This window comes from Bacillus salitolerans (assembly GCF_042680805.1).
Lineage (GTDB): Bacteria > Bacillota > Bacilli > Bacillales > SA4 > Bacillus_CJ > Bacillus_CJ salitolerans.
Genome location: NZ_JBHUEM010000016.1, coordinates 1 through 42,658, shown reverse-complemented (window position 1 = coordinate 42,658; position 42,658 = coordinate 1). Strand labels below are relative to the sequence as shown.

40 protein-coding genes are annotated in these 42,658 nt (G+C 36.8%); 6 read left to right on the top strand and 34 right to left on the bottom strand.

Annotation, left to right across the window (positions count from 1 at the left end):
- Positions 1 to 134 precede the first annotated feature (134 nt).
- The 6 genes from dnaI to ACFSCX_RS11280 form a co-directional block, all read right to left on the bottom strand.
- Entirely contained in the window at positions 135 to 1,073 is a 939-nt protein-coding gene (gene dnaI, locus ACFSCX_RS11305; protein ID WP_377928336.1) for a primosomal protein DnaI, read from the bottom strand.
- 44 nt (positions 1,074 to 1,117) lie between these two features.
- On the bottom strand, positions 1,118 to 2,485 hold the full coding sequence (locus tag ACFSCX_RS11300) for a replication initiation and membrane attachment family protein (protein WP_377928335.1): 1,368 nt from the start codon (positions 2,483 to 2,485) through the stop codon (positions 1,118 to 1,120).
- A gap of 61 nt (positions 2,486 to 2,546) precedes the next feature.
- The gene (gene nrdR / locus ACFSCX_RS11295; protein WP_377928334.1) at positions 2,547 to 3,005 is read right to left on the bottom strand and encodes a transcriptional regulator NrdR; all 459 of its coding nucleotides are present in this window, start codon (positions 3,003 to 3,005) and stop codon (positions 2,547 to 2,549) included.
- A 122-nt stretch (positions 3,006 to 3,127) separates the two neighbouring features.
- Positions 3,128 to 3,505, bottom strand: a complete 378-nt coding sequence (locus tag ACFSCX_RS11290; RefSeq protein WP_377928333.1) for a cytosolic protein — start codon at positions 3,503 to 3,505, stop codon at positions 3,128 to 3,130.
- 195 nt (positions 3,506 to 3,700) lie between these two features.
- Positions 3,701 to 4,081: an adenosylmethionine decarboxylase gene (gene speD / locus ACFSCX_RS11285; protein ID WP_377928332.1), complete on the bottom strand. Its 381-nt coding sequence runs from the start codon at positions 4,079 to 4,081 to the stop codon at positions 3,701 to 3,703.
- Between the two features lie 365 nt (positions 4,082 to 4,446).
- Positions 4,447 to 5,481, bottom strand: coding sequence for a glyceraldehyde-3-phosphate dehydrogenase (locus tag ACFSCX_RS11280; RefSeq protein WP_377928330.1), 1,035 nt, complete (start codon positions 5,479 to 5,481; stop codon positions 4,447 to 4,449).
- Positions 5,482 to 5,692: 211 nt separating this feature from the next.
- Here ACFSCX_RS11280 and ACFSCX_RS11275 point away from each other — a divergent pair, with 211 nt between their 5' ends.
- Positions 5,693 to 6,658, top strand: a complete 966-nt coding sequence (locus tag ACFSCX_RS11275) for an MBL fold metallo-hydrolase (protein WP_377928329.1) — start codon at positions 5,693 to 5,695, stop codon at positions 6,656 to 6,658.
- Here the strand turns inward: ACFSCX_RS11275 and coaE are convergent.
- The 13 genes from coaE to ACFSCX_RS11210 all read right to left on the bottom strand — a co-directional run bounded on the left by coaE (position 6,655) and on the right by ACFSCX_RS11210 (position 21,797).
- On the bottom strand, positions 6,655 to 7,257 hold the full coding sequence (gene coaE / locus ACFSCX_RS11270) for a dephospho-CoA kinase (RefSeq protein WP_377928328.1): 603 nt from the start codon (positions 7,255 to 7,257) through the stop codon (positions 6,655 to 6,657). The genes ACFSCX_RS11275 and coaE overlap by 4 nt on opposite strands.
- A 9-nt stretch (positions 7,258 to 7,266) precedes the next feature.
- Entirely contained in the window at positions 7,267 to 7,938 is a 672-nt protein-coding gene (gene ytaF, locus ACFSCX_RS11265) for a sporulation membrane protein YtaF (protein ID WP_377928339.1), read from the bottom strand.
- 25 nt (positions 7,939 to 7,963) lie between these two features.
- Positions 7,964 to 8,797: a DNA-formamidopyrimidine glycosylase gene (mutM, locus tag ACFSCX_RS11260; RefSeq protein WP_377928327.1), complete on the bottom strand. Its 834-nt coding sequence runs from the start codon at positions 8,795 to 8,797 to the stop codon at positions 7,964 to 7,966.
- Positions 8,798 to 8,881: 84 nt separating this feature from the next.
- Positions 8,882 to 11,512, bottom strand: a complete 2,631-nt coding sequence (polA, locus tag ACFSCX_RS11255) for a DNA polymerase I (RefSeq protein WP_377928326.1) — start codon at positions 11,510 to 11,512, stop codon at positions 8,882 to 8,884.
- A gap of 276 nt (positions 11,513 to 11,788) precedes the next feature.
- The gene (hflC, locus tag ACFSCX_RS11250) at positions 11,789 to 12,718 is read right to left on the bottom strand and encodes a protease modulator HflC (protein WP_377928325.1); all 930 of its coding nucleotides are present in this window, start codon (positions 12,716 to 12,718) and stop codon (positions 11,789 to 11,791) included.
- Positions 12,711 to 13,673, bottom strand: coding sequence for an FtsH protease activity modulator HflK (hflK, locus tag ACFSCX_RS11245; protein ID WP_377928324.1), 963 nt, complete (start codon positions 13,671 to 13,673; stop codon positions 12,711 to 12,713). Before hflK ends, hflC begins: the two co-directional genes overlap by 8 nt.
- Before the next feature lie 343 nt (positions 13,674 to 14,016).
- A complete protein-coding gene (pnpS, locus tag ACFSCX_RS11240; RefSeq protein WP_377928323.1) occupies positions 14,017 to 15,786 on the bottom strand; it encodes a two-component system histidine kinase PnpS in 1,770 nt (589 codons plus the stop codon).
- A complete protein-coding gene (locus ACFSCX_RS11235; RefSeq protein ID WP_377928322.1) occupies positions 15,779 to 16,498 on the bottom strand; it encodes a winged helix-turn-helix domain-containing protein in 720 nt (239 codons plus the stop codon). The genes pnpS and ACFSCX_RS11235 overlap by 8 nt, the downstream gene beginning before the upstream one ends.
- A gap of 380 nt (positions 16,499 to 16,878) precedes the next feature.
- A complete protein-coding gene (locus ACFSCX_RS11230) occupies positions 16,879 to 17,355 on the bottom strand; it encodes a MaoC/PaaZ C-terminal domain-containing protein (protein WP_377928321.1) in 477 nt (158 codons plus the stop codon).
- 82 nt (positions 17,356 to 17,437) lie between these two features.
- Complete coding sequence (gene mdh, locus ACFSCX_RS11225) at positions 17,438 to 18,379, bottom strand: malate dehydrogenase (RefSeq protein ID WP_377928320.1); 942 nt, start codon at positions 18,377 to 18,379, stop codon at positions 17,438 to 17,440.
- Positions 18,380 to 18,444: 65 nt separating this feature from the next.
- Entirely contained in the window at positions 18,445 to 19,716 is a 1,272-nt protein-coding gene (icd, locus tag ACFSCX_RS11220; protein WP_377928319.1) for an NADP-dependent isocitrate dehydrogenase, read from the bottom strand.
- 186 nt (positions 19,717 to 19,902) lie between these two features.
- A complete protein-coding gene (citZ, locus tag ACFSCX_RS11215) occupies positions 19,903 to 21,021 on the bottom strand; it encodes a citrate synthase (protein WP_377928318.1) in 1,119 nt (372 codons plus the stop codon).
- A gap of 317 nt (positions 21,022 to 21,338) precedes the next feature.
- Positions 21,339 to 21,797 carry a DUF441 domain-containing protein gene (locus ACFSCX_RS11210; RefSeq protein WP_377928317.1) on the bottom strand — a complete coding sequence of 153 codons (459 nt, stop codon included), beginning with the start codon at positions 21,795 to 21,797 and terminating at the stop codon, positions 21,339 to 21,341.
- A gap of 162 nt (positions 21,798 to 21,959) precedes the next feature.
- On the opposite strand from ACFSCX_RS11210, the gene ytvI reads away from it, so the two are divergent.
- Positions 21,960 to 23,078: a sporulation integral membrane protein YtvI gene (gene ytvI / locus ACFSCX_RS11205; protein ID WP_377928316.1), complete on the top strand. Its 1,119-nt coding sequence runs from the start codon at positions 21,960 to 21,962 to the stop codon at positions 23,076 to 23,078.
- Between the two features lie 368 nt (positions 23,079 to 23,446).
- Here ytvI and ACFSCX_RS11200 read toward each other — a convergent pair whose 3' ends face one another.
- The 8 genes from ACFSCX_RS11200 to dnaE form a co-directional block, all read right to left on the bottom strand.
- Positions 23,447 to 23,836: an FxsA family protein gene (locus ACFSCX_RS11200; RefSeq protein WP_377928315.1), complete on the bottom strand. Its 390-nt coding sequence runs from the start codon at positions 23,834 to 23,836 to the stop codon at positions 23,447 to 23,449.
- A gap of 80 nt (positions 23,837 to 23,916) precedes the next feature.
- Positions 23,917 to 25,671, bottom strand: coding sequence for a pyruvate kinase (pyk, locus tag ACFSCX_RS11195; protein ID WP_377928338.1), 1,755 nt, complete (start codon positions 25,669 to 25,671; stop codon positions 23,917 to 23,919).
- A gap of 44 nt (positions 25,672 to 25,715) precedes the next feature.
- Entirely contained in the window at positions 25,716 to 26,675 is a 960-nt protein-coding gene (gene pfkA, locus ACFSCX_RS11190) for a 6-phosphofructokinase (RefSeq protein WP_377928314.1), read from the bottom strand.
- A 196-nt stretch (positions 26,676 to 26,871) separates the two neighbouring features.
- The gene (gene accA / locus ACFSCX_RS11185) at positions 26,872 to 27,849 is read right to left on the bottom strand and encodes an acetyl-CoA carboxylase carboxyl transferase subunit alpha (protein WP_377928313.1); all 978 of its coding nucleotides are present in this window, start codon (positions 27,847 to 27,849) and stop codon (positions 26,872 to 26,874) included.
- Complete coding sequence (gene accD, locus ACFSCX_RS11180; RefSeq protein WP_377928312.1) at positions 27,843 to 28,706, bottom strand: acetyl-CoA carboxylase, carboxyltransferase subunit beta; 864 nt, start codon at positions 28,704 to 28,706, stop codon at positions 27,843 to 27,845. Before accD ends, accA begins: the two co-directional genes overlap by 7 nt.
- Before the next feature lie 139 nt (positions 28,707 to 28,845).
- Positions 28,846 to 29,454: a FadR/GntR family transcriptional regulator gene (locus ACFSCX_RS11175; RefSeq protein WP_377928311.1), complete on the bottom strand. Its 609-nt coding sequence runs from the start codon at positions 29,452 to 29,454 to the stop codon at positions 28,846 to 28,848.
- 9 nt (positions 29,455 to 29,463) lie between these two features.
- Positions 29,464 to 30,705, bottom strand: coding sequence for an NADP-dependent malic enzyme (gene ystJ / locus ACFSCX_RS11170; RefSeq protein WP_377928310.1), 1,242 nt, complete (start codon positions 30,703 to 30,705; stop codon positions 29,464 to 29,466).
- A gap of 98 nt (positions 30,706 to 30,803) precedes the next feature.
- Positions 30,804 to 34,157 (bottom strand): DNA polymerase III subunit alpha, encoded by a 3,354-nt coding sequence (gene dnaE, locus ACFSCX_RS11165; protein ID WP_377928309.1) that lies wholly within the window; start codon positions 34,155 to 34,157, stop codon positions 30,804 to 30,806.
- 121 nt (positions 34,158 to 34,278) lie between these two features.
- Here dnaE and ytrH point away from each other — a divergent pair, with 121 nt between their 5' ends.
- The 3 genes from ytrH to ACFSCX_RS11150 all read left to right on the top strand — a co-directional run bounded on the left by ytrH (position 34,279) and on the right by ACFSCX_RS11150 (position 35,457).
- Positions 34,279 to 34,620 (top strand): sporulation membrane protein YtrH, encoded by a 342-nt coding sequence (ytrH, locus tag ACFSCX_RS11160; RefSeq protein WP_377928308.1) that lies wholly within the window; start codon positions 34,279 to 34,281, stop codon positions 34,618 to 34,620.
- Positions 34,617 to 35,126 (top strand): sporulation membrane protein YtrI, encoded by a 510-nt coding sequence (gene ytrI / locus ACFSCX_RS11155; RefSeq protein ID WP_377928307.1) that lies wholly within the window; start codon positions 34,617 to 34,619, stop codon positions 35,124 to 35,126. Before ytrH ends, ytrI begins: the two co-directional genes overlap by 4 nt.
- A 109-nt stretch (positions 35,127 to 35,235) precedes the next feature.
- Entirely contained in the window at positions 35,236 to 35,457 is a 222-nt protein-coding gene (locus ACFSCX_RS11150) for a hypothetical protein (RefSeq protein ID WP_377928306.1), read from the top strand.
- A 225-nt stretch (positions 35,458 to 35,682) separates the two neighbouring features.
- On the opposite strand, the gene ACFSCX_RS11145 is transcribed toward ACFSCX_RS11150, so the two are convergent.
- Positions 35,683 to 36,630, bottom strand: a complete 948-nt coding sequence (locus tag ACFSCX_RS11145; RefSeq protein ID WP_377928305.1) for a DHH family phosphoesterase — start codon at positions 36,628 to 36,630, stop codon at positions 35,683 to 35,685.
- 146 nt (positions 36,631 to 36,776) lie between these two features.
- Between ACFSCX_RS11145 and ACFSCX_RS11140 the strand changes: the two genes are divergently transcribed.
- Entirely contained in the window at positions 36,777 to 37,073 is a 297-nt protein-coding gene (locus tag ACFSCX_RS11140; RefSeq protein ID WP_377928304.1) for a YtpI family protein, read from the top strand.
- 28 nt (positions 37,074 to 37,101) lie between these two features.
- Here ACFSCX_RS11140 and ACFSCX_RS11135 read toward each other — a convergent pair whose 3' ends face one another.
- The 6 genes from ACFSCX_RS11135 to ACFSCX_RS11110 form a co-directional block, all read right to left on the bottom strand.
- Complete coding sequence (locus ACFSCX_RS11135; RefSeq protein WP_377928303.1) at positions 37,102 to 38,418, bottom strand: DRTGG domain-containing protein; 1,317 nt, start codon at positions 38,416 to 38,418, stop codon at positions 37,102 to 37,104.
- Between the two features lie 82 nt (positions 38,419 to 38,500).
- A complete protein-coding gene (locus ACFSCX_RS11130; protein WP_377928302.1) occupies positions 38,501 to 38,746 on the bottom strand; it encodes a hypothetical protein in 246 nt (81 codons plus the stop codon).
- A gap of 89 nt (positions 38,747 to 38,835) precedes the next feature.
- Complete coding sequence (locus ACFSCX_RS11125; RefSeq protein WP_377928301.1) at positions 38,836 to 39,513, bottom strand: metal-dependent hydrolase; 678 nt, start codon at positions 39,511 to 39,513, stop codon at positions 38,836 to 38,838.
- A 25-nt stretch (positions 39,514 to 39,538) separates the two neighbouring features.
- Positions 39,539 to 41,092: a polyamine aminopropyltransferase gene (locus ACFSCX_RS11120; RefSeq protein ID WP_377928337.1), complete on the bottom strand. Its 1,554-nt coding sequence runs from the start codon at positions 41,090 to 41,092 to the stop codon at positions 39,539 to 39,541.
- A 63-nt stretch (positions 41,093 to 41,155) separates the two neighbouring features.
- Entirely contained in the window at positions 41,156 to 41,551 is a 396-nt protein-coding gene (locus ACFSCX_RS11115) for a DUF350 domain-containing protein (protein WP_377928300.1), read from the bottom strand.
- A 20-nt stretch (positions 41,552 to 41,571) separates the two neighbouring features.
- Positions 41,572 to 42,213, bottom strand: coding sequence for a DUF4247 domain-containing protein (locus ACFSCX_RS11110; RefSeq protein WP_377928299.1), 642 nt, complete (start codon positions 42,211 to 42,213; stop codon positions 41,572 to 41,574).
- Positions 42,214 to 42,658: the final 445 nt, after the last annotated feature.

The window sequence follows — 42,658 nt, the reverse complement described above, 5'->3', positions numbered from 1 at the left end:
ATAGATAACTTGGTTAATTGTTACTTGTAAAAAAAGGATATTACAGTAAGTGTATTTGAGTTACCCTAAAACTAAAAAAAAGTATTTGACATTGTACGCTTATCCTATAAAAAAAGAGCCATTATGGCTCTTTTTTAGTTCCTTCTATTTACGTCAACAAGTTCAATTTCATTCGTTAAATACTTTATTCTTTCTAATATTCTTTGAGCTTTAATTCCTTCTTCCTCACCTTTTTGTGAATACGTATAGTGGCGCAGAAGCTCAGTTAAATTTAGGTTTGAAGTGAAGAAAGTTGGCAGGTAGTCTAGCATTCTATGTTGCAGGATTGGACCTAGGATTTCATCTCTCATCCAGCTTGTCATAGATTCTGCTCCAATGTCGTCTAACATTAAGATGGGTGTATTTTTAGCAGCATCCAGTTTCTCGTTGAAAGCTATTTCATTGTTCATGACACTCTTTAATTCTCTTATAAATTCTGGAAAATATACAATCATGGACGAAACACCTTTATCGGCTAGCTCATTGGCTATTGCACAAAGAATATATGTTTTTCCAACTCCAAAGCCTCCATGCACATAAAAGCCTTTTAATTTCTTTTCAACTCCGTAGCTTTTTAGGAAAGACCATATTTGCTGCTTAATTTTATATCTCCATTGATCATCTTCATAAATCTCTAAAAAGGAAGCATTTAACAACTCTGACGGAATATAAACAGATTTCACCTTTTTTTCTTTATCCTTTTGCATATCTGCTAGTACTTTTTTCGGACAACGGATATAATCCAGATCAATTATTTGCTTATTTTTCAAGGTAAGCTGGGGAGTATAGCCTTGAATCATATTGACACACTCTTTTAATCCCGTACATTTCTCACACTGTTTACTTTGAGTTGTGAATTCGAACAACTTTAATAATCCTTGATCAAAAATTTTCCGATTTAAAAAGGCTCGATTTTGTTCTAAAAATTGCTTTACGTCTGGGTCCTGCAGCACAATATCTTTAAACTTTTCATACTCGGCTTCCATTTTTTTTGGGTAAGACATACCCTTTAACGTATCATTAATGGATTTCACGGGTGATTCCCCCTTTAAACACGACGTTTATACTTAGTCAAAACTCACTTATCCTCGTTTGTGTTAGTCTTATTCAACAATTGTTGTTTTCGTTTTTCAATATACTCTGGGTCAGTCATCCATTCAGGGAGAATTTCTTTCCGAATCGGCTTTCTTAACCCGGTATTTTGGTTATTCTTACTCTTCGTTTCTTTTTCCTTGTATTCAATAACATTCTTTTCGAATTCAGCGATTTGATCTAGTGCCTCTTTAACGGTTCGAACCTTTAATCTAGCCCAATTGCTTGCTGTCGTTGTCATATAATTTCTATTTAAGTTCATCTTTTTATGAACAACTACATAGTACAGAAGTACGTTGACTACACCTGGTTCTAATTTTTGATTTTCCATAATACTCTCGACTAATGATAGGTCACTTCCAGTTGGCATAGCTCCTCCTGCGAGCTCACTAAGGAAATCCTTCGGTGATGTTGTTTCAAAATGGAGAATACGCTTCTCTTCTTCAGTCTTTGGTTCCCGGTATCTCATCGTTTGAAGATCTAATGGCTGTATTTTATAGGAGAGAGACGGAATCCTTCCATAATTCTCTATATCATAGTAAACTTTCGCCTTCTGTGAAAGTACCTCTAAATCAATCTCCTCTTCATCAGAACTGGTTGCATCTAACACAACTTTTTGCATATCCAGTGGTGAAAATCCGTACACATATGCAAGTAGCTTTATTCTCTTTTCGACTTCATCTGTAATCAAATGCCTTGGTACAAAGTTTTTAGATAATCCATAGATAAATTGATCAAAATCGAATTCTAATGTTCCGACATCGATTTTCTCCATTCCTTTCTCTTCTCTATGAATAAATTCTTGATGATCCTCCTCGAGACTTCCATTCATATATTGAGATTGGTTTCGTGTCGTCTCAAAAATATCTGAGAAGGATTTCGAGATATTTTGAAAATCGTTTTGATTTACTGCTTTCGTTACAAATAAAGATTTTAATTTATTAAATCTAAACTCTCCAACTTCATTTTTCAAAAATATACTATAAGGAAATTCAGAACTAAAAAATATGGCGGGAGATAAAGGAGGCTGGAGATCGTAAATAAAATTTCGAACGTCGGTTGTTTTTTGAACATAGGTTTTCAGTAAACCAATTCCTTCTAATTTATATCGAGCAACTAAAATATTATCTAAATTTGTTCGCATTGACTCCATTATACTTTTGTGGGTAGAAGGAGAACCCCAATATTTATAGGCTTCAAGTTCACTCCACAGCAACATATATAACGAAAAGCTAAGCGGCCCAATTAGAGGTTGATAAACGAGACTCAAAAATCTCCGATCAAAATCATGTAATACTGTGTCTGTTTTAACCAAATATTGATCAACAGGTAATACTTCTTTCCATGATTGCATAGATTTATCCTTTCTTATGGAAAAAGAGCTTTTAGCACGAATGCCTAAGCTCAATTCTTCATTACTTTCTTGTTTTTAGCAAGTCCTTTAATTCTTCTATAAAGACCGTGATATCTTTAAATTGTCTATAAACGGATGCAAAACGAACGTATGCTACATCATCCACTAAAGCAAGTCGATCCATTACCATCTCACCAACAATATCACTCTTAACCTCAGAAACTCCTTGGTTTCGAAGTTCTATCTCCACCTCTTGAGTAATTTCTTCTAATTGACTTAGTGACACAGGTCTTTTTTCACACGCTTTGATCAAACCTCTCAGGATTTTTTCACGGCTAAATTCTTCGCGTGTTCCTTCCTTTTTGACAACAATTAACGGAAGTTCTTCCACCTTCTCAAACGTTGTAAAACGGTATAGGCATTCTTCACATTCTCTTCTTCTTCTTATGGATTTGCCTTCATCAACAGGTCTAGAATCTAACACCCTTGTTCCATTATGATAGCAACTTGGACATTTCATAAAATCAACTCCAAAGGAAAATAGCAGCAGATGCTAATATTATAGTGAATCATTGCATTTGTTTCTACTATTAATCTTATTGTATACAGACCTATTAGACAAGTACTAAACCATCTATTTTACTATCCGTTACCAATCACTTGGAGTTCTTTATCGAGTTTTTCATATAAAGTAGAGACAACTTTTTGACAAAAACCTATACCAAAAAATCCTTCATACGTGACAGAAAAATCAATAGCTGTCTCCATTGGTCTCACTTGAATAACTGAAATAACTAAAAAACCTTTTTTAGGTGCGGAGATTTCAACACTTATTTCACCATGCTCTTCTGAAACTGAAGTAATCTTATAACCTTGAATCGTTTCAATCACTGACTGTAAAACTTTCAAAGCTTTACCATTTGTACTTTTATAATAATGTGTTCGCAACATTTCAGACTCGTGCTTATCTGAGGTTTCACAATGGCTTGATAAATAATGTCGTATTGTACTTAGGTTCATCGATTTTTTCCTTTCAATCGTGTTATAGAAAGCAACAAGACTTAAGACACAGGCGAATATATTCCTTTTATCAATAAGACGCTAACCAATCTAATTGGAAAGCTCACGGGCTCTCCATAATCCTAAAAATATAAGTTAAAAAAAGAGGTGCAATATATACACCTCTTCTTGTTGTTTACAATTTTCAGTTGAATTTTAAAGTGCCTTCACTTTAGCTTGCTTTACTTGTACTGGACCCATACCACGTGGAAGTTCAATATTTTCACGTGTTTGAGCACCAAGAGCCTCAGCAATAAAGTCTGCTGCAATATTTGGATCTAGATGACCACAAGTATAGACATCAATACTTGCATAGCCATGCTCTGGAAAGCTGTGAATCGTTAAATGAGATTCTGATATAATGACAACGCCACTTACTCCTTGTGGAGCAAACTTGTGGAAGGCAACCTCACGAATTTCAGCACCAGATTTTAATGCAGCATTAACAAAAGTTTCTTCAATGTAATTAATGTCATTCAACTTGTCAAAATCACAACCCCATAATTCTGAGATCACGTGACGACCCATTGTTTCCATTATTACTCCCCCTTTACAAATTTAGGTGTACATGAATTCTTTAGCGAATGGCACGTAAACTACCACGGGGGAAAGTTAGTCCAAAGAGGTCCTAACCCTTTAAGTAGCAACCTAAACCGAAGCTTTTATAAGAAGTTCACGAATCATAGTATACTTTGTTTATTTCATTTTTGCAACATAAGAATTTGATTTTTTTATCCATTCAAACGCAAAACATGAATTGTTTTTTTTATGACGGAAGGAAACACACCCTTTTACCATTTGCTTAATCAGCTAAAATATCCATTTAACGCTTGTCCAATATATTTTCGAATTTTTGAAGTAAAAGAATAAAGCACCTTTAAACAGGTGCTTTTTCCTTACTATTACATTGTAGAAACCTCTTCTTTCATCTCTTTAAGTTGAGATGAAACAAACTTTGTTAAATCAACTACTCTTGTTGAATAACCCCATTCATTATCGTACCAAGCAAGCACCTTAATTTTTCTATTCCCCATCACCATTGTAGATAAACCATCTACGATTGCTGAATGTGAATTTGTGTTGAAATCAATCGAAACTAATGGCTCATCCGTAATATCAAGTACGCCATATAAAGATCCTTTTGAAGCTGTCATAAAAGCTTGATTTACTTCCTCAACTGTAACATCTTTCTTTACATCTACCACTAAATCAACTAGCGATACATTTGGTGTAGGTACACGAAGAGCCATACCGTGTAATTTCCCCTGTAGGTTTGGTAACACTTTTGCCAGTGCTTTTGCAGCTCCAGTCGTTGTAGGAATAATTGATTGTGCACAAGCTCTAGCACGGCGTAAATCCTTATGTGGATTATCTAAATTCTTTTGATCATTTGTATAGGAGTGGACAGTTGTCATAAGTCCATTCTCAATACCAAACTGCTCTTCAAGTACTTTAGCAACAGGTGCTAAACAGTTAGTCGTACATGAGGCATTTGAAATGACGATATGGTTTTGAATATCTAATGTTTCTTCATTTACACCCATAACAATCGTAACATCTTCTTCCTTACCTGGTGCTGTTAATATTACTCGCTTTGCTCCAGCTTGAACATGTAGCATCGCTTTTTCTTTTGAATTAAATTTACCAGTCGCCTCTATTACGATATCGATATTTAACTCTTTCCAAGGTAACTCTAATGGATCTCTAGAGCTTAGAAGCTTTACACGTTTTCCATTTACAATAAGAGAATCACCATGAGGTATCACTTCTCCATCAAACTTTCCATGGACAGTATCATATTTTATTAAATGTGCTAATGTTTCTGCAGGATAACTCGCATTTATCGCAACGATTTCTAATTGGTCCTCTTGGATTGCATTACGAAATACCATTCTTCCAATACGGCCAAACCCATTAATCGCTATTCTTCCTCTCATGTCTCTGTCTCCTCCATATATGTTATACTGTTTGTTGCATCTCTTGTAATTAGTATAACATAAAACGGTTACATTGTGATTATTTTTTTTGTGTAAAAGAATCTCATGTTGAATAAATGTGTCAAATTTGAAAACTAAATATTTATCATACGAATGAGAGGATTTTCAATAACACACGAAGAATAGTCTCAAAATATGAAGGGGGATTTACATGACAAAAGATATAATTGAAACTGAGTACTTTCTACTACATACTCTTTCTACAGGTATTTATGCTGCCATTGCAAAGGATGGGGTAGGTGCATGGAGTAATGCTGGGTTTATTGACTTAGGAAATGAACTACTTGTGTTTGATGCATTTTCTACTCCAAAGGCTGCCCTTGAATTACGCGTACTGGCTGAACGAGTAACCAATAAGGAAGTAATGTATGTCATAAATAGTCATTATCATGGTGATCACGTATTCGGGAACCAAGTATTTAAGGATTGTATTATCATTTCTACATCATTGACTCGGCAGCTTTCAAAAGAACAAAATGTGCTACATAGTATTGAGCAAGAACAGGATGAAATGAAGAAATACCTTCAAACTCTCGAAAGAGATATAATGCGGTCAACCGATCCTAATATCACAATAAGCTTACAGAATCAGTATATGGAAATGAACAAGGTATTAGAAAGTATTCCAAACTTAGAAATGGTATTACCTTCATTTACATTTGAGAAGCATCTAATGATTCACGGTTCTATGCGGTCGGTAGAATTACACTGTTATGGAGGCGGTCACACACCTAGTGATAGTTTCTTGTATATTCCAAACGAAAAAATTGCATTCATGGGGGATCTCGTGACTGAATGCCTCCATTTACCCATTCATCATCCAGAAGATTTTTTATACATATTGAATCAAGTAAGACAAATGGATATAGACATAGTAATTCCAGGTCATGGTGGCATTTCTACACTTGATTCGTGTACCACGTTGATGAACTACATCACTCATATAATACATTCTGTAAAAGAGGCTCATCTTCTTGACCAGTCAGTTGAAGAACTTATGTCAAGCTATACGACATTAAAGGAATATTCAAGCTGGAGAGGCGTAAATGGAATCAATCGCAATCTTATGACAGTCTATAACTTTTACAAAAAAAAACCTGCTAATAAGCAAGTTTAAAGTATGTCCCAACTACGAAGTATGTTGATTAATTGTTGTTTTGTTTCTTCAATAGTTCCGTTGTTATTAATGATTACATCTGCCAATGGCTTTTTCTCTGACAATGGCATTTGAGAATTTACTCGAGCAACAGCTTCTGCTTCTGTATATTGATTTCTAATTACTAAACGTTCGAGTTGTACGTCAGGATCGACATAGACAAGAATCGTTTTATCAACTAAATGAGTAAGCTTACTCTCGAACAAAAGAGGAATATCTAATACAACAGCTTTTTTTCCTTGTTGTATGTAATCACTCTTTTGTTCGATCATTCTATTTCGAACCGCCGGATGAACAATACTGTTCAACTTCTCTCGCTTTTCCTTGTTATTAAAAACGATGGCCCCTAGTGCATCGCGATTAATTGTTTTGTCTTCACGTAGAATGCCCTCACCAAACGTTTGGATAATCTCCAGATAGGCTTTCTCACTAGGTTCTACGACCTGTCTTGCAATAATATCTGCATCTACTACAGGTATCTCCATATTCTTAAACATAGATGATACCGTGCTTTTCCCACTCGCAATACCGCCTGTTAATCCTATGATTACACTACTCATGCGTACCCCCTATATTTTTATAATTCCTATGATGATTAGTAATACCCCCGGTAAGAAAGAACATTTTTGCATCCATTCATGGTTTGAGCATAATTGTCCACTTTTCAGTCCAACCGATAAAAAAAGCGAGCTCATGAACGCAACTGTGATTGCCATAAAAATAGGTGAATATCCCAACAAGGCTGCACCAATTCCCGCTCCAAATGCATCCAATGACAAAGCAACACCTAATAGAAAGGCTTCTATGCCGGTAATGGTTCCAGAGCGGTCAAAATCAGCTTCCAGAGGCTTTCGTAAAATATGAATGACTAGGCCTAACGATTTAATTTCGAATTTGACAAGAATTTTTTCCTGATTGGTTTCCATTTGTTTTTTCTCTGGTTTAAAAAATTGGTATAGAACCCAAGCACCGATTAAGACTAGTACAATACCTCCCACTTTTTCTGCCCAGACGGGAGATAGGAAGTTCGTGATCATATGACCAACTCCCATTGCAACCATTAAAGTGATGGCTGAACAGATGGATATGATAATAATAGACCTAATAGGTAAGTGCATTTTTCGGAGTCCATAAGTAAAGCCGACACTAAAACTATCCAGACTGACAGCAAATGCAAGTAAGAGTAGAGATAGAGATTGTAACATGTTAAGGCTCCTTCCATTTTTACTACGATAGTATATGGAAGAAGCCCATCCGATGTTAGTATTACTTGATATGTATTTGGCAGTTAGGACAAAAATGAGTCCCTCGCCCTCCTACGACTGTCTTTGCAATCTCTGTTCCACATTTTTTACAATCTTCACCCCTACGCCCATACACGAATAACTCAAGCTGAAACATGCCAATTTGCCCTTGAGTATTGACATAGGAACGAACGGTGCTTCCACCTTTTTCAACCGCTTCTTCTAGGGTTTTTACAATTTCTTGATGTAGGATTTTGACTTCTTCTACCGTTAACGTATTTGAAATACGTTCCGGATGAATACCTGATCTGAAAAGCGCCTCATCAACGTATATGTTGCCTAGTCCAACAACGATTATTTGGTCCAATAGAGCAACCTTTATTTTACGATTCGTTCTTTGTAGCTGCTTATACAACCTATTTACGGTAAATTCCTCTGAAAATGGTTCTGGTCCAAGCTGTGATAGCGGTAAGCTTTTTTCTTCCTCACCGTGTGAAAACAAATGCATCGTTCCAAATTTCCGAACATCCTTATAACGAAGCTCTGAACCATCTGTAAAAGTAAATAGAACATGCGTATGCTTATCAATTGCCTCTGGCTTCGGAAAGAGTCCATACCTTCCTTCCATCCTAAGATGTGAAACGAGCACATAGTCATCAAGAATAAATTTTAGGAATTTTCCTCTTCGTTTAACATCACGGATGGTTTGTCCTTTTAGTGCATCAACAAATTGTTCTACTGGCTCCGGTTTTTTGATCATTTTGGGCCAATTTACGATAACCTCTTCGATTGTTTTTCCCTTTACTAATTCAATGAGTGTTCGCCGAACGGTTTCAACCTCAGGTAATTCAGGCATTTCTTCACATCCTTACCCTATTCATTCTTTTATTTAGGTACTTTTCACATGACGATTGTTCTAAACATATCAAATAGAATATTATTATTTCGCATCATACCAACTTGGCCCATATGCGTAATCTACTTTTAATGGAACCTTTAATTCTAATGCATGCTCCATTACATTTGGTACTAGACTTTTTAATTTTTCTATTTCTTCTTTTGGTGCTTCCAATATTAATTCATCATGTACTTGTAATAACAGCTTTGCTTCAAGCCCTTCATTTTCTAATGCTGCAGCAAGGTCAATCATCGCCTTCTTAATAATATCTGCTGCACTCCCCTGAATAGGTGTATTCATAGCTGTTCTTTCAGCAAAGCTTCTCAGATTAAAATTTCGACTTGTTATATCAGGGATGTATCTCCGGCGCTGCATTAACGTACTTACAAAACCATTCTGTCTTGCTTCATGTACAATGTCGCTCATATACTCTTTTACACCTGGAAAGCTTTCTAAATATTTTTCAATAAATTTACCTGCTTCTTTTCGTGTTATACCGAGTCCTTGTGAGAGACCATAATCACTAATTCCGTAGACAATCCCAAAGTTCACAGCCTTTGCCTGTCTTCTCATATCAGAGGTAACTTCCTCTGCTTTTACATTAAAGACATCCATTGCCGTTTTTGTATGGATGTCCATGTCATTTTGAAAGGCATCTACTAGTTTCTCATCTTCGGCTATATGAGCAAGTACGCGTAATTCAATCTGAGAATAGTCAGCAGCAAATATGACCCAATCCTTCTTAGATGGGATAAAGGCTTGTCTTATTTTTCGTCCTTCTTCAAGACGTATTGGTATGTTTTGAAGGTTAGGATCAATCGAACTAAGTCTTCCTGTTTGTGTTAATACTTGATTAAATCTTGTATGGACTTTACCTGTATCTTCATTAATAACCTTTAATAGTCCTTCCAAGTAGGTTGAGTTTAATTTACCTAACTGCCTGTAAGTTAAAATAGACGAAATAATTTCATGCTTGTCCTCTAACTGTTCTAAAATATCGGCAGAAGTAGAATATCCCGTTTTCGTTTTCTTAATGACAGGTAAATTCAATTTTTCAAATAAAATAACGCCAAGCTGTTTTGGTGAATTAATATTAAATTCTTCACCGGCATGAGTATAGATTTCCTTTTCAAGCTCTTCTAATCGCCTCGTTAAATCTTCTTGCATTTCTAGTAAGCGATTTTTATCGACTGTGACCCCTGTTGCTTCCATATTAGCTAGTATGAAGGAGAGAGGGAGCTCTAATTTTTCAAACAGCTCATATTGATGATTTTCTTGTAATTCTTTAGAAAAGGTATCTTGAAGTTCTCTTAATGCAACTGCTTTTCTCACTACGTGCTCAGCTAGCACCTGTTCTTCCGGCACCTTTCGTTTTGCACCTTTTCCATACACAGCTTCATCTGTTTGAACATTATAATAACCCTTTTTCCGAGCAATTGTAGCCAGATCTTCAGTAGCTTCTCCTGGATTCAAAATATAAGAAGCAATTAACAGATCAAATTCTATTCCTCTTAGCTCTACACCTTGACAACCAAGTGCAACAATCGCTTTTTTTGCATCAAATATAGACTTTTTCTTCGTTTCGTCGATTGCCCACGCTTTAAAACGCTCAGAATTCAACGCAACTGAAGTAGGTAGATAGTATTTATCATGTTGGTTTACGATGGCAATGCCTTGAATTGTTGCTTGATGATAATGGTCATCGATGATTTCCACAATTAGCGTAGTTTCCTCTGTCAGAACTTCGTCATGAATTTCTTCTAGGGTTTCATAACGTAATTCCTCAAGCTCTTCTGTTTCATCCTGAATATCAACATTCATTTTATCAAGTAAAGATTGGAAATTTAAGTCTTTAAAAAGAGTAACGACAGATTTTTCATTCAAACCTCGATATGAAATGTCTTCTATTGAAATAGTAAGAGGTGCTTCACGAAAAATGGTTGCAAGTTCTTTACTCATAAACGCTTTGTCTTTATTTTCTTCTAGCTTTTCTTTTAGCTTTTTCCCGCTTATTTCATCAAGATGCTCATAGATTTCTTCTACGGAACCATACTCCTTTAACAGCTTAAGAGCGGTTTTTTCTCCTACTCCAGGTACACCGGGAATATTATCAGAGGTATCCCCCATTAGTCCTTTCATATCTATGATCTGACTGGAGGTGATACCATACTTTTCATTTAGATATTCAGGTGTATACGAATCTACTTCTGTGATACCTTTCCTTGTTATATCTACTGTCACTTTGTTTGATACAAGCTGAAGTAAGTCTTTATCTCCTGTAATCACCTTAATTTCACAATCATCTTGCTCATACAGCTTCGAAATTGTCCCGATTATATCATCTGCCTCATAATTTTCTAGTTCGTATCTAGTAATGTTGTAGGCATCTAATAACTCCCTAATAAATGGCATTTGTTCCGAAAGCTCCGGTGGTGTTTTTTGTCTACCACCTTTGTATTCTGTGAATGTTTTATGCCTAAAGGTTGTTTTTCCTGCATCAAATGCAACAAGCATATGAGTTGGTTTTTCTTCCTCCAAGATTCTCATTAAGATCATCGTAAAACCGTAGACCGCATTCGTATGTATACCCTTTTCATTATGTAAAAGGGGTAAAGCAAAGAAAGCTCGGTAGGCTAAACTATTTCCATCTATCAACACTACTTTTTTAGTCATTACAGATCCTCCTCTAAAACTTTCTGATCAAGCAGCTATTTAGAAAAACATCGCTAGCACGAGTCCTTGGATGCCGCGGTTACATAGTTTCTCTTATCCAGTGTTCAAATTTGAAACGTAATAATAAGTATACATAGTTCATTATTACGAAAAGCTTTATACGTACGTTCCAATTAGACAAAGAAAAAACTGCCATTTTCCTTATTCTATCATGAGTAAGATTAGAAAGGAAAACGGCAGCTTAATTATGCATCAATTGTATTTTTTTAGTAAAGGTTACTCGATATAACCTGAAAGAATTTTAGCATAAGGTGAGTCAGATGGAATCACGATTAAAGTTTCTCCATCGATCGTCTTTTTGTATGACTCTAGTGTTCGGTATAGATCATAAAATTCTACATCTCTACTGAACGCTTGATTATAAATTTGAGCAGCTTGAGATTCACCTTCTGCCCGAATAATTTCTGCCTCTGCCTTTGCTTTTGCTAATAGCTCTGTAACCTCTTTATCAGTGTTTGCGATCATTCTATTTTTTTCAGCGTCACCCATGGATAAGTATTGCTGAGCTGTTGATTCACGTTCAGAAATCATTCGAGTATATACAGATTGTTCATTCTCTGGTGGAAGATCTGTACGCTTCATTCGAACATCAGTTACGACAATTCCATAATTCGCTTCTTTCAGCAACACATTTACTCTTTCTGTGATCCGATCATTTAAGCTACCTCTTGATGACTTTTCATCATTAATGATCTCGTCATAATTTAATTGACCTAGCTCAGCACGAATAACAGAGAAAATAAACTCCCCCATTTTCGCCTCAGCATTAACAACTGTTCTTGCGTTCGCAATCATAGCTTTGGGATCTTCAATACGCCAAACAGAATAATTATCAATAATCATTCGCTTCTTATCTTTTGTATTAATTTCTTCCTTCGCTACATCATAGACCATTTGATATTTTGGCAAGGTTTCAACTGTTTGAATAAAAGGAATTTTGTAAGATAACCCTGGAGTAGCGTCTATTCTAACAACCTCTCCAAACTGCCTTACTACTTTGTACTCCCCTTCTCTTACGATAAAAATATTGGTTAATACGGTAATGAAGAGAACAAGTAAAATTAGTAAAAATATTCCGATTTTCGTGTATTTTCTCCACTCTAATGGCTTCTTTTCATTAATATCTATTACATTTCCATCACTCATTCTTTTCACTTCCTTCCGCTTGTGCAGGTGGCGCTTGCTTTTCCATCGGTCTAATCGGGAAATACTTCATTGTATTTCCATCATCATTCATAATATAAATTTCGGCATGTGGTAATACTGATTCCAGTGTTTCTAACACAAGACGTTTTCTCATAATATCTGGTGCCTTCACATATTCACTGTATAGTGCGTTGAATCGTGCCACATCCCCCTTCGCCTGTTCAATTCGAGCTGTACGATCTCCCTCTGCCTTTGAAATTAAGGCATCTTTTTCCCCTTCAGCTTCTTGACTGCGTTTATTGTAATACTTATTTGCTTCATTTATCTTTGTATTCATTGTTTCACGGGCATCTGTTACATTTGTAAAAGCCCTTCGTACCTCTTCATTTGGGAGTTCAACATCTTGTAATTTCACAGATGAAATAGAGATACCAACATCATACTTTTCAATTAATGTAGTTAATAATTCCCTTACTTCTGCCTCAATCTCTGCTTTTCCGGATGTCAGAGCATCATCAATTTTCGAGCTACCAATGATACTTCTTAGTGATGCCGAAGTTGCATTATACAATATTTCTTGTGGATCAATAGCATTATATAAATATTTAGCTGGCTCCGTAATCCTCCATTGTACAACCATATCTGCTAAAACAATATTTTCATCTCCAGTAATCATCTTTGTCTCTTCTGGAAATTCTTTAAGTGTACCATCCTTTTCCTCATATCCAAATTGTAAACTAAAGGTTTCTTTTGATAGTTTTTCAACATCTTGTATCGGCCAAGGTAGCTTAAAATGTAAGCCAGGTTCTATGACCGCTGTGTCCACCTTTCCAAGTGTTAAAATAACGGCTTGATCGGATTCATCAACAGTATACCATGAGGTTAATCCAACGATACCGAGAACAATCACACCGAATCCAAGGCCGGTTAATACTAATAATCGTCTTAAACTCATCGATTCTACTCCCCTTTTTTTTCATCTCCCAAAACTATTTACGTTTGAAACCTAAATTGGTTTCACTTTTATTATCTTAACATGTTTTTATACGTATTTTTTCCTCAAAGCTTATAAGGGGAAATGATTTCGTTTATCATTAGTTTTAACATATAAAAAAAGGGACGAGTACTAAAATGTACTCGTCTAAAAAAGATTGGCTCCTTGGATGAAGGGGTTTCATCTTAATCGTATAGATTGAATATGAAGAGGAGATGAACTATCTGTTAAGAATTTGTAAATATGTTCAATATTGTCGTTTTTCCTGTGCCGGAGCATACAATATATCTTATGTTCCAATCTATTATTTCCCTAGTTTTTTATAAAAGGTGACGGTAAAAGTAGTTCCTACTCCTTGTTTACTTGTTACACGAATGGTTCCGTGATGGGCTTCTACCAAATGCTTAACAATTGCCAACCCTAACCCAGTTCCACCCGAGCTCCGATCCCTCGCCTTATCCACCCGATAGAATCGTTCAAATATCCGAGGGATCTCCTTTTCATTCATTCCAATGCCTGTATCATCTATTTTCACTTGAACTTGATGCTCAAGTTCTTGAATCGAAATGGACACTCTTCCCTTTGATGGTGTATAGGCAATCCCATTATTAATTAAATTTATAAATATTTGCTTTAGACGATATAAATCCCCTTCAATCACCGTATTATCCTTAGCATGTAATTCTAGGGAAATATCTTTGTCCTCCGCCTTGCCCTTTAACATAACAATGACTTCACCTAATACTTCAGTAAGGTCAACTCGCTGAAAATTTATTGAAAACCCATGTGACTCCATTTTTGATAAATCTAATAAATCCTGGATTAAGATCTGAAGCCTGTCACTTTCTTTTAGAATGATGGAGAGAAAATTTTCAGTTAGCTGCTTATCGTCCATCGCCCCATCTAAAAGCGTTTCAGAAAATCCTTTTATCGATGTAATTGGCGTCTTAAGCTCATGAGAAACATTCGCTACGAAATCCTTTCTCATTTGCTCTAGCTTCTTTAACTCAGATATATCATGGAAGACTAATACAATTCCCTTCCATTCGTCATTTGTTCCTATTATCGGAGCTCCATACACCTCAAAATGCCTTCTTTCTATCTTTAAGGAAAGTTGCATTTGCTTCCGTACTTTCACTTCCGTCATAAAGATTTCTTCTACTAATGAGATCACTTCTTTATGCTGAATAGCTTCGTAATAGAGTCGATATAAATAATCAATCGGTTCTACATCAAAAATCTCTTTATAGGAACGATTAATAAGGTTTATGTAGCCTCGACCATCAATTAAAATTAGGCCACTACCCATATTTTCAATTAAGGTGGTAAGACGATCCTGCTGCATTTCTTGAGCTTTGACCATATCTTGAAGATTCCTTGCCAAAATATTAATGGACTGGCTTAGCATTCCTGTCTCATCAAGATGCTCTTCAAACGTTCTAGCCTTATAATTACCTTTTGCCAGCTCGGTTGCCACTCTTGTAGCGGCTTCAATTGGTTTTACATAATGTTTCGTAATTCGAATTCCTAATAAAAATATGACAACAAAAGCTAGCCCTAAGCTACTGACTAGAAGTCCCCAAATTTGTTGATTAATTTTTTTTAGTGAATCAACCGATAGATTTAGCAGTAAATATCCTTCAACTACAATCCGGTCTGCACTATGTAAGGGTACGACATAATAGAATTCATCCTTTTTTTCATCAATTACATGGAAGGATGTATTCTTTTCCTCCTGAGATTCAATCATCCTTTTAAATCTGTCAATAGTTGAATTGGGATGTTTACTTATTGTGCTCGTATCTACTAAAATTGTTCCATCTGCCTGCATAATTGTAATTCTTGAGTCTAAAGCGTTTCCTATATTGTTTACCTGCTCCTTTAAATTTGGTTGACTCAATCCATTTTCTTCGATTAGGGTGGCAACTAGGTTTGCTTCCTTTTCAAGTCGCTCATTAAGAGTGTTCGTATAGAAGCTTTTAAAAATCTGACCTAGTAATATCCCTAAGCCGAGCAGTACCATAAGGATAAGAGTAATAAACCCAAATATTAGCCTGGAACGGAATTTATTCATCCATCTTTGGCTCCTCGAGCTTGTATCCTAGCCCTCGGATTGTTTTTATATAAATTGGCTTTTTTGTATTTCGTTCAATTTTTTCCCGCAAATGGCTAATATGGACATCTACAATCCTTGTATCTCCTGCAAAATCATAATTCCAAACCGCACTTAACAGCTGGTCTCTTGTTAGAACCCTGCCTTTATGCTTTGCTAAATAAACAAGAAGCTCAAATTCTTTAGGAGTAAGCTCAAGTCTATCATCACTAAAGTAGGCTTCATAATGATCTGGTAAAATTTTCAAATCGGCAATCAAAATTTGTTCATGATTGTCTTGTTCTTTTACTTCGATTTCATTCATTTGCTGAGTTCTTCTTAAAATCGCCTTTACTCGTGCAACCACTTCCCTAGGACTAAAAGGCTTTGTCATATAGTCATCAGCACCAAGTTCTAATCCTAATACTTTATCAAACTCATCATCTTTCGCTGTTAACATCAAGATTGGAGTCATGACTTTTAACTGTCGAAGCTGCTTACACACTTCAATTCCATCCATTTTAGGCAACATTAAGTCCAATACCATCATATCAGGCTTTTCTTCTATCGCCTTATTCTTACCAGATTCACCATCCATCGCAGTTATTACATCAAAACCAGCCTGCTGTAAATTGTATTGCAATAATGTGACAATTGATTGTTCATCATCAACAACTAATACTTTTTTGTTCATGTGATCCTCCAACTCAAGCTAAATTTCTATCAATATTATGTTAGTACTCCATTTGCTTCCATCATACTATGAAAATATAGGTTTAACAAAGCATTTTAGTCTTAATCTGTTAAACTATTCGTATAGAAAGAAGCATAATACCATGACAAGCAAGTACAAAAGGCTCAGGGCGCCCCAGTTAGCCTAAGGCAGAGCAAATGTTCCTAAATGAAAAAAAGGGTGTATTCCCCTTTAACATTTAAGGTTGTTTGACCTCGAGAGGCTGGATGCTGGAGCTGGATGCTGGAGCTGGATGCCAAGCAACTAGCCCATTTTGTTGCTGAATACTTTTATACGTTCTTAAATCAAAAAAAAAAAAGGGTTTCCCCTTTCTTATCTTTTTAGAAATTCTCTAAGGCTTTTCCTGTCATTGTTTCCATTACTTGTGGCGGAGTAACATTAAATTTACCTTCAATCACTACCTCTTTTTCCTCATTGATCGCCTTTACGGTTATCTCAACCTCATCACTTTTCATATTGATAGCTGTTACTTCAAATAGAAATTCAATGGTCGCGTAGTGATAAACCGGCTTGATAAATTTTATGTTTTGTTGAAGAATAGCACTTCCTGGACCAGGTAAATACTTAGAAATGGCTGATGTCATAATCCCTGTTAACATAATTTGTGGAACAATTGGTTTTTTAAAAGGTGTTTGTGAGGCAAAATCATGTTGAATAAAGAGTGGATTCGCATCATTTGTTAACCCTAAATATAAGAGAATGTCTTTGTCTTCAATTTTTTCAGTTAGTGTTAATTTTTCCCCAACTGTCATTTCCTCTATTTTACGACCAAGTTTACGTTTTTTACCAAGTAGCATACAATCTAACCCCCATTCACTTCATTACTGAAATCGCTTACAAAATTTATGAATAAAAAACGGGGATTTATCCCCGTCTTTATTATGGTAATACTGCCATAACACTCTTCACTGATTCTACTGATTTGTCTAGGGCTTTCTTTTCATCTTCAGTAAGTTCAAGCTCGATAATCTTCTCAAGCCCATTGCCTCCAAGGATGGTAGGTACACCAAGATATAAATCCTCGTAACCATATTCCCCTTCTAAATAGGCAATCGTTGGGAGGACACGTTTTTGATCCTTTAGAATTGCTTCAACCATTTCAACAAGAGAGGCAGCTGGAGCGTAGTAAGCACTTCCGTTCCCAAGTAAGTTTACGATTTCACCGCCGCCCTTACGAGTACGTTCCACAATTGCATCTAAGCGGTCTTTTGGTATAAGGGTCTCTAATGGAATCCCACCAGCATAGGAATAACGTACTAATGGAACCATATCGTCACCGTGACCACCTAAAACGAAACCAGTAATATCCTTCACTGATAATTGAAGCTCCTGAGCTACGAATGTACGAAAACGAGCAGTATCAAGTACACCTGATTGACCGATTACACGGCTTTTGGGGAATCCAGACTCTTTAAATACTGTATAAGTCATAGCATCAACAGGATTGGTTAGGACGATAATGACGCAATTCGGAGAATGTTTAACAATTTCTTGTGTAACACTCTTCATAATTTTTGCATTAGTACTAACTAAATCATCACGGCTCATACCAGGCTTACGTGCAATTCCTGCAGTTATTACAACGATATCAGAGTTAGCTGTATCTGCATAGTCAGAAGTACCAATAATAGTAGCATCAAAACCTTGAACCGGACTTGCTTCTGACATATCTAGCGCTTTACCTTTAGTTGGGTTTTCAAGATTTGGAATATCCACTAATACGATATCACCAAGTTCCTTTTGAGCAGCCATTAACGCTGTTGTTGCTCCAGTAAAACCAGCACCAATTACAGAAATCTTTCTACGTTTAATCCCAGCCATTACACAATCCCCCTTATTAAAAATGTAAGAATCGCTACCTCAAATAGAGGTAGCAATTATGAGAATTAAGCCATGTTTTCAATTAACGCGTTACCAAACTCAGAACATTTCACTTCAGTAGCACCGTCCATTAGACGAGCAAAGTCATATGTTACAACTTTAGAAGCAATAGTCTTTTCAATAGAGTCCATTACTAACTTAGCTGCTTCATTCCAACCAAGGTGTTCAAGCATTAGTACTCCTGATAAAAGAACAGATGAAGGATTTACCTTATCTAACCCTGCATACTTAGGTGCAGTACCATGCGTGGCTTCGAAGATTGCGTGACCAGTTTCATAGTTAATATTTGCTCCTGGAGCAATACCGATTCCACCAACCTGTGCAGCAAGTGCATCAGAGATGTAATCTCCATTTAGGTTCATTGTTGCCACAACATCAAACTCGCTTGGACGCGTTAAAATTTGTTGTAAGAAAATATCTGCGATTGAGTCTTTTATAATGATTTTGCCAGCAGCCTCAGCATCAGCTTGAGCCTTGTTAGCAGCATCCTTACCTTCAGCTTCTACGATACGATCGTATTCTGCCCAAGTGAATACCTTATCACCAAATTCCTTTTCAGCAAGCTCATAACCCCAGTTCTTGAAAGCACCTTCAGTGAACTTCATGATGTTTCCTTTATGAACTAATGTTACTGATTTACGACCTTCTTTGATTGCGTAGTTAATTGCAGCACGTACTAAACGTGATGTTCCTTCTTCAGATACAGGCTTAATACCGATACCAGAAGTTTCAGGGAAACGAATTTTCTTAACACCCATTTCATTTTGTAAGAAGTTGATAAGCTTTTGTACTTCTTCAGAGCCTTTAGCATATTCTATACCTGCATAAATGTCTTCAGTGTTCTCACGGAAGATCACCATATCTGTATCTTCAGGACGTTTAACTGGTGACGGTACACCTTGGAAATAACGAACTGGACGTAAGCATACAAACAAATCAAGCTCTTGACGAAGAGCAACGTTTAAAGAACGAATTCCTCCACCTATTGGTGTTGTTAATGGTCCTTTAATTGCAATTATGTATTCACGGATTACATCTAATGTTTCATCTGGTAACCATTGACCTGTTTGGTTAAATGCCTTTTCACCAGCAAGTACTTCTTTCCATTCAATTTTCTTTTCGCCTTTGTAAGCTTTTTCTACAGCCGCTTCTAACACTCTTGATGCTGCAGCCCAAATATCAGGTCCAATTCCATCACCTTCAATGAAAGGGATAATTGGATTATTTGGTACGTTCAATGTTCCATTGGAAACTGTAATTTTTTGACCTTGTGACATGGGAATACCTCCAGTTTTAATGTTCTAGGCTAAAAGAGAGTTACCCTCTTTTAACCTATTTATTGTTAAAAATATGGCTCAGTTAAAATTTGTTGTTGATTTCTTCAGAAGGACTCTCGCCGCTTCCGCAATAATCAACTGGGGTTAAAAACTATTACCTTTATTACAGCCAAAAAAATATATCGTTTATGCTCGTTGTTCAATCGGAATATAAGCTTGTTTACCTGGTCCAGTGTACTCTGCACGCGGACGGATAATACGGTTGTTTTCGTATTGCTCTAGAATATGAGCTAACCATCCAGACACACGGCTAACAGCAAAGATTGGGGTAAATAGGTCATGATCAATTCCTAAGCTATGATAAACAGAAGCTGAATAGAAATCAACGTTTGCTGGAATACCTTTTTGCCCAGTAACTGCTTCTTCAATTTTAACGGACATATCATACCATTTTGGCTCACCAGTAATTTGTGTTAATTCCTTAGACATCTTCTTTAGGTGTTTTGCACGTGGGTCTCCGTTTTGATATACACGGTGTCCAAAGCCCATGATTTTTTCTTTATTTGCAAATTTCTCAGTTAAATATGCATCTACATTTTCAACTTCACCTATTTCAGCAAGCATTTTCATTACTTGCTCGTTTGCTCCACCATGAAGAGGACCTTTTAGTGCCCCGATTGCAGAAGTTACCCCTGAGTAAACATCAGAAAGTGTTGCCACACAAACGCGAGCTGTAAAGGTTGAAGCATTTAACTCATGGTCTGCGTGAAGAACTAATGCTTTGTTTAATGCTTCTATTGCTACAGCCTCTGGCTCTTTACCAGTTAGCATGTATACAAAATTTGCTGCAACACCTAAATCGCTTCTAGGTGCTATTGGTTCTTGGCCTTTACGAATTCTAGAAAATGCTGCTACGATTGTTGGTAGTTTGGCTTGTAGACGGATAGCTTTACGGTAATTAGATTCTTTATCCATCACATCTGCTTCCTCATCATACAAACCTAATAATGAAACAGCTGTACGAAGAGCTCCCATTGGGTGAACTTGATCGATTGGGTATGTTTTGAAATGATCTAATACTCCTTGTGGAAGTGTTGCATTCTGAGCAAGTTGTGCAGTTAGCTCGTCTAATTCTTTTTGATTAGGTAACTTACCATGCCACAGTAAATATATTACCTCTTCAAAGCTAGCATGCTCTGCTAAATCATCAATATTATACCCTCCATAAGTAAGTACATCATCGATGATTGAGCTGATAGACGAAGTAGCCGCCACAACTCCTTCAAGACCACGTGTTGCTGTCATAAAAACCTCTCCTTTTTCCTAGAATATTCCCATCCTTTTTAAAAACCGAAAATGCTTACATTTTATACAAAACAAAAAATCGTGATAATCCAAATTCTAACGGTTTATCATGATATGTAGGAAGGATGATTCTATGTGTCTAGTGATGAATCTATTATCAACACTATCACTATCCTTCATTATAAACAATTATCTGATTTTTGTGAATCAAAAGGACTAAATTAAATAACAAGATTATTATTACAAAAAAGTAATCACAAATGCAATGGAACAATCTTTTCTTTCAAATCTCCATTTTCCGGTTTGAAAATTATTATTTAGAACCACTGAACAATTCTCATCACAATATAGGCAATCCCTGCCCCAATGAGTGGACCTACGGCAACTCCATTGAAAAGTGCAACTGCTAGTATTGTCCCAAAAACAAGAGCTGCTGTTATATGTGGATCATCAGCTAACAGTGATACACCACTTTTCGCAATCAGTGCAACAGCTACACCTGAAGCTAATGCAATCCAAGCATAAGATGATTTCACAGCTTCTGATAGTTGCTTCCATCCAATTTCTCCTGTTGCGATAGGAATTAGGACCGCAATAGTAATAATGGTAACCCCTAGATTAATTCCTTTTTCTTGAAGATAGGGAAATACTTTATCACTAAGACCTATTAGCTTAATGACTAATAAAAATACGACCGAAATCATTAAAGATTGATTTTTTGCAATGAAACCTATGATCAATAAAATGGAAAGAAAGATAACCGGTTGTGTGACCATGGTGTACCCCTTCCTTTCATTTGGAGCACTATTATGTTACCATATTTTTTTCTCGTCCTACAAGAAATGGAGGTTAAGACAAGTTTTAGTGTTCCTCCCTTTTCATCATTCTCATTCCATTGTAAAATATTACTATGTATATCCCGAAAAGGAGGACGCTCTTTGAATTCAAAACTAATCTTTCAAATACTTCGTTTTTTATTTGTCCTAGCCATTATTATAGGTGGAGCAGTTGCTTGTTACTATTTGTCAACCATTACATACCCTTTTATTATTGCCCTAGTGATTGCATATATGATTAATCCTCTCGTAAATATCTTTGAGAAGAAAGTGAAAATGCCAAGAACCGTTGCCGTCTTTGTAGTATTAATCCTTGCTTTTGGTATAATCGCCGGACTATTGACTTTGTTAATTGCAGAAATTATCAATGGCTCTAACTATTTAGCGGCTAACGTTCCTCAGCATTTCGAAAAACTTGTGACGTACATTGAGCAACTATTTGCAGCTCAAATTATACCTTTTTACAACCAATTAACAAACACATTTGAAAACTTAGATCCTGGGCAAAAAGAAACGATTTTATCAAACATCGAAAGCTTTGCTGGAAATATTATTGATCAAGGGAAAAATGTACTTGAAAGTATCCTTAGTAGTATTCCACAGGCTGTTAGTTGGATACCAAACGCCGCAACAGTTATTATTTTCGCGTTACTTGCGACCTTCTTTATTAGTAAAGATTGGTATAACCTATCTAACAGATTTTCAAAACTTTTGCCGAAAAAAGCAAGAGAAAGTGGGAAATCTGTGTTCACAGACTTAAAAAAGGCATTGTTTGGATTTATTAAAGCACAAGCCACTTTAATTTCTATTACGACCGTTATTGTATTAATTGGCCTTCTATTCTTACGTGTGGAATACGCTATCACAATCGCTTTATTAATAGGGATAGTGGATGTATTACCATATTTAGGGACTGGTCTAGTATTTGTTCCATGGATTGTTTATTCATTTTTTACGGGGGACATGGCATTTACAATTAGTTTACTTGTTCTATATATTATTATTATCGTTCAACGACAAATTATGGAACCAAAAATTTTATCATCTAGTATAGGACTAGATCCATTAGCCACACTCGTTTCGTTATTTGTTGGATTTAAGCTTTTTGGTTTTTTAGGTCTTATCATCGGACCAGTAACATTAGTCATCATAAAAACCTTACACTCTGCTCATGTATTTCAAGACATATGGAGTTATATTATTGGGAAAAAAGAAGCGTAATAAAGAGAACATATCGAACTCTTTGCCGATAACAAACGCTCTTATCTAGAAATATTTTCATGCTACTTTTTATCATACGGAGGAGCCTTGTTGGCTTCTCTTTTTATTTTCTAGAATATGATTGCACCTCTTTCTCTTCTTACCAAAATGTGGACTTATTTTCGAGTGGATAAATATGAATCCCTTTCCCAAATTATGGATTTTTTGTTAATTCGGTACCGTGATTGTCACCTCTTTTCGGCGATAAATACATCGATTACGTGGTTTTTCCACATCTATACAGCTATAATCCACATTTCCCAAAAAACTAACCTTAACCACCACTACTCCTCCAACAAAACAAAATGCCCTCACACGGTGAGAGCCAATTATCTTATAATAGTAATTCTATTGTTATTAATCATAGACTGAATCCATTTAACAATAAATGGCTTTATGACCTTTCTCGAAGCTGGGAATAAAAGTAGAAATCCAATTGCATCTGTAATAAATCCTGGCGTTAATAGTACAACCCCACCAACTAATATACAAAGTCCATCGATAATCACTTCACTTGGTACCTGACCTTGTTGAACCTGATACTGGACATATTGAATAGCTTGTAAACCTTGCTTCTTTGCAAGCCATGCACCTAAAACTCCCGTACTAATGATCAGTAATATTGTTGGCCATACACCTAATACATTACCAGATAGTATGAGCAAACCAATTTCTAAGGCTGGAACAATAATTATAAGAGCAAGTAATACTCTAAACATTCAAGTAGCCTCCCAAAAAAGAAAATAGAGAAGGGGATGTCGTCCCTTCTCTACACTATATCATATTTACCCGTATTATATTACAAAACACTAGCATGGCCACTATAAATGACACCACGGGAAGAGTCAACCGTTACATCCTGGCCGTCCTTTAAAACGCTAGTTGCTTGATCCACACCTACTATGACTGGAATTCCTAGACTTAATCCTACAACAGCAGCATGGCTCGTCAAACCGCCTTCCTCAGTTATCAAAGCAGCTGCTTTTTCTAACGCTCCCATCATATCTCGATCCGTACTATTGGTAACAAGTATCGCTCCATCTTTCATTTTTGAGTTTGCCTCTTCAGCACTATTTGCCACAACAACTTTTCCAAATGCAGCCTTTCTTCCAATTCCTTGTCCCTTTACAATCATGTCTCCCACAACATGTACCTTCATAAGGTTGGTCGTTCCTGTTTCACCAACTGGAACCCCTGCCGTAATCACAATTAGATCACCATGTTTTACTAAACCGGTATTTAACGATTCCATTACAGAACTATCTAGCATTTCATCAGTTGTTCTTGCTTTTTCACCAATTCGTGCCGTTACTCCCCAAACTAAAGCTAGTCTCCGTGAAACATAATCATTTGCCGTTACTGCAATAATTGGTGCCTTTGGTCGATACTTTGAAATCATTCTCGCTGTGTGACCACTTTCTGTAGGAGTTACAATCGCTGATACATCTAGGTTAAGAGCTGTATGTGCAACTGATTGCCCAATTGCATCTGTGACGGTTTGGCCGCTTAAACGACTACGATTTTGAAGTATTTCACGATACTGTAGAGCTTGTTCAGCTCGGCTTGCAATATTATTCATTGTTTTTACGGCTTCTACAGGATAATTACCAGCAGCTGTTTCACCAGAAAGCATGATAGCATCCGTTCCATCAAAGATTGCATTTGCAACATCACTTGCCTCCGCTCTTGTTGGGCGAGGATTACGCTGCATTGAATCTAACATTTGAGTAGCTGTAATGACTGGTTTTCCAAGTGTATTACACTTTTTGATTAAATTTTTTTGAACTAATGGTACCTCTTCTGCTGGAATTTCAACACCGAGGTCTCCACGTGCCACCATTAATCCATCGGATACTTCAAGAATTTCATCAATATTGTCTACCCCTTCTTGATTCTCAATTTTAGGGATAATTTGAATTCTTGATCCGTTGTTGCTTTCTAATAACTCACGAATTTCTAAAACATCTGAGGCCCTTCTTACAAAAGAGGCTGCAATAAAATCAACGTCTTGCTCAATACCAAATAAAATATCATTGGCATCCTTATCTGTCATACCAGGTAGATTTACTTTTACATTCGGTACGTTTACCCCTTTTTTGTTCTTGATTGTTCCACTGTTAATAACTTTTGTCGTTATATCGTTTTGTCCTATTTTGATTACTTCGAGTTCAATTAGACCATCATCTAGCAATATTTTCGAGCCCACTTCAACATCATGAATTAAATTGGAATAGGTAACTGAAAAACGCTCTGCCGTACCTACTACTTCTTCCATTGAAATGGTGACTTCAGCACCAGACACTAATTCAGCCGAACCATTTTCAAACGTGTGCGTTCTTATTTCTGGACCTTTTGTATCTAGAAGAATTGCAACTGTTTTTCCAACCATTGCTGCTGCTTCTCTAATATTCTTGATCCGATTACCATGCTCTTCAAAGTTACCGTGTGAGAAATTTAATCTCGCAACATTCATCCCCGCTTCCATCAGTTCAACTAGCTTTTCAACTGTTTCACTAGCAGGTCCAATGGTACAAACAATCTTTGTTTTGCGCATCATTCATTACACTTCCTTTAATCAAATTAATATCATGAATATTGTTATATGGATAATTCTGTGGAAAGCTTATACATACTTAAATCAACCGTGTGCGTTTGGGAGAGTGCTTCCGAGATTGAGAAGTCAACAAGTTGATTACTTTTAATTCCAACAGCTCGGCCTTTCTTTCCTTCTAATAACAGTTCAACCGCCCTAGCACCTAGGCGACTAGCAAGAACTCGATCAAATGCAGTCGGAGAGCCTCCACGTTGTATGTGTCCAAGAACACTTACGCGAGTTTCAAAGCCTGTTGATTCTTGAATTTGCTTTCCAATCTCAACACCACTTCCAACTCCTTCTGCCACAACAATAATACTATGACGCTTACCACGTTCATGTCCTCTAGTTAATCTTGCGGTAATATCATTCATATCAAAATTTGCCTCGGGGATTAAGATTGTTTCTGCCCCACCTGCAAGTCCAGCCCAAAGTGCAATATCACCTGCATGCCGACCCATTACCTCTATTATATATGTACGTTCATGTGAGGTTGCCGTGTCTCGAATTTTATCAATGGCATCGATAACCGTATTTAATGCTGTATCAAAACCAATCGTAAAGTCAGTACCTGGAATATCGTTATCAATGGTACCTGGTACACCGACACATGGAAAACCATGTTCTGTAAGCTTTTCAGCACCCCGATACGAACCATCTCCTCCGATAACAACAATTCCTTCAATGCCATGTTTATTCAGTTGCTCAATTCCTTTTTTCTGCCCCTCAATCGTCTTAAACTCTTCTGACCTTGCAGAGTAAAGAAATGTCCCACCACGGTGAATAATATCACCGACGGAACCAAGCTCTAATTTTTTGATTTGTCCTGTCATCAAACCTGTATAACCTTGATAGATTCCATATACTTCGATGTTATGAAAAATTGCCTTTCTTACTACAGCACGAACGGCTGCATTCATACCTGGAGAGTCCCCTCCACTTGTTAGAACACCTATTTTTTTCATCGTTTCACCTCTCAATATGATCATAACGAACTTAAATTTATTTTAATCAGTATGTAAAAAAACACATATGTATAGTATGTGGAAGTGGTTTTATACTCATTCCATCGTATTTAAAATAACATGAAGGAATAGTGAAAACAATACATATGAAAAGCAAAACGTGCATCTCAGAGGTCACTCTTAGATGCACGTATCCTTACTTTACACTAATGGTATCGTTTACAAATGTAAATTGTCCGATATTTTTATATTTTTCAAAACGATGCTCGATTAGCTCGTCTTTTTCATACTGAATTAATTCCTTCAAGGATTTTAAGAGGTATTGATCAACCAAGTTGGCCTGCTCAACTACATCACGGTGAGCACCGCCTTTTACTTCTGGAATGATATCATCAATAACACCTAACTCCTTTAAGTCTGGAGCAGTAATTTTCATCGTTTCAGCTGCTTTTTTTGCTAGACCAGCATCTTTCCATAATAGAGCTGCTGCACCTTCAGGCGAGATAACTGAATACCATGAGTTTTCTAGCATGAACACGTGGTTTCCTACGCCAATCGCTAATGCACCCCCACTTGCTCCTTCTCCAATTACGATACAAATGATCGGTACAGAAAGACCAGCCATTTCAAATAAGTTCTTTGCAATAGCTTCCCCCTGTCCTCTTTCTTCAGCTGTCTTTCCAGGAAAAGCGCCTTTAGTATCTAAGAAACAAATAATCGGACGATTAAATTTCTCTGCCTGCTTCATAAGACGGAGTGCTTTACGATATCCCTCTGGGTGAGGCATACCGAAATTACGGCGAAGATTCTCCTTTGTATCCTTCCCGCGTTGATGTCCAATGACAGTAACAGGCAAACCATGGTACTTAGCAATACCAGAGACAATTGCTTGATCATCCCCGTAGTAACGATCACCATGACACTCAAAGAATCCTGTAAACAAGTATTTGATATAATCTAGTGTTGTTGGCCTCTCAGGATGTCTAGCAATTTGTACACGATCCCATGGTCTTAAATTTGTATATACTTCTGATTCTAGTTTTTCTAATCTTTTTTCCAGCTTATCAATTTCACTAGATAAATCAACATCCGCGTGCTTTGTAAATTCTTTTAACTCTGCAATTTTCTTTTTTAGCTCGTTCACCGGTCGTTCAAATTCTAATTCTCCTAACACTCTAGTTTCCCTCCCGGCCTATGAATTTCTAGTATATTACTTAACGTTTCTCTCATTTCGGCACGATGAATAACGCTATCAAGCTGACCATGCTTTAGTAAGAATTCAGCTGTTTGGAAATCCTCAGGTAAATCTTCTCGTATCGTCTGTTCAATAATTCGTCTCCCTGCAAAACCAATTAACGCACCCGGTTCTGCAAAATTATAGTCACCAACTGAGGCAAAGCTTGCTGTTACCCCTCCAGTTGTAGGGTGAGTCATAATTGAAATATAAAGCAACCCTTCATTACTAAACTTCTTTAGAACTGCACTAATCTTCGCCATTTGCATTAAACTCAGAACACCCTCTTGCATTCTTGCACCACCAGATGCAGTGAATACAATAAAAGGTACTTTTAATTCCATGGCATGCTCAACTGCTCTAGCAATCTTTTCACCAACTGCAGAGCCCATGCTTGCCATTCGGAAAGTAGAATCCATGATAGCAATGACCACTGGGTGACCATCAATCTTGCCTTCTCCCGTTAAAACAGCTTCGTTTAAGCCTGTTTTTTCTCGATCTTTAGCTAACTTCTCTAAATAATCTGGAAAACCTAGTGGATTTTCAGAAATCATATCTTTGTCAATTTCACTAAAAGTACCTTCATCTAATAAGCTTTCAACTCTCTCAAAAGCTGTCATTGAGTAGTGGTAGTCACAGTTCATACATACCCTTAAATTTTTAATTAGTTCTTTAGTATACATGATTTTTTTACAATTCGGACACTTGGACATAATTCCTTCAGGAACATCCTGCCTGTTTTGTTCAGATGGAATTGTGGCGTATTTCTTCTTCTTCGTGAACAAATCTTTTATCAATGTTGAACCTCCCAGCTCTTTAGAGAGTCTATTTTTAAATAGGCTACTTTTCTATCAAAAGTGCCCTTTGTCCTTATACTTTACTGAAAATGAATGCAAGATGTTGTAAAAGATTGTCGTCATGCATTCGACAAATAATTTACGATTCTAATTTTCGATACATTTGGATTGCTCCATCAGCCTTGCCTTCATCAATTTGAGCTATAAGCTGTTCATATAGCGAAAAATCACGAACCTCCTGTTCCTCTATGATAGGAGCAGTATATTGAGCTAGAAGGGCCCATATTTTTAAGAGAAGTCTATTTCCAGTAGACAGAACTATCGTTTTCATAAATTCATGTTGAAAGCTTTGATCCCTTTGCTTGATCAAAGCATTTAATTGTTCCAAGAACCGTTCCTCAATTCTAGTACAAGCTAGGAGAATCGCTTGCTCTTCTAGAATGCTTTTTGTTTCAATTAAATCACTTTTAGCTTTTTCATTTTGCAGAATAAAATTACCGATTAATTCCACCAAATGATGACCACCAAAATCCTTTACAAACGTTCCTTCACCTCTTCGTGTTTCAATAAGACCAAGAAGCTCAAGAGCTCTAAGGGCTTCTCTAAGTGAAGATCGGCCAACCTTTAATCGATCAGACAGCTCTCGTTCAGAAGGAATCTTATCTCCAGGCTGAAGGGAATCCTCTGCAATTATTTTATGAATTTCCTTAATAGTCTCAATGTACACCTTCGACTGTGGGATTGACACAGCTACTAATCACTCACTTTTTCCAATGATGGCTAACCTTCGAGTTTTCTCTGCCACTTCATTAGGTTCTACTTGTATTCTTGCGACACCCGTTTCCATTGCAGCCTGCGCAACTGCAGCTGCAACTGCAGGAGCAACCCGTGGATCGAATGGTGCTGGAATAACATAATCTGCTGTTAATTCAGCTTCTGAGATAAGACTTGCAATTGCTTCAACAGCAGCGATTTTCATTTTTTCATTTATATGGGTTGCTCTAACGTCTAGAGCCCCTCTGAATATACCTGGAAATGCAAGAACGTTGTTTACTTGGTTAGGGAAATCGGAACGTCCTGTTCCAATTACCCTTGCACCAGCTTCTTTTGCATCCTCAGGCATAATTTCTGGATTTGGATTTGCCATTGCAAAAATTATTGGGTCTTCGTTCATTTCACGGATCATTTCTTTCGTTAAGGCACCCTCAACAGAGACTCCAATAAACACATCAGCATCCTTCATAACATCTGCTAATGTTCCTTCCACTTTGTCTCTATTTGTATATTCAGCAACCTCTTGTTTTACACTATTCATTCCATAAGGTCTACCATCATAAATGGCACCTTTAGAGTCACACATAATAATATCTCTAACGCCGTATCGGTATAATAGTTTTATAATCGCTATACCAGCTGCACCAGCACCGTTTGCTACAACTTTAATTTCTGACATTGACTTGCCCACAAGCTTAAGGGCATTAACAAGTCCTGCTACGGTTACGATGGCTGTTCCATGTTGATCATCATGGAAGATAGGGATATTCGTTTCTTTTTTTAGTCTTTCTTCTATAACAAAGCAGTTAGGTGCAGCAATATCTTCTAAATTAACACCGCCGAAGGTTGGTTCCAGTAATTTTACTGTTTCAATGATTTTCTCAACATCCGTTGTATTTAAACAAATTGGGAATGCATCAACACCAGCAAAACTCTTGAACAAGACAGCTTTTCCTTCCATTACTGGCATGGCAGCCTCTGGGCCAATGTTACCTAGTCCTAACACAGCCGTACCGTCTGATACTACTGCGACCATGTTACCTTTCATTGTATATTCATATACTTTATTTTTATCGTCATAGATTGCCTTACATGGTTCAGCAACACCAGGTGAATAAGCTAAACTTAAATCATATGCATTTCGTACTTGTACTTTTGATTTGGATTCTAGTTTCCCTTGATTAATTCGATGAATATGTAGTGCTTCTTCTTTTAGTGTAGACATAAAACAGTTCACTCTCCTTGTGTATCGTCAGTTGATCAAAGTGGTCTGACCACACTGACTATTTAACAATATAACAAAATTCCGCCATATGTAAAGGATTAAAAAGTTTTTAATACGACGTTTTTCTTTCCTATCACGTCTTGAATCTTATTCAAGCACTCATTTGTAGGATTTATCTTTAATTCTTTTGGTAATTTTAATGTCTTCTGTGAATCTTCATAATAGACTACAACTTCAGTATCTCCATGAAACTGCTTGAATAACTGCTTTAATTGAGATAAAGTATCTTGGTTTTCATATGCTTGCTCTATTTTTAAGAACAACTTCTTGTTATGATTTTTTTCCTTTAAATCATCCATACTCTTTACTGTTTGAATGATAAACTGTACTTCCCCATTACGTAGATCTGCTTTACCTGTTAACAATAGGACATTTCCAACGGTTAACAGATGGTGATATTCCCTATATTCCCTTGGAAAAACAGTCCCTTCTATTTCTCCACCCGGATCACTTAAAACTAAGAAGGACATCTGCTCTCCTTTTTTTGTCCGAATGGTTCGTTCATTGCCAATAAGTGCGACAATGGTGCACTTTTTTCCAATAAACTCCTCTTTAACCTTTGATATCAGTGTGGGCATAAAATCAGCCCAGTATGTTTTATAGGCAGAGACAGGATGATTGGACAAGTAGAAACCAAGTGCCTCCATTTCAAACCTGAGTTTTTCTTCTTCCTTAAAAGGGCTAACCCTTACGTATTGAGGTTTTAATAGAAGCTCCTCCTCAAACGAAAAGTCGAGCTGACCTTCTTTATCAGGTTTAACAAGCTCCGCATAATCAATCGCCACATCTAAACTAGCTAATAACGTAGACCGTTCCTCTCCAAATTCGTCAAAGCAACCTGCAAATAGTAAAGATTCCATTGTTTTTCGATTTGTACCAGTCCTAACACAAAAATCAAACAAATCCTGAAACGGTCCAGATTTTCGCACATATAAAATTTTCTTAATTGTTTGAGCACCCACATTTTTAATCGCAGCAAGACTAAAGCGGATTGAATTCCCTTGTACCATAAACGGATATGTACTTTTATTGATAGAAGGGGGTAAAACGGTTAGCTCCTTCATTTTTGCTTCACGGATGTATTGGGCAATTTTTTCCTCATTACCTAGGACACTTGTTAATAACGATGTCATAAAATAAAGAGGGAAATTTGCTTTTAAGTATGCTAACTGATAAGCAATCAAGCTGTATGCAACAGCATGACTTCGGTTAAAGCCGTAATTCGCAAATTTTACAATCAAATCATATATGATATGGGCAGTTTGTTTTTCGTATCCCTTTTTTAAACAGCCCTCAACAAAATTCTTCCGTTCTGCATCTAACACTTCTTTCTGTTTTTTACTAACGGCTCGTCTTAATAAGTCTGCTTTACCAAGTGAGAATCCTGCCATTTTTGCGGCAATTTGCATAATTTGTTCTTGGTAGACAATCACACCGTTTGTGCTTTTTAAAATGTCGACTAAATCTTCATGCGGATACTGTATGTTATCTGGTTGCCTTTTGTTCTTTATATACACAGGGATATTTTCCATCGGACCTGGCCTATATAAAGCATTAACTGCTACAATATCCTCAAAGTGAGTTGGTTTTAACCGTTGCAGTACACTTCTCATCCCTGAAGACTCTAACTGAAATACCCCTGTTGTGTCCCCTTTACTTAGTAGTTCAAAAGTTTTTTCATCATCAAGTGGGATGTCCTCAAGTTGAAGGGAAACACGTTTATCAATGCGAATTCGTTCTAATATTCGATCTAAAATCGTTAAATTTCGGAGTCCTAGAAAGTCCATTTTTAATAAACCAATGTCCTCTAATAAGTCCATTGAGTATTGAGTTAAATAAACTCCTTGTTGCCCATCCTGAATAGGAACCATATCTGTTAGTGGCTTTTCACTTATAATGATACCTGCAGCATGCGTGGAACTATGTCTAGGTATACCCTCTAACTTTTTTGCTACCTCAAATAGTTTCTTTGTAATCGATGATTGCTCAATATGTTGCCTGAACGTATCTGATTCACTATAGGCCTCGGATAAAGTAATACCAAGTCGACTTGGTATCTTTTTAGCAATTGCATCAGCTTCCTTTGGAGGTATCCCCAACACTCTTCCGACGTCACGTAATACAGCTTTTGTTGATAATGTTCCAAATGTAATGATTTGCGCTACATGAAGCCCCCCGTATTTCTTCTGAACATACTGAATGACCTCATCACGCCGGTCGTCTGGAAAATCAATATCGATATCGGGCATTGATACGCGTTCAGGATTTAAAAATCGTTCGAATAGTAAGTTGTACTTAATCGGATCCACATTTGTAATCGAAAGTACATAAGCTACTAATGATCCTGCTGCTGAACCACGACCAGGGCCAGTGAGAATATTGTGGTCATGAGCATATTTCATAAAATCCCACACGATTAAAAAGTAATCACTAAACTCCATCTCTTTTATGATCTTTAACTCATATTGAAGTCTTGAAATATAAGGTGAACGATCTAGCCCTCTATTTTTCAGGTTAGAAAGGCATAATTCTTCCAAGAATTGGTGTGAGGTTGTCGTTTCAGAAACTGGGTATTTTGGCAAATGCCTATCCTTGAACTGAAATTCGACATGGCAATTGGTTGCTATTTTAGCGGAATTAGACAGTGCGTCTTCATAGCCGGTAAATAGGTTTATCATCTCTTCTTTCGATTTTAGAAAATACTCATGCTTTGACAGTGTTATTGTTTCTTCGTCAGCTAATTTCACACCATTTTTTATGGCCAATAGACACTCATGAACAAAGTGGTCTTCTTTTTGAAGATAGTGAACATCATTGGTTACCACTAATGGTATGTCCAATTGATGACTGATATGTATTAGCTCTTTTGTAATCTTTCTCTCTTCTAGTAATGAATGATCTTGTAGGGACAGATAAAAATTAGACCCGAATACATCTTGCCAATACTTTGCGACTTCCATTGAACGCGACATTTCATCTTGAAGAATGTATTGTTCAATCTCCCCCTCGCGCCCAGGAGTAATAGCAATGAGCCCTTCTTTATAGGCAGCAACCCATTTTTTTGAGATTCCATTTCGGCTTTTCGTTTGGACTGTACTACTAATCTTTATCAAGTTTTGATAACCCGCTTTGTTTTTAGCAAGTAGAATAAGAGGATATGTGATGCCGGTTGCGTCATCCCCAAACACAGATACAGTCAAACCGATAATGGGACGAATTCCTTTTGATACGCATTCTTTATAAAATGGAATAACCCCATACATCACATTTTCATCTGTAATAGCTAATGAGGTGAATCCTAGCTCATGAGCTCGTCTTACTAGATCCTCAATTTTACAAGTACTTGATAATAAACTATAAGCACTCTTTACTTGGAGGTGAACAAAATCCATTTTTCCCCCACCTTCTGTTTCTAGATCTTTTTTTCATTATAGAGGATAGGAAGAGACGAAATCAAAACATACTTCCTAGGGACTGTCCATATAAATGATAAAGAGAGAGGGTGGAATGAAAATGGGTGAAAAAACAGGTTTCATCGTTTTTTTCTTTAACAGTTATTTTATAGCATTAGGGGTTATTCTTGGGGGGTGTATTGTCGGTGGATTAGGGGCCTTTTTTGTTGGAAATCCTCCTTTACTTACAATGCTCCGTTATGCTAGCAATCTAAAAATTTGGGCTATCGTAGCAGCAATTGGTGGATCATTCGATGCATTTTATAGCTTTGAGAAGGGTATCTTTGAAGCAAATACGAGGGATATTATGAAACAATTTTTAGTCATTTGTTCAGCAACCGGTGGTGCACAAACAGGAGCACTTATTATTAGCTGGTTAGCTCACGAGGATTCTAACGTATGAGAATACCAGCTCTTTATGAAAAAAAAACATGGCAGCGATTTTTTGCCGGGGCTGTGTGCGGTGGTTTAATTAGTTGGATAATCTTTGCCTATATGTATGGAGAATACCAGGATGCCCAAATTATTCATATATCAAAACAAGCGAAAGAAATCATGAATTTAAAACAAGATATCGATATTTGGAAAAAGGATTACGAAAAATTAAATGAAGAAAATAAAAAAGGGATTACCTTACAAGAGATCAATGTAAAGCTGCTGAATGCGGAGAGATATAAGCTGGATTCACTTCGAAAGTATGAGATAGAAAAAGGTGCTAAACATGATATTAATCATTTAATCGCAAAAGAAATCAGCACAGTTTACGAAAGTAGGGAGCTAATAAAACGAACAATTGAAAACAAAGTCATTACAATTGATGAGAAGAGATATAGGTTAGAAGTGCGTGGTCTCTATTTACTATACACAAATTTGGATGTGGAAGTATCTATGCGATTTCATGAGGAATAAGGTAAATTTGAACAATTGGTGAAAATATTCTGAAAATAATAGCAATCCTCCTCCATTTTGTATACAATAAAGATAGGCACAAATGGAAATTTTTTAGGAGGTGGGAAATTTGATCATTAATCGTAAACAATTAGTTCGGGAAAAGCTTCAACAAATCTTAAGCGGATATTCAGCTTACGCAGAAACAAAAGAAGTGGCAAATTTATTATTAAAAGAGTTACAAGCTTTAAATATTGAAGTTTACGTCGACAACACAAACATAGGTTCATGGTTTATTCCAGTGAAGAATCATTTAGAACCTGTCGAGGAAAACCTAGAAATCCAAAACTAGTCCGCACACTAGACTACTTTTTCACCTCTCTTTTGCACTTTCATCCCGTAGAAAACTTAGCTGGCACCACGTCCTCAATCGCCAATAAAAGCTTCGTTTTTTCTTTTGCGGTGTCTTCTACTAAAGCTTGGTCACGATAGAATACAATTTGAAATAGGAAAACCTTTATCACTTAATAGCAAAAAAAGGTGAAGAGGCTCTCTCCTCACCTTTATCAACTTCTGTTCATTCATATGTATTCGGATTACACAAATGCTCTAAATCAGCTACAACTTGATTTGCTTCCTCCCATGAATAAATAGAAGCACCAGCTGCAAGTGGATGTCCACCACCTCTATATTTGGCTGCAATTGTGTTAATGATTGGACCTTTCGAACGCAACCTTACACGGATTTGATCGTCTTCCTCCACAAAAAATACCCACGTTATAATTCCTTCAATATTCCCAAGAGAGCCTACAAGCTGTGAGGCATCTGATGGTGATACATCATACTTTTGTAATATTTCTTTTTTTATTTTCATAGTAGCTACACCGTAGTTCGATAACGTGAAGTTTTGTAAGATATACCCACTCAAATGAGCTACATTTATGGGCGTCGTATAAAGTTCCTCATAAAGATTAGGAAAATCAAACTCTTTTTCTACAAGCTCTCCAGCATATTTAAATGTTTTTACATTTGTACTTGGAAATAAAAATCTACCAGTATCACCTACTATCCCTGCAAAAATGAGACGAGCAGCTTCCTGTGTTAAAACAAGTCCCTTATCCATTCCATATAAATAGAACTCGTATATCATCTCACTCGCTGAACTAGCTGACGTATCGACCCAAACGATATCACCATACGGGTCTTCATTTGGATGATGATCGATCTTAATAACTAGATTCCCTAAGTGATAACGTTGATCACAAATTCTCTCTTGGTTAGCAGTATCACATATAATAACAAGCGCATCTTCATATATATCATTACTAATACTATCCATTTCCTTAAGAAATCGTAGTGATGGATCATCATAACCAACAGTATAGACATTTTTCTTTGGATAGGACGCTTTCAATATTTCAGCCAATCCACATTGCGAGCCGTATGCATCAGGATCTGGCCGAACATGCCTGTGAATGATGATTGTATCAAATCTTTCGATAGCCTCAATGATTTGCTCTTTCATAACGTGTCACCTTTTTTTCCTAATAATACCTTTATTTAATCATAATATGTTCTGTTTTGAAAGCGAGAATTGTCTAATGGTGGCAATCTAATCCGTTAGAGATTAAAATAAAAGGAGGAACATATAAAAAATCTGGAGGAACATCAATGCCTGTCTTTATGATTTTAATTATTTTATCGCTATCATTTTACGTTTATTTCAAAATTAAATTTTTCCGCGTGAAAGCACCTATGCACAGAAAATGGCTGTCTGCTAAATCAAGTGTTGCACTAGGATTATTTGTTACATTTTTTGCTATTAACTCTTTTATCGCACAGCCCTCAACACTATCAACGATCATTGGTATTATCTTCGTCCTCATTGGTGTAGGTAGTGCTTGGGCTGGTTATAGAGCTTATAAATATTATTTACCTCTCGTAGTAGAGGAAGCAAATAAAAAGTAAGAAAAAGCTGGGAACTCCCAGCTTTTTCTTATTTATCAATTAACTGAACCATCATCATTGCCTTACCAACTAACATGCCTTCATTATAAACAGAAATATCAACTTTTCCAAACTTACGCCCTGCTTCAAGGACCTTCGGCTTGATTTCAATGAGACTCTCAATTTGTACAGGTTTAATGAAATAAATCGTAATATTTTCTACGACAAGATCACCTTTCTTGTAGGAGCGTAAAGCACGATTACCTGCTTCTGTTACTAATGTCGTAAATACACCATACGAAATGGTTCCAATATGATTGGTCATTTGCGGGGTAACTTCACATTGATAGATTTCCTCATCTTCTGTTGTGCTATCTAGCTCTATTAACTGATGAATGACACTATCATCTAGCGTTTGACCAACTTGAGGCTGCCTTTGTATTACTTGCAAGGCTTTTAACACATCTTGACGACTTATAATTCCTTTTAACCTGTGATATTGATCAACTACAGGGAGAACTTCTATTCCTTCCCAGATCATCATATGAGCCGCAGAAGCAACGGATGTCATCTCACTTACTGTAATAGGATTTTTTGTCATGATTTTCTCAATTAGGGTTCCGCGGTCAATCCCAAGAACATCTTTGCCTGTGACCATACCTACAACTTTTAGACCTGAATCTACCACTGGAAAACGACTATGACTCGATTCCTCATTTTGTTCATACCATACTTCTACATTATCATTTACATGTAGGTAGATCGTTTTATCTATTGGAGTAACGATATCCTCTACAACTACTATTTCTTTTTTTATAAGTTGGTCATAAATAGCCCGATTGATCATTGTTGCAACCGTGAATGTGTCATAGCTCGTCGATATGATTGGCAGTTTTAGTTCATCTGCTAATTTTTTTACATAGTCTTCCGTATCAAAGCCACCAGTAATAAGAACCGCTGCCCCTGCTTCAATTGCTAGTTGATGGGCTTTTGTCCGGTTCCCTACGATTAACAGGTTACCTGCCCCTGTATATTTCATCATTGCCTCAAGCTTCATAGCACCGATAACAAATTTATTTAACGTTTTATAGAGACCGTCCCTTCCCCCTAAAACAGTCCCGTCAACAATGTTTACAACCTCTGCATATGTTAACTTTTCAATATTTTCTTTTTTCTTTTTTTCGATCCTGACTGTCCCTACTCGTTCGATTGTACTTACATAACCTTTGTTTTCTGCTTCTTTAATTGCTCTGTAAGCTGTTCCTTCACTTACATTTAAATCTTTAGCAATTTGTCTAACAGATATTTTATAACCAACCTCAAGCTCATCTATGTATTGAAGGATTTGTTCATGTTTTGTAGCCAAGCCATTCACCCTTTTCCAAAGCATTCGCTTATTGACTATTCTAAAGTCTATGGCTTCATTATAAGGGCGAAAGGCTTTTCGTTCAATGTTCTGAAAGAAACTTGCGTTTGTGCTTAGAGCGATACCGCCCCATTTCTTTTCTCCTTGTATTTTTCTTCTGGGAATAAAGCAACCCTGCTAAGTTTCCGCCAATCACGAAAAGGGCAAGAATAAGCCAGAAAAATGCAAACACACCATCGACTCCTGAGAAATGTAGGGTAATTCTAGGAATAGCATAATACATTAATACAGCACAGATTAACAAACATAGAATTAACCGGTTTTTCACATGTATCCCCCCATAGCTTGTTTCATTCATATGTATGCATGAAAACATAAAAAAGAAGCAAAAACTGTCCTTTTTGCTTCTGTTCACGCTTATAATTCTATCGCTTCACCAATCTCTAGTACTTTTGCAGATCCATTCTTTACTAGGCTCACAAAACGCTTTGGATCCTGATTAATTAAAGGAAATGTATTAAAATGTATTGGGACTGTCACTTTAGCCTGAAGCCACTCTGCTGCTTGTGCAGCATCCTCAGGTCCCATCGTAAAATTATCCCCAATAGGGAGAAAAGCAAGATCAATTTTATTTCGATCCCCTATTAATTTCATATCTGAAAATAAAGCCGTATCTCCTGCATGAAAAATGGTCTTGTCATGAATCGTTAATAATATTCCACTTGGCATTCCTGTATAGATAATTTGTTCATGTTCCTCATAAGAAGATCCATGAAAGGCTTGCGTTAGCTTAACGCGGCCGAAATCGAAATCGTATGCTCCTCCGATATGCATAGGGTGAGCAGATACTCCTTTCTGACTTAAAAAAGAAGCTAGCTCAAATGGAGCAACCACAAGTGATCCGTTTCTCTTCGCAATTTCTACTGTATCTCCTACATGATCGTTATGGCCGTGTGTTAATAAAATGACATCTGCTTTGACCTCACTTGCATTCAAATCTGTTAAGGAATTACCTGTTAGGAACGGATCAAATAAAATCGTTTTCCCATTGGTCTCAACTTTGACTACTGCATGTCCGTGAAAAGAAACTTTCAATTCTCTTCCTCTCCCTTCGATAGTGTTAATAATGTAACCAAGCCTTTTCATACAGTTCGATTAGAATCGGTCGAACAAGCGAATTTATTTGTAATTCTATTTTTTCTCCATTTTCATTCATAACGTTCTCATCCACATCTTTACCAAAATGTGTAGAAGCTATAAGAGCATCTTTCGTTAAATATTTCGTTGAAATGGATACTTCAGTATCGTTTAAATCAAATTCTTCCCGTTTGGCAAGTACAAACCCCCAGTTACCGAAGCTTGGTATATCAAGATGCAAGTTTTTCGTATATAGCCCAGTTGCTTCAATTGTCTTGTTAATCGTCCAATAAACCTCTCTTGCAAAAATTGGACTAGTTGCTTGCACATTTAAAGAACCACCAGGGGATAAATGGTTTCGAAGTAACGAATAAAACTCCACAGTATATAACTTGTTAAGCCCTTCATTGTTCGGATCAGGTAAATCAACTAAGATTACATCATAAAATCCAGCATGATTTTCAACATATTCAAACGCATCCTTGTTGATGATTTTCACCTTTGAATTTGATAGAGAGTGCTCATTTAAATTGATTAGATCTGGATGATTCATTCCAAGCTTAACAACTTTCGGATCTAAGTCTACTACAGTTATCGTAGAAACATCCTCATATTTTAATAGTTCTCTTACAGCTAAGCCGTCTCCGCCTCCTAGCACGAGTACGTGCTGAGGCTGAGCAGATGTCAGCATAGCCGGATGGACGAGCATTTCGTGATATCGATACTCATCAGCTGAGCTGAATTGAAGCTGTCCATCTAGAAATAACCGAACATCACCTTGCTCTTTTGTCAATATGATTCGTTGGTAAGAGGTTTCCTCTGCATAGACAATCGGATCACGGTACATCTTTTGTTCAAATGAAAATGCTGCCTCTTCCCCGAACAAAAGCCCCCCAATTAAAATAAGAAATATAGACACACCAGAGATAACATGGAGCTTAAATTTCGGCATTTCGCTTCGAAAGTAAAATAATATCCAAAGGGCCACCATCACATTTATGAGGGCTACAAAAAAAGCTGTTTTTACCATACCCAACTGTGGACGTAATAAAAATACAAATAGTAAGCCACCGATTAATCCACCAGCATAGTCAGAAAATAGAACCCTGGCTGTACTTTTATTCAGCGTTACCCCTATCTCATTCGCTTTTCGTATGAGTATGGGCAATTCTACCCCTGTTAACATTCCGACAATTAACGTAATAGAATAAAGAAATAATGCATCTGTACCTGAACTTAAATAAGCATTGATTCCAAACAGGAGAAAGCTTGAGAACCCTCCTATAATCGCAATAGAATATTCAATCCACACAAACGAAAGGAGAAGTCGCTTTGTTACAAATTCGCTTAAAGAAGCCCCTATGCCCATTCCAGTTAGGAACAAAGAGATCGTCAACGTATACTGTTTCACTCCATCTCCTAATATGTAAGAACCAATTGCCCCAAATAGAACTTCAAAAATAATGCCACATATCGATACAATCCCTGATGCCCAATAGATGGCTTTACTTTTTCGTATATCGTCCTGATACATGATAAAATCACCTTTCTCATAATGTAAACCATCCCCCCTTTAGTCAAATGTTCGAGGGGAATGCTGTTATGTAATAGAAGCTCCTATTACAAACGCTAATCCAACTGAAACTGAGAAGGTAACAATACCAACCGCTATGTTTCCTTTATGCAACTGCTCTTCCACAGAAAACTTTCGTGTAAGTACTTCAAATAATAAATACGCCACCATTTGCAGAAATACACCAAAAGCTCCCCAAATTAACGTATCCGTTATTTTGACACTGTGATACACCGAAAAGGATAGAATAATACATATTCCGATAATTTTACCAGCAATCGATAACGCGACAGCATGGTTACCGTTCTTTATCTCTTCCCAATCCTTGTATTTTTTTGTAAGCGATTCAAATACGAGTAAACCAATAATCACCACGATAACCGCTATGATAAAATAATATAGTGTTAATAAAAATGGACCCATATCTTCTCCTCCTATATCGTTTATTTTCCTGTTCCTGGTCCTCCGCCTCTAACATTTGATGACCCGCCACGCAATGATGGTTGGCCAACTGGACCCTTAAAGCCTCCGCCTATATTACCATAGGTTCTGTAACAATTTTCACCTGAATCAGTGCAACGTTTCTTTTGTTTTTTCCCCCAATCATCAACATCAAGGACTTCATCTAAAAGCCATAATACGAGCAGTCCATCAAAAAAATCTGGCTGATAATTATCTCTAACAAATCCATACGTTGCAATTTCTAAAAACGTATTAGACTCATTATTCGGATCTTTCGTTAAAGTGGCAAAATAATTGTCATAAACCAATACTTGCTTTTCACCTGTATTTTGACTCACTTCAATAGGCTTGCTTTTTACATGTTCCAAAAGTTCATTCGCCACATCTTCAATTGTTTTATTTTCCGCTAGAAAAATTCTCGTCATATCTTGTTGATTGAAACTGCTCTTAACAACGTCTATTAACGGAAAATTTGATTCAGCATAATATAAGACATTACGATTGTCTTGTGCTGAAGATTGACCACTACTAGGTTCCTCAAGGGTCGTGCTTGGAATTCCCCGCTCCACACCACACGAGGCTAACATGGTCATGACGATGACGATCATAAACAATCTCTTCAAAAGCTTTCACCTCCCTGTATATGACTATTAGCTTTTCCCCTTAAAATTCCTTTAATATTTTTAGAAAATTTGGGAAACATGATATTCAGCGCGCTAGCGATTGCTCAGTTTTTCAAAACAAAAAGCGCATGTGCCCCGTTTAGCCTAAGGGCAGAGCAAATGTCCTGTCATAAAAAAGGGTGGTTTTCCCTGTTATTCATGACAGGGTATTTGACCTCGAGTAGGATGAGATGGCAAAGGTCTTCGCCATTTCATCTTGGCTTGGCGCTGGGGCTGGATTTAGCCGTAACATTGTATGAACTAAACACTAGAAACTATGCTGAACTTTATCAAAAATGAAAGAGGCTGGGACATAACTAGCTTCTCTATATGAAAAAAAGTGAAATCGTGTCATCGATTTCACTTTTTTCATTAGATTTCAGTTATGTGCGGACAAGAACTTCTC

Excerpts from the sequence above, each read along its gene's own strand:
- ACFSCX_RS11145 (WP_377928305.1), bottom strand. The coding sequence starts at position 36,630 with ATGAAAGAGCAAATCATTGAGGCTATCGAAAGATTTGATACAATCATC.
- ACFSCX_RS11300 (WP_377928335.1), bottom strand. The coding sequence starts at position 2,485 with ATGCAATCATGGAAAGAAGTATTACCTGTTGATCAATATTTGGTTAAA.
- ACFSCX_RS11280 (WP_377928330.1), bottom strand. The coding sequence starts at position 5,481 with ATGAGAGGAAGAATAGCGATTAATGGGTTTGGCCGTATTGGAAGAATG.
- speD (WP_377928332.1), bottom strand. The coding sequence starts at position 4,081 with ATGGAAACAATGGGTCGTCACGTGATCTCAGAATTATGGGGTTGTGAT.
- pnpS (WP_377928323.1), bottom strand. The coding sequence starts at position 15,786 with ATGAATAAATTCCGTTCCAGGCTAATATTTGGGTTTATTACTCTTATC.
- ystJ (WP_377928310.1), bottom strand. The coding sequence starts at position 30,705 with ATGTCTACACTAAAAGAAGAAGCACTACATATTCATCGAATTAATCAA.
- citZ (WP_377928318.1), bottom strand. The coding sequence starts at position 21,021 with ATGACAGCAACACGTGGTCTTGAAGGAGTTGTGGCGGCTACTTCGTCT.
- mdh (WP_377928320.1), bottom strand. The coding sequence starts at position 18,379 with ATGGCTGGGATTAAACGTAGAAAGATTTCTGTAATTGGTGCTGGTTTT.
- ACFSCX_RS11210 (WP_377928317.1), bottom strand. The coding sequence starts at position 21,797 with ATGGTCACACAACCGGTTATCTTTCTTTCCATTTTATTGATCATAGGT.
- hflC (WP_377928325.1), bottom strand. The coding sequence starts at position 12,718 with ATGAGTGATGGAAATGTAATAGATATTAATGAAAAGAAGCCATTAGAG.
- ACFSCX_RS11235 (WP_377928322.1), bottom strand. The coding sequence starts at position 16,498 with ATGAACAAAAAAGTATTAGTTGTTGATGATGAACAATCAATTGTCACA.
- pyk (WP_377928338.1), bottom strand. The coding sequence starts at position 25,671 with ATGCGCAAAACAAAGATTGTTTGTACCATTGGACCTGCTAGTGAAACA.
- ytrI (WP_377928307.1), top strand. The coding sequence starts at position 34,617 with ATGAGAATACCAGCTCTTTATGAAAAAAAAACATGGCAGCGATTTTTT.
- ACFSCX_RS11140 (WP_377928304.1), top strand. The coding sequence starts at position 36,777 with ATGCCTGTCTTTATGATTTTAATTATTTTATCGCTATCATTTTACGTT.
- dnaE (WP_377928309.1), bottom strand. The coding sequence starts at position 34,157 with ATGGATTTTGTTCACCTCCAAGTAAAGAGTGCTTATAGTTTATTATCA.
- ACFSCX_RS11275 (WP_377928329.1), top strand. The coding sequence starts at position 5,693 with ATGACAAAAGATATAATTGAAACTGAGTACTTTCTACTACATACTCTT.
- ACFSCX_RS11115 (WP_377928300.1), bottom strand. The coding sequence starts at position 41,551 with ATGGGTCCATTTTTATTAACACTATATTATTTTATCATAGCGGTTATC.
- ACFSCX_RS11290 (WP_377928333.1), bottom strand. The coding sequence starts at position 3,505 with ATGAACCTAAGTACAATACGACATTATTTATCAAGCCATTGTGAAACC.
- icd (WP_377928319.1), bottom strand. The coding sequence starts at position 19,716 with ATGTCACAAGGTCAAAAAATTACAGTTTCCAATGGAACATTGAACGTA.
- hflK (WP_377928324.1), bottom strand. The coding sequence starts at position 13,673 with ATGAGTTTAAGACGATTATTAGTATTAACCGGCCTTGGATTCGGTGTG.
- polA (WP_377928326.1), bottom strand. The coding sequence starts at position 11,512 with ATGACTAAAAAAGTAGTGTTGATAGATGGAAATAGTTTAGCCTACCGA.
- ACFSCX_RS11200 (WP_377928315.1), bottom strand. The coding sequence starts at position 23,836 with ATGTTTAGAGTATTACTTGCTCTTATAATTATTGTTCCAGCCTTAGAA.
- pfkA (WP_377928314.1), bottom strand. The coding sequence starts at position 26,675 with ATGAAAAAAATAGGTGTTCTAACAAGTGGAGGGGACTCTCCAGGTATG.
- mutM (WP_377928327.1), bottom strand. The coding sequence starts at position 8,797 with ATGCCTGAATTACCTGAGGTTGAAACCGTTCGGCGAACACTCATTGAA.
- ytrH (WP_377928308.1), top strand. The coding sequence starts at position 34,279 with ATGGGTGAAAAAACAGGTTTCATCGTTTTTTTCTTTAACAGTTATTTT.
- ACFSCX_RS11230 (WP_377928321.1), bottom strand. The coding sequence starts at position 17,355 with ATGCTACTTGGTAAAAAACGTAAACTTGGTCGTAAAATAGAGGAAATG.
- coaE (WP_377928328.1), bottom strand. The coding sequence starts at position 7,257 with ATGAGTAGTGTAATCATAGGATTAACAGGCGGTATTGCGAGTGGGAAA.
- nrdR (WP_377928334.1), bottom strand. The coding sequence starts at position 3,005 with ATGAAATGTCCAAGTTGCTATCATAATGGAACAAGGGTGTTAGATTCT.